Consider the following 57,117-nt stretch of genomic DNA (forward strand, 5'->3'; position numbering starts at 1 on the left):
GCTGAGAATCGCTCGTAAATGCTGAGAATCGCTCGTTCAGCTCGGATAAATCCTGCTGAACGAGCTAAACAAGATATAAAAAGGATGCAGAAGCTGCTCACACGAACTTCTGCATCCTTTTCTAACTTATAACTTCTCCAAATACTTTAAAGCATCATCTAATGTTTTTACAGGAACAATCTTCATCTTAGATCCGATATCTTTTTGTGCTTTCACAGCATCTTTGTAGTTATTCCCTTCCACGGGTGCGAAGAATATTTCTGCGCCCGCTTCATCTGCCGCTACAATCTTTTGCTGAATGCCGCCGATCGGTCCAACGTTTTTATGCAGATCCATCGTACCGGTACCTGCAATTTTCTTGCCGTGTGTCAGATCATCTTCTGTTAGCTGATCCAATATTTCTAATGTGAACATTAAACCAGCAGATGGTCCTCCAATCTGTGATGTGTCAATTTTAACTTTTGGATCTGTCTCAATGGATACATCAGCTACAGGTGAAGTAATGCCAAGGCCAGCTTTAGGTCCCTCGTCTTGAATATATTTTTTCGGAAACTGTTCGATGTTTAGACTTACGTTCATTTTCTTTTCACCACGAAGGATTGTTAAATCTACAGGATCTCCTGCTTTCTTCGGAGCTAGTACATCCAGCAGTTTTTTAGTTTCCATAACCGGATTACGGTCAACTGCTATTATCTTATCTCCGACTTTCAGTTTTTTTTCTGCAGGCATGCCTGACATGATTCCTGTAACGTATACACCATGATATTGAATGTCTACCTTTTTCCCTGCCTGTTGAAAAGCGACAACTGTTGCAGCATGCTGTGAATCTTCCATCATCTGCAATTGTCTTTGATTGTATTCTTCATCTGTTTCATCTTCTGCTCTGATCTCTTCAGCCGGAATGACTTCACGATAGTCACTAAGTTTTGCCCATATGTATTGCGGTATGTTCGCCGTTCCAACTGAAACAGTTGTAAGCATGAATACTCCCTCGTCTTTATCTCCGCCTTCAACACGAATAATGGGATCTAAAACCCTTGCATCCCCTGGAGAGGTTATATAGTAAGGAAGTGGATAAAATGCAATAAATGCAAAGATTAGTAAGGACAGAAAGATAAATTTGTTTTGAGAGAAAAAGTTTTTCTTTTTCCCTTCCTTCTCAATGGTCATGCGATGACTCCTTCCAGTTGTTGATCTTTTCTAAGATTTTAGGGACCTGTTTTCTTCCAGCCTCTTCTCCAATTGCTATTATATCATTTACATCTTTAAAAGCTGTAGAACTGAACTGCTCAACCATCGGCCGAATCATTATATCTGCCGAAATTTCGTGCCAGCGAACCATCTCACGCTGCATGATATCAATACTTTGAATAATAACATCAAAAATAGAAGCTACTTGCAGTTCTGCTTTGAAATGTGAAATATCCACGGCGATCACGAGATCTGCTCCCATCTCTCTTGCTACTGATACTGGTACACGATCGATTACACCGCCATCCACTAAGAGTTTTCCGTTCATTTTTTCGGGAACTAATATCCCAGGAATCGAAATGCTGGCACGAACCGCATCTGCGATCGGGCCAGTTCGGAAAACAACCTTTTCACCAAGCAGCAGATCCGTTGCCACTATTGCCAATGGTATATCTGTTTGTTCAATATGTTTTTGTTTAGTTAGAAGCCTAACTAATTCTTTAATCTTTTTTCCCGTAATAAACCCCATCTTAGGGACGGTATAATCCATATAGTATTTCCTTTTAAAAAGTGTTGCCATGCGGTATAAATTTTCGTCGCTATGGCCCATACAAACCATTGCCCCCACTAGTGCACCCATACTGCTACCTGCAATCATATCGATCGGAATTTGAGCTTCTCTTAAAGCCTTTACTACTCCAAGGTGCGCGAACCCCCTAGCACCGCCAGATCCAAGAGCAAGTCCGATTTTCGGTTCTTTCATCCTTTGCTCCTCCTTTAGAAGCACCGTCTTTTTTTAACATATGGTCTAAAGAGTGTGGCTATACGTATAAATAAGGATGAGGACAAGGAAGCAATGTGGAATATGGTGAGAGGAGTACTCCCCTTATGAATAAAGCTTTTTTAAAAACATTGGTAATGTCATCTTCTGCAATCATCATAGCCTTTTCTATCATAATATACCCAAAAGAAACCTACATGGCATCTGTAAACGGACTAAAAATGTGGTGGGACGTCGTATTTCCTTCCCTTATGCCTTTTTTTATCTTATCAGAGGTATTGATGGGGCTTGGGGTCGTTCATCTGATAGGTGTATTGTTTGAACCACTTATGCGTCCCCTCTTTCGTGTACCAGGTTCAGGAGGATTTGTTTGGGCAATGGGAATTTCGTCAGGATTTCCTGCAGGAGCAAAGCTAACAGCCCGATTATGGCACCAAAAACAAATCACAACGATTGAAGCAGAGCGCCTCGTATCATTTACAAATTGTTCAAATCCATTGTTTATGTTCAGCGCCATCGCAGTTGGCTTTTTTCATAATGCAGCATTAGGTATTGTACTTGCTGTAAGCCACTATTTAGGCAACTTTTTCGTCGGTCTTATCATGAGGTTTCACGGCTTCAAAAAAGATTCACAGACAAACGAAGAAAGATATAGAGGCAAAGGGCTAAAAAATGCTTTAAAACATATGCACGAAGCCCGACTAGCTGATAATCGGCCCATTGGACAACTTCTTGGAGATGCCGTTCAGCAATCCACTAAAACACTGCTTATGATCGGTGGATTTATCATTCTATTTTCTGTATTAAGTAAGATGATGGACCTTTTACATGTTGCCGAGCTGCTTTCAAGCATGGTAAATTACTTCTTCCTTTTGTTCTCACTATCCGAAACTTTGAGTTTACCTTTGATTAAAGGAATATTTGAAATTACCTTAGGAAGCAACCTAACTAGCCTTGCACAATCTTCTTTACTGCAGCAAGCCGTTATTGTAAGCTTTATCCTGGCGTTTAGCGGGCTTTCTGTTCAAGCACAAGTCGCTAGTATTCTTGCGGATACAGATATTAAATTTAAGCCTTTCTTTGTTGCCAGAATTATGCACGGATTTTTATCTGCTTTCATTTGTCTTTTAGTATTCCCTTATTTGTATCACGTTAAAAGCAGTGCCGCTCCGGCTTTTGCCTTCCTGACAGAAAAAAGTGAGAACTTTGGAGAATTTGGCATGCTCGCGCTAGCGAACAGCCACTATGTAACGTTAGGGTTCTTACTGCTGTCGATTCTCTTGTGGAATCGAACTTTATTGAAAAAAAACAGCCTCCGTACTTAACGGGGGCTGTTATATTTTTCTTTTAAAGCTTCCTCAACGATTTCCGGTACAAGATCAGACACGTTCGCATGATACTTCGCTGCTTCTTTTACGATACTCGAACTTAAGAACGAGTATTGATTATTTGTCATCATAAAGAACGTTTCTACTTTGTCATCCAGCTTTTTGTTGATAGAAGCAATCTTCATTTCATATTCAAAATCAGATACAGCACGAAGTCCTCTAAGAATGACGTTGGCTCCTATGTTTTTTACGTAATCAATTAAAAGTCCATTAAAAGAATCTACTTTCACGTTAGGAAACTGCTTAGTCACTTCTTTTAGAAGTACAATTCTCTCATCTACCGAAAATAATGGATCTTTGCTTTGATTATTGGCGACCACTACAATTACTTCGTCAAATACGGTTGCGCCTCGTTTAATAATGTCCAAATGACCTCGCGTCACAGGGTCAAAACTACCAGGACATACGGCAGTCGTTGGCATATTCTTCACCTCATAAAATGTCTTAATTACGTTTAAAAATCGATATGGTTGTTGTTTTTCCGTACGTTTCCTGTCTGATTAAATGAAAACTTTCGATCTGATCTGGAAGTGTAACATCACTACCGTGTTCAGCTACGATACTCCCTTCATCAGAAAGCAGCTGCAGCTTATCAATTTCCTCCATATCTTTCATTAACATTTGTTTAGCGTATGGAGGATCAAGGAAGATCATATCAAACTGAACTTCCCTTTTATGAAGCGCTTTCAACGCTCTTTTTGCATCATTGCGAAAGACTTCTGTTTTCTCACCATAGTTGCATTGTTTGATATTCTCTTTAATCGTATGTATGGCTTTTTGATCTTTATCAATAAAAATAAAGTGATCCATTCCTCGACTTAACGCTTCCAGCCCGAGTCCGCCACTGCCACCATATAAATCCAGACCAATTCCCCCGTCAAAATAAGGGCCGATCATATTAAATATGGATTCTTTGATTTTATCAGTTGTTGGACGAGTATTTGTACCTGGCACAGCTTTAAGGGGTCTTCCTTTGCATTCACCTGCTATTACTCTCACGTTCTTCACTCAATTCTTTATCCGTTTTCCATTTCTAATCCTATCACAAGTATTCCTGTATTCAAACAATCAAATCTTTTCTTTATAAGTATAAGGCAAATTAAATGAGGTCATACTACTTATAACAACATCAACGAACGATGTTGTTGCCAACCGCGGAGAAGACTTACTCCCCATAAGTTCTTCATCCGGTTTCTCCTCTCCCATCGCCTTTAAACAGAAGTGATTTTGTTTTAAAGGCAACCTGCAGTTTATGCTGCAGGTTTTTTTAATGCTTAAAAGCCTTTCAGCCCGTTTCGGATTGTGCTACATTGTTGTATAGAAAGGGGAATGAACGATGATTCAACGATTTATTGAGTTAGGGGAAGGGTATTCAGATCTCTATGAACTTCTTGAGATTATGGAATCGAACAAAGACCGAATTACTCAGCTATTGTGTCTAAAAGTAAAGAAAGAAGATAAGATATATGCTTCACTCGTTGCGGTAATGCAGCCTGCTTCTGAAGGCAAATTCCAGCCACTGTACATATGCAGAGAAGGAGTACCATTTCCTTCAAAGCGATATGAATTATTTGAAACAAAAGCCGCTCAGCTAAATAAGGAAATGATCACTTTTGATGTAAAATCATCAAAAGAATTTGCAGAAACGGAACTTTTCTATCACTATCTAATCGGTATATTACGCTTAAACTACCTAATCCCGCCTTTGTCATAGATTCATTTGTTTGCCACAATGGGCGTAGACTTATAAAAATAGTTGAGGACTAATAAAATTTTTTAAAGATCTATAAATGCTTATGAAGCCTTTAAAAAGAAATACTTTCAGAAAAAACACATAAAAAAACAGGCAGCTACTTAATTAGCCTGCCTGTCTTTTAAATCCCCATCTTATAATCGTACTCTTTTGCTTTATCAACAATCTTGCTTTCATACTCTGTTTTAATCTCTTGTTTATGTGACCTTTTTACTTCTTTTACAAAGTGCAAAGATTCAAGCTTTGCTGCAATTTCATCTATTTTGTTGCCATCACAATAGAGAACTGCGTATTTAAGCCTTCTTGACACATAGTGAACATTACCGTAGCGTCTGAGCTGTTTAGAAAACTTTAAAGAATGAAGAAAAACAGAGAGTCCACGACGATTACCTATCATAATTAAAGCCCCTTTTATTATACTGTATTCAAACATCAACAAATCACTCATTAGGATGTGATGTATCTTGGACTTAAACACCATTTGGGAAAATTTTATTGATAGAATGATACTTGATCCTTCAATCACTTTTGCTGAAAAGAAATTAATGGCCGGAATCCCTTTCTTGTATGTAACGGTCTCTCAACATGTATCAATCAATCAGTCGACAGACGCAGTTAAAAAACATGCTGTAAAAGCAATGAAAGGGAAACGGCTCACCCTGAACCTCAATTTTGTCAGGTCAGAAGGAAATCTTTATGTGTATCGCATGCGTTTTTTAGTTCCTCAAGAGAAAATGTTCTGCTGCGGAAACTTGTGTTTTGATTGTATACGATTTAAAGATCATTAAAAAGTTTACGCACATCCACAAGATCCGCCAGAACCACATCCACCACTGCATGAGCTTTCATCAAAAAATGGATTTCCTGTGGGAACTTTAATCTGCTGTGACACGCTGTCTGCAATAATTCTGCTGCACTCCATTAATAAATTCTCAAGTTCTTTTTCTGACTTTTTGAACTGAGCAATTTTATCATGAAAATCCAGTTCTCTTTTTAGTGTTCGAACTTCTGCAGAAACTGTCTGAAAGTCAGGATGATATCTCCCGAATCGCTGTACTTCATCATACTGCTCTTTCATTTTGGCAAAACGGGCAATCAATTTTTGTGCTTCTTCATCTTGTTCCAAGATAAATTTTGATTCTCTATATGCTATTGCAACACTGGAATTAGAGACCATTTCAGCTAAAGTTAATGATTCTTCCAGCAAAACAATTTGGTCTAAACTCATACGTCACACCTCCCTTTAGGTATGAGGTTTCTTATCTATTATAGCGGATAATGAATAGACTTAAAAGCATAGCAGTTTATTACAAAAAAAATTAACTCTTCTACATAGAAGAGTTATTGAATGTGTACAACTATATCTTTCTTTAAACCGTAATCAGATCCATCCTTTTTCTTTAACTGTAACGTAATTTTATGTTTGCCAGGAGTCATTCTATTTAGAATAAACATGGACTGATTGGCATTCATTCTCCATTTGTTGTTAATGAATACCGCAATGTATCCATCTTGATTCCCTGGTGTTTTCGTATGGCTTCCTTGAAATGAGAAGCGTGGAATAATGTTCTCGATGTATATGCGCTTCTTCTTCACATGATAATTTACAGCCCAATCCTTATCCATGAGGGGATAAAGTGATGACGCCATTACTGCCTCAGGTTTTATGATTTCAGCTTCATTCGTACCCGTTTGTATATTTATTAAAGGCAATGCTGACACCATGAGAAGTGCTGATAACCCTATTACATAAAAAACTTTTTTCTTTTTGCTCATGAAAAAACCACTCCTTCTAGAGATAGTTTTTTCCAATTTATATCACTTTATCCGTCATTCTCCATTGATTAATGGATCAGGCATGGGTTGAAAATCATTTTGCATGGGAACATCCTCTTGTTTCACTTCTCCCATTACTGAGATCAGTTCCATAAGTAATCCAAAGTTTTGCAGCTGCTGATGAAAACGATCTACTCTCTGACCAAATGTTCGGCCATAAAATACCTTTGCACCCTCTTCTAGTTCAGAAACTGAAAAAGGGTTTCGACTTAGCTTTCTATACCATTCAGGTTTTTCCCTAATATAATATTTAAGGTCGGGTCTTGTGTTTAAGTAATCTAAAATTTCTCTTCGCACACCGCACACATCCTTTAATCTTTGTAAGAAGGATAATCGCTCATTCTATTTTCCGGCAGCTGGTTCGATCTGTCAGACTGATTGTTAAATTGCTGTAATAATTCTTGAACGGCGTCCATAAGACTTCCAAATTGCGATAAATATTTTTGTACATCCGTAATCTGAAGCTTACTCAACCCTGCAACGATGTCTCCTACTGTTAGATCGGTTCTTCCTTTTTGTGCAGTTGAACGTTCTTCTTGCTTTCTTTCTTTTCCTTTTTCTTCTGTTTGTTTTGCATATTGATTCCAGCTCTCGTGTTCTTCACCTAAAACAATCCAGTCCTGGTAGACTTCCTTCCAGGGCCTATTATTCTTTTTAACTTCTCTAATTAGTTCAGGATGTTTATGCACAAACTCCTTGAAACTTTCAATATCAGTCTTTACCACAGAATCCACCCCCAGCCATCCACTGACGAATCATGTTTTACTACATGATACATAAGTGCCCATAAATTGGTGCGCCCATTTTTAAAAATAATTGCAAAGCTAATTCTGTTTACTTTATTCTCATCTGCCTAAAAAGGTACAATAAATAAAAAAGATTGAGGGATATTCATTGGATCTAAAAAAAGAGTGGAATGAGTTTATAGAGAACAGTACAGACCAAGAAAAAACAGCCATGAAACTATTTTTAAACAGTTTGAAGGCTAAAAGAGAAAAAACGAGTCTTACACACATTGCTTCTTTATTACAGCTGAAATCGAAAAAGATTGAGGAACATATTCTTGAGATGGAAATGCCTAATTCACCGTTATTGGATAATTCCATTGGAATCGTGCATGGTGGGCTTACGGCTACTCTTTTAGATACCGCGATGGGCACAATGGCAAGTCTAGTACCAGGCAACAAAAAAGGAGCAGTTACCGTTGAGCTAAAAGTAGACTATCTAACTCCTGGAGTTGGCGAAGTATTTATTTGCCGGGCTGAAGTGGTTCATAACGGCAGACAATTAGTTCGGATGAATGGAAAAGTCCGAAACGAAAAAGGCGTTTTGATTGCGTCTGCTACAGGAACGTTCTTTAAATTAGCTGAATAGAACACATCCATGATTATGATCAGCAAAATGTTAGGATGGAACTAAAAAAGAGCTACATTCATTTTTAATGAATTAGCTCTTCTTTTAATATGGCTACAAAAATTTTTAAAAAACTCTACATCTAACGATAAATCCCCGCACACCTGTAAAAAAACCTTACAAAAATCAGCTTTCTTATTTCATAGGAACTAAAAAATTTTGAGTATAATATTTATTGTCTACTCCTACGCCTAGATGAGTATATTCATCATTTAACATCGTGTTGCGATGACCTTCACTGTTCATCCAGCCTTCTACTGCCGCTGCCGCATCCGTGTAGTTTGCAGCAATGTTTTCACCCGCTTGTGTAAACTTTACTCCTTTTTCAAGGAGCCTATCAGATAACGTTCTGCCATCTTTACTTTCATGTGAGAAATATTGCTGAGTCAGCATATCCTCAGAATGCAAAAAAGCAACTTCTGAGGTAAGTTCATCCCACTCAAGCGGGTTTTTATCGTAGTTCAGTCTAATGATGTTAGTAAGCTCAAATACTTGCTGTTCCTCTGATTGATCCACTTTCTTTTGCTCTTCTTCCGTTAATGGCTGAACAGGCGGAAGATCACCACGATAAACGATTGAATAAGGTCTTTGCCTTAACAGAACATCAGAAGTGGTGTACCTGACGCTTGATAACTTGTTAGTAAATTTATCAAAATATAATTGCACCCAAACTTTTTCACCTAATTTGATTAACGGCCTTAGCATAATTTCTTGTTCTGACAGTTCGAATCTAAAAAAATCCTCTCCATCATTAATTGTAATATCACTTTCGATCGGGTATTTCTGAATGATTTTGTTTGAATCTTCACCTATAGTAAATGGATTTGTATTGACTTCAGATCCAATGACAAACAAAGTAACGACTTTTCCGTCTTCAACACCTGCTTGCAGGTAGCCTTTTGGACTTTTATCCCCATAAATATACCATTCGTATCCATAACTTGATGGATCAATTCTTACAGGTTTACCCCACTGTTTCTCAAATGCAGCTAAATCTTTGCCTATCCAATTAGACACTGCATCATCTGGAATTTGAACCGACTCTTCTATGTATTCCATTTTTGTTTTAGGTTTTTGTTCCTGAATAGAAAACTCCGGCAATAGATCATAAAAAAAGATTCCGATTAATATAAGTACGGATAGGAAAAAAGTAACCAATCCTCGCATAATGGTTCCCCCTATGTGTTTCTTCTATTCATAGTTTAGCATAGAGACATTCCCTTTGGATTATTGGATTAAAAAAAGCAGCTCCAAATAAGATTCAGGCTGCTGTAAAAGTAGATATTTAATTAACTTTAGCTTTTCTTATCTTATTGTAGATGATCTCTTTGATCAGAAACTTCGGATAACGTATGACCGGCAGCATTATTACTTTCTTTTGCTAAAGATAAGTCTCCTAGTGAAATAATCCCAATAAGTTTATTGTTTTCAACGATAGGTAATCTTCTAATTTGCTTATTGGCCATGAGTTCAGCTGCTTCTTGAACACTCATATCTGCTGACCCTGTATATAGATGTTCACTCATCACATCGGTAACTTTTGTAGATCCAGGACGCTTCTCGGCTACCCCTCTAATTACGATATCACGGTCTGTGATTACACCAATTAATTGATCATTTTCACACACAGGGATTACGCCTACGTTGTCGTTCTTCATCTTTACAGCTACTTCATACACGTTGTCCAACGGCGTAACATAGTCAACATGTTTTGTCATAATTTCGCTTACTTTTTTCATATTGATTACCTCCAACTAAGATCAAATTATTTCTTTCTTATGCTTTACGAAAGAAAAACAAATATGCATCGTTTTGACAATGATTGCATCTTTAGCGCTTTCATAATATCATTAAGAAGTGATTATTATTTTTTTATTGAATTCCTAGGAGGTTTCACGATGAAATTTGAAGAAAGCGGCTTAAACGGGAAGGTTATTGAATTCTCACTATTAGAACATGTGATGGATAGCCATGGAATGATCCGCGCAGGCCAATGGGACTATGAGCGAATTACATACGATTACAAATTTGAAGATATGACTAATGGTGATGTTTATTATTTCCGTTTCCCTTGTCTTGTTACAGAAGCAGAAACAGAAACACCTCACGCAAAGGTTGAACTTGGAACACCTTATTTAGGAAAACACTATTATCCGCATGGTGTGGAGTATGACGAAGAATTTCCTAAACACGTTGTAAAACAGTGTAACAAGTTAATCGAAGCGCTGCATAACGAATTGCACGTATAAAAAAGATCCCTCATCACTGAGGGATTTTTTCTATTCTGCTGCTCGATTTGATTGAGAAGAATATCCTTCAAAAAGACGGCCCCCATATGGAGCAATCACTTCATCTACAAATTGGATAACTCCAATTTTCGAACGACTTGAATAGTATGCATCGAATACAAAAGCAAATTGTTCAGCAAAACTTTCATTAAATTCCCTTAATGCCCTAAGAATCCATTTTCCTTCGCCAATCCAGTGTCCGTTAACACGTAATACAAATTCATGTGTGCGGTCTGCAAGTTTTGAAACGATAAATAGATCTTCTAGAACATTTGTTGAACCTTCAAGATCGTTCAGGAGATCTGTCAAATGATAGCGCGCTTGTTCGATCTCAACTGTTTTCCATGGAGTCGGCCCAGCTTTTAATAATTGAAGTGCTTCATTTTTAATACGTGATGCATGTCCTTTATCACATAAAATAATACCTTCTGCACACATTTGCGGCAGTGACGGTCTTGCACGATCTATGTTTTGTTTAAAGTAGTTTTTGTATGTAAACATGTTATGAACGAAAACCTCTATCGGCCAATCATACTCTGTAAGTGATTCACGGTATGACTCACCTACCGAACTATCAATGATAATAATATCTAGATCTGAGCTTTCCGTTTCTTCTCCTCTGACCACACTTCCAGCCAAATAGGCAACTTCACAGTTCGGATAGTGAGACTCTATAAATTTTTTGGCTGCTTGTCTGGCGTTGATTCTCATATTTTCTCTTTCCCTTCTTTACCTGGCTTTCTATATTTATTCTACATGAACCGGGTGTTTTCATTTTTTTATGCAAAAAAAATAACCGGCAAAGTGCCGGTTATTTCAATTCAGGGTTCAATTGGTTGTTTTGTCTTTTTATCATATCTAAGTCAGCTTTATCTCGAAGACGTTCCTTTTTAACCCATCTAAAAAAGATAAGACCAAGCACAAAAGCATATACGACTTCTTGGAAGATCTTCATCGTAACTCCGCCTACATGCTGATCTTCTTTAGGCGTCATGGTTGCATATAATTGCGGAACATTTCTGTATGTTTCATAAAGCTGAAAGTCAGCAAACATAATCAAAGCACAAGCTGGTGTCATCAATACACCATTTGCAAAAACATAACCGATTTTTTTTATATCTGACAACGAATCAAGCTCTTTAACCGGGCAAAGAACTGGCCACCACATCGTGAATGCCGTTATAAGCAATAAAGCATGATACCCGTAATGAATAACAGGATTTCCTACAGCTGTATCGAACACGAGTGGAATATGATACAAAGAGAATACACTATTAAAGACAAGTAAAGCGATTAGCGGTTTCGTCAGAAAATGAAAAATACGCGTTAAAATAGATTTCTTATTTAACCAGCTGCTCCACTTCACTTCAGGGACCGAAAGAATAACTAAAGGTGTAATCATCAGATATAAAACAGCCATCTGTACCATATGTACACTAAATAAATAATTGTGGCCTAAAATCTGTACAGGTGTACCTTTAATAATAATCATTAGCACTAATGCAAACGTCATTGCTGCTTTTTGCCACCAAGTTGCTAAGCTCTTCCCGTGTTTGCCTCGAATAATCCAGCGAAAGTAAACAAAAGCAAGAACAATTGCCAAAACATATATAAAAGGCGGATATAGTTCGTACCAGCTATAATCACTCAAACTAGTATGATGAACATGGTGATTATGGTGCATGTCTGTCATCTCCTTTAAGAAAGTACCCGATACTACTATACCAATCTTTTAGGTACTTGTAATGGAATTATAGTGACAATTCGTAATTTTGTAACATGTAAAAAGGGCTGCATACGAGATGCAGCCCTCAGAATTCTTACGATGTCCAAATTAGTCCCATTAAGGAAGCTACTGTAATAGCTGCAACGAGTATACCACTCGCCATCCCCCAGATTGGGAAGTCATGTCCTTTATGGCTTAAGTGCATCCATACATAAAGCTGGAAGAATACTTGAACAACTGCCAATGTAAGAATAAACAATACAGCAAATGAATCACTGATTTTGTCACTCCAGATCGCAAAAAACGCAACGATCGTTAAAAGGATCATCATAACAAAGGATACGTTATGATGCTTACGTTCCTCTTTCAAAGCAAGTTTACGCTGAATCTCTTCGTGACGATGAACGGTAGTTTCAGGGTTCTGTTGGTGATTAGCCATGAGTTTAACCTACCTTTCCCATTAGATAAACAACTGTAAAGATGAATACCCATACAACATCGACAAAGTGCCAATATAGTGCAAACAAATAATACTTTGGTGCGTTAGATAAGGTAATACCTCTGTTCCAGTTTCTAGCCAACAAAGTTGTAATCCAAAGTACCCCGAACAATACGTGGGCTCCGTGGAAACCAACCAGCGAGTAGAAAGCTGAACCAAATGCAGAGCTAGTAAATGTATGTCCTTCGTGAACATAGTGTACGAACTCATAAATTTCTAATCCTAAGAATCCAAGACCTAATAATAAGGTTACGAGGAACCAGCCTTGCAAAGAACGTACTTTGTTTTGTTTTAAAGAGAGTACTGCATATACACTCGTTAATGAGCTTGTTAGTAGCAGCATTGTAGCTAAAAATACTAATGGCAGTGAGAATAATTCTTCCCCAGATGGACCATCTAAATGCATGTTTCTAAGACCAAGATATGTCCCAAAAAGTGTTGCGAATAGGACAGTCTCACCACCTAGGAATAGCCAGAATCCTAAAAACTTATTTTTACCTTCAAGGGTAGCTTTTTCAGGATGAGCAGGGAAATTAGCATCTGTTAAACGTTCTCCAGCATTCATTAAGCTCTACCCCCTTTAATGTCTGCTTCAACTTCTTCTTTATGAATATGATAACCGTGATCATCAATAACAGAACGAAGGAACATCGTAATCAATACAAGTCCTAAACCAGCACCTGCTACGATCCAGTTCGCATAGATGAAGCCAAATCCAGCAATGAACATGCCAAGAGATAAAATAAACGGCAAGATTGATCCGTTCGGCATGTGAATTTCTCCTACAGGTTCTGCAGGTGTCATTTCTCCATTACCAGCCGTTTTCTCAACATACAGTGCATCAAGACCACGAACAAGCGGTGTTTGTGCAAAGTTGTATTCTGGAGTTGGTACTGGCATAGCCCACTCTAATGTACGGCCATCCCACGGATCTTTTGTTGTTGCATATTTAGATGAAGCTGATATTACGATGTTGATCAAAAGTACAATTGTTCCAGCACCCATTAGAATGGCACCGATCGTACTTACAAAGTTTGCTCCGTCAAGTTCTTGTCCAGACATATATGTATAAACACGTCTAGGCATACCCATTAGTCCTAACCAATGCTGCGGGAAGAACGTTAAGTGGAATCCAATAAAGAACAGCCAAAAATTCCATTTTCCAAGAGTTTCGTTTAAAACACGGTTAAACATTCTAGGGTACCAATAGTATAACCCTGAGAATAAACCTAAAATCAGACCACCAACGATTACATAGTGGAAGTGAGCTACTACAAAGTAACTATCATGGTACTGATAGTCAGCTGCAGGAACAGAAAGCATAACCCCTGTTACCCCACCCATTACGAACGTTGGGATGAAACCTACTGCAAAAAGCATTGCTGTTGAGAAGCGAATTTGTCCGCCCCACATTGTGAAGATCCAGTTAAAAATCTTTACGCCTGTCGGAATTGCGATTGCCATCGTTGCTACAGCAAAAATAGAGTTTGCTACAGGTCCTAGACCAACTGTAAACATGTGGTGAACCCAAACCATGAATCCTAAAAATCCAATTAGAACTGTTGCAAAAACCATCGCACTGTAACCAAACAAGCGCTTATTTGAGAATGTAGAAACAACCTCAGAGATAATACCAAAAGCAGGTAGAATCAAGATATATACTTCAGGGTGACCAAAGATCCAGAAAATGTGTTCCCAGATTAAAATGTTACCACCCATATCTGGATTAAAGAAATTAGCATCAAATACACGTTCGAACATAAGAAGGAAGAATCCAACTGTAAGTGCAGGGAATGCGAATAAGATAAGTCCAGATGTAACAAATGAAGCCCAAGTGAACAACGGCATACGCATAAACGTCATACCCGGTGCACGCATGTTAATGATTGTTACAAGGAAGTTAATCCCCCCTGCAAGTGTACCTGCCCCAGCGATCTGAAGACCAAGTACATAGAAATCTACTCCAGTATCTTCAGCAACGGTTGATAGTGGTGCATAAGCTGTCCAACCAGCTTCAGGTGCTCCGCCTAAGAACCAGCTAAGGTTTAATAATAATCCACCGAAGAAGAATAACCAAAAACCGACTGCGTTAACGTATGGAAACGCTACGTCACGTGCTCCTAGCTGTAAAGGAACAATGGCGTTCATGAAACCGAAGATGATCGGCATGGCTGCCAAGAAGATCATTGTTGTTCCATGCATCGTTAACAATTGGTTATAAAGTTCACCAGTGAAAATCTTGCTGTCTGGTTCCATTAATTGAATACGCATCAATATAGCTTCAAGTCCTCCGATTAAGAAGAAGAACCCACCTGCCAAAAGATACAAAATACCGATCTTTTTATGGTCAACGGTAGTGAGCCAATCCATTAACCCACTTCTCTTTTTGTGACTTTCGTGAGTTGCCACGGTGTAACCTCCTTTTTTGCAATGCTTAAGACTATTTCAATTTAAGACCTAACAAGTAATCTGAAACAGCATCAATTTCCTCATCAGAAAGGTTAACCTTAGGCATGTTGTTGCCTGGTTTAACTTCTTGAGGATCCTTGATCCACTTTTTCAGATTTTCTTTATCATGCTCTAAGATACCTGCTACACGGTCTTTATCCCCAAAACCAGTTAAGCTAGGTCCTGTGTTCCCGCCGTTTTGTCCAACTGCGTGACAAGATAAACAGTTCTTTTCAAAGACTTGTTGTCCGTTAGCATTAGCAGAAGATTTGTCGTCAGCCGCTTTAAAGCCTGCAACCCAATTCTTATAGTCTTCTTTAGAAACTACTCTTACTTTGAAATCCATTAAAGCATGAGATGCACCACAAAGCTCAGCACATTTTCCTTTGTAAACAACATCTGTCTGGCTGCCAGTTTCAAACCACATATAGTTTTTGTTCTTATCACCAGGATTTGTATCTGTCTTTCCTGCTAATGAAGGAATCCAGAATGAGTGAATAACATCAGCAGATGATAATTCAACATGTACCTTTGTATCCGCAGGTAACACTAACTCCTGAGATGTAATGAGTTCTTCTTTCGGATACTCAAATTCCCACCAATATTGGTGTCCCGTAACTTTAATGCTTAACTCATTTTTTGATGCTGGTTTAGCATCTGCAGAGAATTCAAATGTTCTCATTACAGTTGGAACAGCTAAGATGATCAATAAAAGAATCGGAATAACTGTCCATAATAATTCAAGCATGTGGTTACCTTCCACTTGCTTAGGTGTAGAGTTATCACCTTTTTTCTTTCTAAACTTCAATAATACGAATGCATAAAGAACGAAAACTACCACTAGTACCAGAATCATAATACTAATCGATATCAGCATCAGCTGGAACTGTTTGTCAGCAACTTCACCTTGCGGAATTAAAGCCGATAGAGTCGGATCTCCGCACCCCATCAAAAGAAGAGCCAACATGGCAAATAAGGAAAGAAAACGCCCTTTTTGTAGCCATTTTTTCATCACTACATATACCCCACTTTCTCGTTGTAGTCTGTTTTGACTGAATGTTCTTTCTATTCACTTCAAATAAAGGTTTATTTGAATGGAAATAGCTAATTAGCTTTTATGAAAGCCCTTTTATGTAAAGGCAATTACAGGAACAGCACAATTAGCGCTGTTCCGGTAAGAATTTCTATATGTTTACTAGAATCATGGCTACAAACATAATTGTCATGTAGTTTAATGAATACACAAACATCATGCGAGCCCATTTTATATCATCCTTAGTCTTTAACCCTGATAGAGCCAGTATTAACCAGCCCGTCCCTAAAACGGCAGCTAAGATTAAGTAGATGACACCAAATTCGAACAGGTAAAGTGACACTGGCAGCAAAGCCGCTACATACCAAATCATCTGGCGTTTTGTAAGTGCAAATCCGGATACTACCGGCAGCATAGGAATACCTGCGTTTCGATAATCCTCACATCGCTTCATAGCAAGAGCTAAAAAGTGAGGCGGCTGCCATAAGAACATGATTAAGAATAAGATCCATGCAACCCAGTGAAGATTAGCGTCAAGGGCTGCCCATCCGATTAACGGCGGAACGGCTCCCGATATACCTCCCACAACCGTATTAATAGAATGGGTACGTTTTAGCCACATCGTATATACAACAACGTAGACAAAAAGCCCAATTAGTCCTATTACAGCTGCAGTAAGAGTAGTCATGGCAAGCATAACTGTCCCGATTGCGGATAGAATAATACCGACCCATAATACTTGACTCGGATTGATTCTTCCAGTAACTGTCGGACGTTCAATCGTTCGTTCCATAAGCTGATCAATATCTCTATCAATATAGTTATTTAAACAGCAGCCGCCTGCTATAACTAATGCCGCACCTAGTACGCAAAGAATTAAGGTTAAGATGTTCTCTGAAAATAATAATTCATTATATTTTAAGGCCAAGAAAAATCCTGCAAATGTCGTGATAAGGTTACTCATAACAATTCCAAGCTTTGCAATGGTCAAAAAATCTTTCCAGGTGCCTGTCGGGTTCGCTTCTGACAGAGGTCCAGGTTCCATTACTTTGTTAGCGGCTTCATATGCAGTTGAAGTCTTGCTCAACAGATACACCTCCTTTTTATAGAGTAAAATGTTCCAAATCTTTCTTTTGTTGTTATTAAAGCCCTCATTCATTCTATATGGGCTTGACTCTAAAATCAACGTAAAAAAATGTCTTTATCTGTTCACAATATGTAAAGTAGAACGTTTTACCTATATGATAGGATAGTGATATATAAAGAAAATGTCCTCTAACATTATAAAACAAAACAAGTGCTTTGTATACTTCGACTAATATAGACAACTTCTTATATTATTTGTACTATCGAGGTGTCTCTATTACTAGTTGAAAATATTACAAATTTGTGAACTGTTTTCAGGACTAAAAAGCAGGTGAATGAATTGAAAAGAGCTTATCAAATCTATTCTATTATTACTACCCTCGGTATGCTGCTCGTTTTACTCATGGGAGCTGTTGTAACAAAAACAGATTCTGGTAATGGCTGCGGAAATTCTTGGCCACTGTGTTATGGAGAATTATTGCCAACAGCACCTAAACTTGAAACGATCATTGAAGTAAGTCACCGGTTTGTTTCGGCTTGGCTCGGAATCTTAGTTATCATTCTGGCCATATGGGCTTGGAGACGAGAACCACATAAAAAAGAAATTAAAATTTTGGCAGGTTCTGCCGTGTTCTTTATCGTCCTTCAAGGGCTTTTAGGAGCAGCAGCTGTTATTTGGAGCCAGTCTTCTGCTGTACTCGCTTCCCACTTTGGATTTTCACTTGTTTCATTCGCAAGTGTGTTGCTGCTAGCGATTCTTTCATTTGAAGATCGTGACCGGCCTTTTATTGCCAAGGTAACACCAGGTTTTAAAAAGAACATCTACTGGCTGTTTGTTTATTTGTACGCTGTTGTATACACCGGAGCACTTGTAAGACATACCGGCTCGAGCATGGGTTGCGGCCCTGAGTTCCCACTTTGTAACGGTTCTGTACTCACAACATTAGGTTCACAAGCTAGCATACATTTGCTGCATAGAATCGCAGCTGTCGTACTTTTCTTATGGATTGCATTTTCTTGGTATCATGCAAAAAAGCATTACAGTGACCAAAAAGTTGTGAATAAAGGTTTTCAGTTCGCGTTGCTATTTGTCATCTTGCAAGCTGTATCAGGAATTATGATCGTACTTTCAAACTTAAACCTGTTCGTAGCTTTATCACATGGATTGATCATCTCTTTCCTATTTGGAACGTTGAGCTATTTAGTACTGATCGTTTATCGGAAATAACAAAAGACCAAGGTGCTTCAATTGCACCTTGGTCTTTTTAAGTTTTAATTTTAGACTTTCATCGTTGCTCTTGAAGGCAGTTGATTTCCATTTCAGATGCTCGCTTTCCGGGGGCGGGCGGTGAGCCTCCTAGCGCTTTGCGCTTTTAGGAGTCTCACCTGTCCCACTCGTCCCCCAGGAGTCTCGTATCTTACATTCCAAACAACTTTTCAGTGAAGTCTTTTATGCAGCAATTAAAGAATAGTCCCTAACTAAAAGCTAAAAGCTCGCTTCCAGTGATTACCCCACAATTATGTGTCAAAAGAGCTTATTTGATTAATTCGATAAGCAGATCTCCTGCTGCAATACCTTCACCGTTTTGAACAGAAATTTCTTTTACAGTTCCATCAAATGGAGCTTGTACCGTCGTTTCCATCTTCATGGCTTCTGTGATCATAAGATGATCGCCTTTTTTCACTTTTTCGCCTTTCTCAACAAGCACTTTAATGACAGTACCAGGCATACTTGCACCTATTTGAGAAGGGTTTGAGTGATCCACTTTTTGCTTTGCAGATACTGTTACTTTAGCACTTTCATCAATAACCACGATCTCACGCGATTGACCGTTCAATTCAAAGTAAAGAACTCGAGATCCATCATTCTGAGCCTCACCGATAGAAACAAGTTTAACAATCAACGTCTTACCTTGTTCGATCTCAACTTCAATTTCCTCACCAAGCTTCATTCCATAGAAGAAAGTTGGTGTATCAAGGACAGAGATATCTCCAAATTGCGTATACATCTTCTCACGATCTAAGAACACTTTTGGATATAATGCATATGCCAAAACATCAAAACTTGTAATTTGACGGTTGATCTTATGAAACAATGTTTCTTTTATGTCATTAAAATCAGCGGCTTCTAAAAGCTCTCCTGGCCTCACTGTAAGAGGTTCTCTACCTTTTAAGACAATACGCTGCAATTCTCTCGGGAAGCCTTCATATGGCTGTCCCAGGTATCCTTGAAAGAATTCTACAACAGAGTCAGGGAAATCAAGTGATTCTCCTCGATCGTATACATCATCTTCAGATAAGTTGTTTTGAACCATGTATAAAGCCATATCTCCTACCACTTTTGAAGAAGGAGTAACTTTTACTACATCACCGAACATATCATTCACTCTTCGATACATTTGTTTCACATCATCCCAGCGGTCACCTAAGCCAACTGCTTTCGCTTGCTGCTGTAGGTTACTAAACTGTCCGCCAGGCATCTCATGTTCATACACTTCAGGATCCGGAGCAGGCATACCGCTTTCAAATCCTGAATAATACTTTCTAATATCTTCCCAGTAAGAAGAAAGTTGTTTTGCATGATCAATATTTAAGTCTGGCTGTCTCTCATTACCTGATAATGCGTAATAAAGGGAGTTAGCGCTTGGCTGTGATGTTTGTCCAGCCATAGAACTTACAGCAACGTCTACAATGTCCACTCCAGCTTCTGCAGCTTTGGCATAAGTATAGATTCCATTCCCACTCGTGTCATGTGTATGCAGATGAATTGGAATATCGATCGATTGCTTGAGTGCTGATACAAGATCATAAGCTGCCTGAGGCTTTAATAGACCCGCCATGTCTTTAATAGCTAAGATATGCGCACCTTCTGCTTCAAGCTCTTTCGCTAGATTTACATAATACTTAAGATCATACTTCGTTCTGCTCGGATCTAAAATATCTCCTGTATAACAAATCGCGGCTTCAGCAATTTTTCCTGTTTCACGAACGGCTCTTATAGCTACCTTCATACCTTCAACCCAGTTTAGACTATCAAAGATACGGAATACATCTATTCCAGCCATCGCTGACTTTTTAACAAACTCTTCAACGACATTATCTGGATAGTTCTTATAGCCAACTGCATTCGATGCTCGTAAAAGCATTTGGAATAATACATTTGGCGCTTTTTCTCTAAGTTTAATGAGACGGTCCCACGGATCTTCGTTCAGGAAGCGATAGGATACATCAAAAGTCGCTCCTCCCCACATTTCTAGAGAAAACATATCCGGCCATAATCTTGCTGTCGGCTCAGCAATGTGCAGCAGGTCATTCGTTCTAACACGTGTCGCCAGCAACGATTGGTGACCATCACGGAAAGTTGTATCAGTTAGCAACAATTTCTTTTGATCTTTTACCCATTGAGCTACAGCTTCTGGTCCTTCAGCATCCAACAGCTGCTTAGTCCCATTAGGAATCGGTTCTGAAAGCTTAAGCTTTGGAATACGCGGCTTATCGAAGGATGGTTTTTCTTGCTTTTGAAGCCCTGGGAAACCATTGATTGTCGTCGCCCCAATATAAGAAAGCATTTTTGTTCCTCTATCTTTACGCTTCGGAAAAACGAAGAGTTCACTGCTTGTATCAATAAAGGAAGTATCATAGTTACCAGATAAGAACTTTTGGTGTGTAACAACGTTCTCAAGAAAAGCAATATTTGTTTTGATTCCACGAATACGAAACTCTTTTAAGTTTCTCAACATTTTGGAAGCTGCTTGTTCATATGACAAAGCCCATGTAGAGACTTTTACGAGCAATGAATCATAGAACGGCGTAATTACCGCACCTTGAAAACCGTTACCTGCATCCAATCGTACCCCAAAACCACCGCCGGAACGGTAAGCCATGATTTTCCCAGTATCCGGCATGAACTGATTGGATGGATCTTCTGTCGTTACACGAGATTGGATCGCATATCCATGACAATAGATGTCTTCCTGCTTTGGAATTCCAATTTCTTTTCCATGTAAAGAGAATCCTTGTGCAATCAAAATTTGCGATTGAACGATATCGATCCCTGTAACCATCTCTGTAATGGTATGCTCAACCTGAACGCGTGGATTTACTTCTATGAAATAAAATTTGCCGTCAGGTGTAACAAGATATTCTACTGTTCCCGCATTGATATAACCAACGTGTTCCATTAAAGAAACCGCTGATTCACAAATTTCATGACGAAGTTCATCCGTAAGAGAAACACTTGGTGCGACTTCTACTACCTTTTGATGCCTTCTTTGTACAGAGCAATCTCGCTCATACAGATGGACAAGATTGCCTTCATGATCTCCAAGGATTTGGACCTCAATATGTTTTGGATTCTCAACGAATTTTTCAACATAAACTTCATCCTTGCCAAACGCTGCTTTCGCTTCTGATTTAGCACGGTCATAACTTTCTGCTAATGAGTTCTCACTTCTGACGATACGCATTCCGCGTCCCCCGCCACCCATAGCAGCTTTAATAATGATTGGAAAACCGTTTTGTTCTGCAAAATCTTTAACTTCAGACAAGCTGTTTACAGGACCGTCACTTCCAGGGATAACTGGAATGTTTGCATCAATGGCTGTTTGTCTAGCTTTTACTTTATCTCCGAACACATCTAGATGCTTTTCATTAGGTCCTATAAAAACAATGCCTTCTTCACGGCAGCGTTCTGCAAATTCTTTGTTCTCAGATAGAAAACCATAGCCTGGATGAATACCGTCAACGCCGTTGGTTTTAGCAATTTCAATGATCCCCTCAATATCAAGATAGGCATCAATCGGCTTTTTACCTTCACCAACCAGGTAAGCTTCATCCGCTTTATAACGATGATAAGAACCTGTATCTTCCTTTGAGTATATAGCTACTGTACGAATATCCAGTTCTGTACAGGCTCTGAAAATTCGGATTGCGATTTCTCCTCTGTTTGCTACTAAGACTTTGCTGATTTTTCTGCTCATACAAGTTCCTCTCCTTTTTACCTTACATAATAGCTCTTATCTTTTTAGTTACTTCAGGCTGTCTGTCAGGTATTTTTTTGTTCAGATTTACTTTTGCAGATATGTTTATAAGAATCCCCATCGATGTTAGAAACAAAAGAAGGGATGAACCCCCGTAGGAAATAAACGGCAGCGGTACTCCAGTAATGGGAAGCAGTCCAACCGCTGCTCCAAGATTAACGACCGTTTGTATGCCGATCATACCGGAAATACCGAACGCTAATAGGCTTGTGTATGTATCTGTACTTTGCATTCCAATCCAGAATCCTTTTAACACGATATACCCTAATAACAGGATGATTAAAAGCACTCCGATAAACCCTAGTTCTTCAGCAATGATCGCAATGATAAAGTCAGTATGCGGTTCAGGCAGGAAACCGTATTTTTGAATGCTCTCTCCTAAACCAGAACCTGTCATTCCGCCTGCAGCTATAGATATATAGCCATTTACAAGCTGATAACCATCACCCGCAGGATCTTTAAACGGAGCATATGCAGCATCAAAACGGGATAGCTGTTCTGGAGTCAATCTAAAAAAGAGGCCTAAACCGGCAATTCCGGCTAACGCTACCATTGAAAAAATATGCTTAAATTTAATGCCAGAACAGAAAAGAATTATGCCTGCAACCCCTGATACTATAATGCCTGTACCTAAGTCAGGCTGCCTGAGAATCAATAGAAACATGATAGCGAATATGCTCAAAGGCGGAATGACCCCTTTTTTAATATCATGCATCTTACCTTGTTTCTTTGAATAAATCGCAGCTAAATAGATGGCAAGCGTCAATTTAATAAATTCTGCGGGCTGAATCCCGATTGGACCTATGTATAGCCAGCTTTTCGCGTTATTTACTTCTCGGCCAAACAATAATACAGCAACCAATACTATGATTGATACTAAGACGATAGGCATCATCAGCTTTTTATAAATTTGGACGTTAAATCTCATCGTAAAATACATAAGCCCTAATCCAGCAAGCAAAAAGATTAGCTGTCTCGTGAAGAAAAAACTGCTGCTGTAATCATACTTATTGATTGTTACCCCTATACTCGCGCTGTAGATCATGACTAATCCAGCACTGCACAATAATAGTACGGCTACTATCAAAGAATAGTCATAGGGTCTTACTGCTTTTTTCACGTTGTCACCTTTCTCCTCTCTGTCGAAGTCTGTATCTTTATAATTATTAGATATTGTATCACAGAAACCTTTTTATTTCTGATTCAACTATAAGATCAGCTTCTTATAATGTTTCGAAGGTTGTGTCTTTTTTTTGATTGGCTAATCATTAATGTTTTCTGACAGCATTCTTTCTTCGTTTCAGAAAGTGCATCTTATTAAAATACAAGCCATGTTATATATATAAAAAAATCCAGTCCAAGTTTTTTATCGGACTGGGTGTGTATCATTTTTTCATTGATGCATCGTGCAAAGCAGTTAGCTGCTTTTCGAGCGACTCTAATAATTTCTTTCCTGCATCTTCTTCGATCAAGTTTAAACGGACTGCAAAATCTATCTCACGGGATAAACCAAACATTTGCGTATCCAATACTTCCTCATAGAGGGGACATTGTGGCATTGTTAAGTTTTCCATTTGAACTTCAATTAGTTTCAGGATTTTATCTGCATCTGCTTTTAAGAGTTCAAATGCCCTTTCCCGATGTCCAGTTGCCATCTCAGCTGACAATGATCATCCCTCCGTTCGCCACGATTTCTACCTTTAAATATAAAGGTTTGCATAAAAAAAATCAACATATTACAGTATTCTTATAATCGTGCTATTCTTTTAATAGTGTTTTCAATTTTTAAGGAGGTTTTTATGGAATTTATCGTTGCCCTTAAAGGGAAAGTTGACTATCCCCTCACATTAGATCCAAGCGTTTGGATTTTTGATGATAGAAAAGAGGATATAAACACATTATTCGATTCAGTTAAGACCGCGGAAAGTGCGCAGGAAAAATATCTAAAAGATGTTTCTGCTCATTGGGATAGAGAATTACAAGAAGGTGCCATCCCTCCTTCTGAACAAGAAAAAAAGAAGCCGAAAACCACGTTAAAAGAAACACTTTTAACAGGATCTTTTGCTATCTCTCTTTCTTATTTTATCTATAATGCACAACCGCACCCTGACGCAGAAAAAGTTATCATTGAGTCAGGGGACGGTAACGTAGAAATCACACTTAAGGAAGCACAAAACGGATACTTTGCATTTTCTAATCACGGTAAACCCTTAAAAGAAGATGGACCCGTACATTTTTATTTTGCTGATGGACGGAACAAAGAAAATCCCATCAAGCATATTTCTTCCTTAACGATATTATAATATCGATACTTTTGGCAGCTCACTCACTGGGCTGTTTTTTTATAGCAAATCAGCTGCAATCTGAGCAAGAGATGAGCGCTCTCCCTTTTCTAATCGAACATGTCCGCTTAGCGCTTGGTCTTTAAATTTTTCCACGACGTATGTTAATCCATTTGTAAACTCATCAAGATAAGGATGATCGATCTGCTGCGGGTCACCCAGCAAAACAATCTTACTTCCTTCTCCGACCCTCGTTAAAATTGTTTTCACTTCATGTTTCGTTAGGTTTTGAGCTTCATCAATTATAATAAATTGATCTGGCAAACTTCTGCCTCGAATATAAGTGAGTGCTTCAACATGAATGGAGCCTATACCTGCGAGGATCTTTTCTAATTCACCAGACTTTTTTGTGTTAAATAAATATTCCAAGTTATCATACACGGGCTGCATCCAAGGTTTTAATTTTTCTTCTTTTTCGCCTGGAAGGTAACCGATATCTTTCCCAACAGGTACGATGGGACGGGCAATAAATAACTTGATATAATCTTTTAAGTCCTCAGTCTGAAGAAGTGCCGCTGCAAGTGTAATCAGCGTTTTTCCTGTGCCCGCTTTTCCGATGAGCGTAACGAGAGGCAGATCTTTTCGAAGAAGCAATTCGAACGCCATTTTTTGCTGAACATTTCTTGCTCGTATTCCCCAGATCTGCTCAGAGTCATATCTCAATGGTTTTAATGTTTTGCCATGCTCATCTACTTTTCCTAGTGCAGAAACAGAAGACCTAAAAACGTCTTTTAATATGACGAATTGGTGGGGGTGAAATGAATGTCCAGATAGCTCAATTAGCTGAAGCTCGTTTTTTTCGTAAAACTTATTCAAAAGATCTCCCTGAACATAAATTTCTTTATAACCCGTATACGTTTGGTCGTTTTTGTCGATTACTCTGTCACTTAAGAAATCTTCTGCTTCTATACCAAGTGCATCCGCTTTTACTCGGACGAGAACATCTTTTGAGACCAAGATGACTTTTATGCCGCTCTTTTTCGCGTCTTCTTCTTGTTTTAAATTCAGCGTCACAGCAAGAATTCGATTATCATTCGTCGGTTCAACAAATGTTTCCTGAAGCCTTTTAAATGATTTATGGTTGAGCTCTACTCGAAGTGTACCTCCATTTTCAAGCGGAACTCCCTTATGCAGCTGACCTTTTTGTCTGACACGATCAATTAATCGTGATACTTCACGAGCATTTCTTCCAATTTCGTCCATATAACGTTTTTTGGAATCCACTTCTTCTAAAACAACTGCAGGAATAATCACTTCACTATCTCCGAACGATTGTATCGAATAAGGATCCTGCAACAGCACGTTCGTATCTAGGACGTATCGTTTATTCAACATTTAGCCTCCTGACTTAATGTAGTTCTATTCATTTAGCGTTTTTTTATGGACTGCCTATTAAAATGTATGTACGAAGGAATAAAGTTAGAAGAATGTACAAAAAATAACGGAAATGACTTGGAGGGATTGATACCGATGAAAATATTCCGTATTGTTGCCGTCCTTAGTGCGATTTTTGTACTTTTTGGATGCATGAACAATAATAAAGATAACGCACAAACTGACCAAAACACACCTCGGCTTACAAAAGTAAATCAAACAGCAAACAGCAAAAAACCTGAACAGCCAAAGGGTTCTCAAGAAATATCTAGACACCTCGTTGGATTAGCGACGGGGATCCCTGGTGTTGAGGACGCAACTGCAGTCGTATTAGGTCCATATGCAGTTGTTGGGATCGATGTTGATCGAAAGCTAGATAATTCTAGGGTAGGATCTATAAAGTACTCAGTAGCAGAATCATTAAAGAATGATCCAAATGGTAAAAACGCAGTCGTTACAGCGGATCCTGACACTGTTGAGAGACTGCGTCAGATGGGTAGACAGATTCGTCAAGGCCATCCAATCGGCGGGATTATGAAGGAGTTAGCAGGCATTGTTGGACGAATTATGCCGCAAGTTCCACATAGCATTCAAACAAAAAAACCATCACCTACGGAAACAAACAACAGTCAGTTAAATAATAGAGAACAAAGACAGCTTAAGGATCAACAGCAGAAACAGGAAAAATCTCAAAAAAACCAGCCTCAGCGATTAAATGAAAGCTGATTAAAAGATTCTTTAAAGACTCATGAATGCGAATAGCCATCATGAGTCTTTTGAATTTCCATTATATTGCCGCTAAATATATTGCATTTCATTCATTTAATTTTCCAATTTCTTTATGTTATACTGTTTGAAAGAGGTGAATACGATGCGTGTAAAATGCGTATTATGCGATAATATAGAAGTTATTGAAAATGAATGCTCACTTGCAAAAAAATTAAGAAATCGACCTATACACACGTTCATGTGCGATCCATGCAAAGAACGGATAACAAGAAAAACAGCCCAGCGTGAATCTACTGGTAATTTCAATCTATACCGAAGCCCGGACACGAATAATGATTGGTAATGGCAAACGTTTAATCTCATGGATTTTATATGGTACAGCTGCCGGCATCTTGCTGGCTTGTTTTTTTTACATACCTGAAGTATTCCTTAAAATAAAGCTTTATACTTTTTTGTTAAACATTGATTTCTTGCCACTTCCGGCTTCCATCATTTTTAATGAACCCTTGCAATTTGTTTTACACCTTTTCATTGCTATTGCTTTAATTGCATGCGTTGATTTGCTTTGCAAGATGTTCTATCATCCCTTTTTAATTTCTCTATTCATAAATATAATCATGTCATTTACCTTTTTCCCTCTTTACTCTCTAGCAGTATCCAAGCCCTTTTTACCACCATTAACGATACCCTTCTTTATATGGCTTTTCGGACACCTACTCTTCTCTCTCCTCATAGGTTTCTTTGTATCTCTAATGCATAATAAAAGCTAAGTTGACGAGAAAGGCTAGGCGTCAGCTTTCTATCAAATGTAAAAAGGAGTACTGAATAGATCAGCACTCCTCATTAAATCTTGGTTCATTTTGAATTCCTTCATATAATGCATCAATTACGTCTATAAAAAACTTTTCTGACTTTTCCAAACCATCCACTTCAAACAAAACGATATAATAAGGGCCAGAAGTTGCAACAGACGAAATGTTTACATGGTGGTCCTCTTTTAAAATTTCACCAAAAAAATCAAAAGTCTCTTTAGCTGCTAAGTCATGGGGTCTTTCTTCATGTACTTTCTTTATGCTCAACCAATTGGAAAGAGCGTCAACAAGCTGCATTAATTAACCCCCTGTCAGCTATTTTCCCTTTTGCTTCGATACAACCTTACTTTGTAAATAATCAATATTAGTGCAGCCACGATAAGTCCCTCTGCTACCGGCAAGCCGATCCCAAAAAAGGCTAGAGGCATACATCCGATAATTAAGAAAAGATAGATCACTGCAGATTTTAAAGGCGGCAGTTTTTTTGCGAATCCTAGCTTAAAAACGATTATACTAAGCACTGTAATGATCAAATACAACAGCAGAAAAGCTCTGACAGGGTCGTGTTCAATCCCTAACAGCAATGCCATAGATGATGAATCTTCCCCTGTCGCTTTCATGATCTCTTGTTGTTTCTCCACGATTCCCACTCCCGATCGTTAAGAAATACGTTTACCCTTGAGCAAGCTTCTTTTTCTTCTCTACTCTTTCACGCTCGTTCTTATCAAGAATCTTCTTACGAAGTCGGATGCTCTCAGGTGTTACTTCACAATACTCATCGTCGTTCAAGTACTCTAATGCTTCTTCTAATGACATGATACGTGGCTTCTTCATGCTAACTGTCTGATCTTTATTTGCAGAACGCATGTTGGTCATCTGCTTAACTTTTACGATATTAACCGTAATATCATTCTCACGAGTGTGTTCCCCAACGATCATACCCATGTACACTTCTGCACCCGGCTCAACAAAGATTGTACCACGGTCTTCAACACCCATAATTCCGTATTGAGAAGCTTTACCGTTTTCCATTGAAACTAGTACACCTTGGCGTCGTCCACCAACGTTTCCTGCAACCATTGGCTGATAGCTGTCGAACGTGTGGTTTAAGATTCCATATCCGCGTGTTTGTGTTAAGAACTCAGTTGTGTATCCGATCAAACCGCGAGCAGGTACCATGAATTCAAGACGTACTTGTCCAGATCCATTGTTGATCATGTTTTTCATTTCGCCTTTACGATCTCCTAAAGATTCCATGATTGAACCAGTAAATTCTTCAGGAATGTCAATTTGAACATGTTCAACAGGTTCGCATTTCACACCATCAATTTCACGAACGATTACTTCAGGTTTTGATACTTGAAGCTCAAATCCTTCACGGCGAAGGTTTTCGATCAAAATGGAAAGGTGAAGCTCACCACGGCCAGAAACCGTCCAAACATCTGGTGAATCTGTATTTTCAACACGTAAACTTACGTCTGTTTCAAGCTCAGCCATTAAACGTTCTTCAATTTTACGGCTTGTTACCCATTTCCCTTCTCGGCCAGCAAAAGGAGAGTTGTTTACTAGGAACGTCATCTTTAGCGTTGGTTCATCAATACGAAGAACAGGAAGTGCTTCTTCTTGACCTTCTGGGCAAACTGTCTCTCCAACGTTGATTTCTTCCATTCCAGAAACAGCGATCAGATCTCCCGCTTTAGCTTCGTTGATTTCAATACGCTTAAGGCCTAGGAAACCGAAAAGCTTCGTTACACGGAACTTTTTAACAGATCCGTCTAGTTTCATTAGTGATACGGCTTGTCCTACTTTAATCGTTCCGCGGAATACACGTCCGATTCCGATACGTCCAAGGTAGTCATTATAATCAAGCATCGTAACTTGGAATTGCAGCGGTTCCTCACTGTTATCAGCAGGAGCTGGAATCGTGTCAATGATTGTATCAAGAAGAGCAGTCATATCTTCGTCTTGTTTGCTTGGATCCATTGAAGCTGTTCCTTTTAATGCAGACGCATAGACAACGGGGAACTCAAGCTGATCTTCTTCAGCTCCAAGATCGATAAATAAGTCGATTACTTCATCAACTACTTCTTCTGGACGAGCAAAATCACGGTCAATTTTGTTAACGACAACAATTGGCGTTAATTTTTGTTCAAGAGCCTTTTTCAATACAAAACGAGTTTGTGGCATACATCCTTCATATGCATCAACAACCAATAGAACTCCATCAACCATTTTCATGATACGTTCTACTTCTCCACCAAAATCGGCGTGTCCAGGAGTATCCATGATATTGATGCGTTTATTGTTGTAGTTAATTGCAGTGTTTTTAGCAAGGATTGTGATTCCACGTTCTCTTTCTAAATCATTTGAGTCCATTGCACGTTCATGTACTTGCTCGTTGTCACGAAACGTTCCTGATTGGTGTAAAAGCTTATCAACCAATGTCGTTTTACCGTGGTCAACGTGGGCAATGATCGCTATATTACGTAAATCATCTCTTAAATTCAAATGTATTCTCTCCTTATATCCTATCTCTTTTTCTAATTATTTTTGATCTCTTTTTGTTCAACTTGACTATTATATCACAAATTTATTGAAAGGCTTTCTCTTTTTATGTAAATTCGGTACACTTACTACATAGTATAGACAAGTTTTTGGCTTGGAGGTCATCATGAATATTATTTTCTTCATCATCGCACTTTTAACCGCACTGGCAATATGCGGTATTGGGATTGCTATTGGCGAGAAAAGCTGGTTCATCTTTTTAGTGTCTATCGTTTCAGTTTTTCTATTAATGGGATATGGATTTTCTCTAAAAAAAAAGCAAAGAGAACGTTCTTAATTGAACGTTCTTTTTGCTCCCCGCACTTTTTTACCAATATTAAGTTAAGTGCTCGATGATTTCATTATGCAAGCCAGGTTTAGAGGCTAGTATGCTGTTTTGCTCGAGAAGCTGAACGGGCCCTCCGTCAGTTCTACTAACAATCCCACCCACTTCTTGTAAAAGAATCAGCCCAGCTGCGAAATCCCACGGTGAGAGTCTTAATGTCATATATGCATCTAATTTTCCCGAAGCAACATAAGCGAGTTCAATTGCAGCAGAGCCATAAGACCGAGTACCTCTGGATTTTCTGATAATCTGCTGAACATTCTCATGATTGATTCGTCTGTTAGGTCCCGCCCAAGTCGCGTTGACACCTACAACTGCTTCAGATAATGTAACTTTCTCTAATTGAGGTAATTTTTTTTCGTTTAAGTACGCACCTTCACCTTCTTTAGCAAAGTAAAGGTTATTGCCCTCCACATCGTAAATTAACCCCAATTTCCCTACTCCATTTTCATAAATCCCTATTGAGATCGCAAAATTAGCTTGTTGGTGAATAAAGTTCGTTGTACCATCGATCGGATCAATTATCCATATGACCCCTGATTTTCCTTCTATTTGATCTCCATAACCTTCTTCTCCAAGAACTTTATGAGCTGGGAAGGTATGCTGTATCTTATCAATAAAAAACTTTTCAATGTTCTTATCCATATCCGTAACGAGATCCGCGATATGTGATTTATATGTAATCGTTAACGTGTTCTCGAAAGAATCCTTAAGTAACTGTGCAGCTTCAAGTGTCCAGGTCTTCAGATGTTCCTCTATTGATTTCATTTCCTCATTAGTCACGTTATCACCCCTCACTTTCTTATTAGTATAAGTCAATTTTATCTTCTTCACAAAAAAACGAACCATCCGTTCATGATGGATTCGTTTTTTGTTATCCGCTATCAGCTTGGATCATGCTTCTAATCTCACGAGCTCCAGCCTTAATCGTTCGAGCTTACGTTTAGATTCATTGATCTGCTTCTGATCTTTTAACTTCAAAGCATCAAACAAAGTAGCTAATTCATAATCAATCTCAAGTTTTAAAACTGGAATTCTTCTTTCCGCATCCGTTCTTTTTAATGTATTCATTACTTGTTTCATTTTACCGGCACATCCTTTCTTTTCTCGTATTCTTCGTTTCCTTTATTTTATGAAGTAGTCATGTATATGGAAACGGCACTTTGCAGAATCTATTGCAAACATTTTTTTAAAAACAGTTCGTGTGATAAACTTCTTTGTAGCACTTGATAATCAGGAGGAAAATCTTCATGACATTTAATGGATTTAAAGCCCAGGATTTTAAAGTTTTCCAAACACCTGGCCTTGACGATCGTATGGAACAAATTATTAGCCAAATCAGGCCTAAGTTGGAGACACTCGGAAATAGATATGCTGAAGAGTTGACTGGTTTTACTGGAGAAGAAATGTTTTTCCATGTCGCTAAACATGCTAGAAGAACTGTAAATCCTCCAAAGGATACATGGGTTGCTTTTGCTCCTAATAAAAGAGGTTACAAAATGCTGCCACATTTTCAGATTGGACTTTGGGAAACTCATGTTTTCATTTGGTTTGCTATCATTTACGAAGCACCAATAAAAGATTCCTACGGCAAAGTTTTCCTTAAGAACTTAAATAAAATTAAAAAGGATATTCCTAATGATTTTGTTTGGTCAGATGATCACATGAAACCAGAAAGTAATACGCATCGGGAGGTCAAAAAAGAACGATTAGTAGAAATGGCAACCCGGCTAAGTACAGTAAAAAAAGCAGAATTGCTTTGCGGTGTCCGTATCGAAAAAGAAGAAGCTGTGAACATGAGTGAAGATGACTGGTATGATCGTATCTCCGAGACCTTTAAAACGCTCTTACCCCTTTATAACTTAAAGAAAAAATTGTAATAAAAATAGTGGCAGGAAGCAGTAGTTTAGCTGCTTCTTACCACTATTATATTGCCGTACAACATAATTGTATGGGTATGTATCCTTATTGTTAGAAAAGTGTTAGAAAAGGTTGTTTAATTTTTGTTTAACGGTTTCAGATTCTTTTATTATTCGTTGGAACAGTTCTTCTACACTGGGAATATCCTTTATCCGACCCACAATTTGTCCAGCCCAGCCAAATCCTTCATCATCTTTTCCTTCATATATAAATTTCTGATTAGCTTCCCCACTAATATAGTTCTTCAAATGTTCATATGTTCCATCTTTCAATTCCTCTTCTAAGATTTTTAATGAAAACTCTGTGCGCAGCGTTCTTCCCGGCATCCCTAAAGCCCTTTTGATGACAACCGTATCGATTTCAGAGCTTTCGACTACGAGCTCTTTGTATGCCGAATGTGCATGTACACATTCCTTCGTTGCAATGAATCTTGTCCCCATCTCAATCCCTTCTGCTCCAAGAGCCAACGCTGCCATAAGTCCTTTACCATCACCTATTCCTCCAGAAGCTACAACAGGAATAGAAACACTCTCAGCAACTTGTGGAACTAGTACAAACGTACCTGTATCATCCTTACCGATATGGCCGCCGCCTTCTTGTCCTACAGCCATAACGGCATCTGCCCCTGAATTTTCTGCTTTTATTGCTTGGCGAACACTTGAAACGAGTACAAGTGTTTTGATATTTGTATTTTGTAGCCGATTTAGAACCGGTGCTGGATTACCCCCAGTAATACTAATTACTTTAACACCCTCTTTAATGGCTACTTCCAGCATTTCTTCATAAGATCTGCCATGCTGGCCAATTGCGAAATTTACTCCAAAAGGACGTGAAGTTAATCTTTTTGTCTTTTGAATCTCTCCTCTTAAAGCATGGTGATCTGACAAAGACATTGCAGTAATCTGTCCTAATCCCCCTGCATTTGATACAGCTGAAGCAAGTTCCGCATAAGCTAAATATGCAAGTCCGCCCTGTATAATAGGAAGTTCGATATTTAATAAAGCTGTTAGTCTAGTGTTCAATTTTATTCCTCCCTGAAAATTAAATCATTTACTTACATCTTCATGCATTTTCTGTTATACTTCTTTTGTTTTATAAATATAAACAAAATCATTTTAGTTCACGATAGATGAGGTGTATTATAAATTGTCTCAACACGAAACTCCTTTATTTACAGGTTTGCGTGAACATGCAAACAAAAATCCTTTGCAGTTCCACATTCCTGGCCACAAAAAAGGGCAAGGAATGGATGAAGAATTTAAAAATTTCATTGGACCAAATGCATTATCAATCGATTTAATTAACATTACTCCCCTAGATGACCTTCATCACCCAAAAGGGATGATCAAAAAAGCTCAAGCTCTAGCAGCACAAGCTTTTGGTGCAGACCATACATTTTTCTCTGTACAAGGAACTAGCGGAGCAATCATGACGATGATTATGTCAGTCGTTTCACCTGGAGACAAGATTCTAGTCCCAAGAAATGTCCATAAGTCTATTATGACAGCAATCGTTTTTTCTGGAGCAACACCTATATTTATTCATCCTGAAATTGATCCAGAGTTGGGAATATCTCATGGGATTACTCCTGACAGCGTAGAAAAAGCTCTAAATCAGCATCCGGACACAAAAGGAGTACTCGTGATTAACCCCACTTATTTTGGGTTTGCTGCAGATTTAAAAGGAATCGTTGATATTGCACATCGATTCAATGTACCAGTTCTAGTTGATGAAGCTCACGGTGTTTTGATTCATTTTCATGATCACATGCCATTATCTGCAATGCAAGCAGGTGCAGACATGGCTGCGACAAGCGTTCATAAATTAGGAGGATCTTTAACAGGAAGCTCTATCTTAAATGTTAGAGAAGGACTTGTCTCTCCTGAACGCGTTCAAACGATTTTAAGTATGATGACAACAACATCAACTTCTTATATTCTGCTTGCTTCACTTGATGCGGCAAGAAGACGTCTAGCGACAGAAGGATATACCCTAATTGAAAAAACGATTTCGTTAGCCAATGATACAAGAGCAAAAATTAACGAAATTCCTAACCTTTATTGTGTTGGTGAAGAAAAGCTTGGTACATCTGCTACATTTGATTACGATCCATCTAAGCTTTTAATTTCTGTTAAAGATCTTGGTATTACAGGATATGAAGCAGAGACATGGCTTCGAAAAAATTACAACATTGAAGTTGAACTTTCAGATCTGTATAACATTTTGTGTTTGATCACAACAGCGGATCACGAAAAAGATACGATGGTTCTTATTGAAGCATTATCAAAACTATCGCAAGAAAAAAGTTCATCTAAAAATGACGAAATTAAATCGATTCCCGTTCATGTACCAGATATTCCGGTTCTTGCACTATCTCCACGGGATGCTTTTTACGCCAATACTGAAAGTGTACCGTTTGAGGAATCAGCAGGCAGAATTATCGCTGAGTTTGTTATGGTCTACCCACCTGGAATCCCAATTTTTATACCAGGTGAAATTATCACTCAAGAAAACCTAGATTATATTAAAGAAAACCTTGAAGCAGGTCTCCCTGTTCAAGGACCTGAAAACGCAGATCTCAAATATTTAAAAGTTATTCAAGAGCAAGTTGCCATCCGTTAGTAAAGGATAGCATCACAAAAAAGAAGACCCTGCGGGGTCTTCTTTTTTACTTCTCTAATTTAGCCTGCTCTTGGCAATGAGGGCATTTGTTTGAATACAATGTAGTTACTTTTTCCTCTTCAAAATGCTCTATTGTTGTTTCACACGTCTGGCAAATGATTACACCCATTCGTTTCATCTCCCTCCACATTTTGAAAACGCTTACGTTTATATTTATATATTATTATGTCACATTTAGTTTGTCAACATATTTAGTATAACACATTGCTAAAATGTGCTCATTAATCATATTGTTCAATTACAGGAATATGTGGAACCGCTTCTTCAAAGAAAAGAGCAAGATCTTCTGCTTCTTTAAGGGTCTTAATATGAAACACTTGTCGGATATATTCCAAGTTTCTCATATCATTTGAATCTAATAATGCTGATCTCCCCGTTTGCATACAAACAACTAAAGGCTTGCCAAAAAACATATTAGTATAAACAATTCCAAAATCGTACCTTACTGTATCTGTCGTAAAACCTACAAACCGGACATTTACGAATTCACTCTCGTCATACAATTTTTCAAACCATTCCATGTTATCCCTCCTCGTATGATTTCACTATTCATCGATCGGGCTCTGTATAACCTGTTTTAACTAAATGAGGTATACTAATAGGACTGTAATTGAATGTAAGAGTAATTCCCTAAAATCATGATATCCAAACTCCAATTTGTCAAAATCTTCTTAAAATATGATATACTATTCTATGAATGAATGCCTTTAAAAATGACTAACTGGAGTGAGTTGCATGTCTCAAAATGCCTATATAAAGCTTGGTCCCGCTTCTGAAAAACAAGTTATCACAATAGAAGAAGTGAAAGACTTACTCATGTACTACCGTTCTATCACATCGAAAACAGGAGATCAATTATCATGGGGGTATTCCGAAGCTGCCTTTCCCTATACAATTGAGGAAAAAAAAGAGGCGGATCATAAATGGTTTTACTTAAAAGGGATAGATCCGCAGAAAAATAAGTATATCTTAATTGGTGTTGGAGAAGAGAAACAGCCTGAATCAGAAGAATTAATGAATTATATTCAAATTTCACTAACTGATATTTCTACGCATGGAGACAAGGGAAAAGCGAATGAGTTCTGTAAGTTTTTAGCTTCGAAACTGAAAGGCGAACTCCACCTTTTTAACGGCAGGGTGATGTATTATTATCCGAAGAAATAAAAAACAATTCTGTGTTAGCTTTGTTGTTTTTGGAAGTGGTTGATTTCCGTTCCAGGTGCTCGCTTTCCGCGGGGCAGGCGGTGAGCCACATTCGTACGTTAGACTCTTAAGTGTCTCACCTGCCCACCTGTCCCGCAGGAGTCTCCCACCTTGCACTCCTATCAATTTGCAAAGGGAGAAAAAAATAAAGACAAACAAGCTAAATTCTTCTCTTTTGTATATTTATAAGTATTAAAAGAAGTTCAAAATTTTTAAGTATCAACTCTAATTACTAGGCAAAAGTCTTGATGCTAGTCTGCAAATAGCAGAAGCGCTTCAGCTTAAATTTTACTTTTCACGCAACAAATGTTGCTTTATAATGCCATTATCGAATAAGAAGTCCGATCAAATGATTGGACTTCTTATTTTATTTTTACTACAATGTAAACTTTGGGTCCCTTAGGGGAAAATAAAAAGAATACGCATTGAGAAAGGATGTGACGAAATGAAAAAACAACCTAATACTGTTTTTATCGTTTCACTATTAATTTCTATCGTTTTTATTATCATAGGAAGTTTATTTCCTACCGAATTTCAAACAAAAGCTACAGCGATACAAAATTTTCTGCAAGAGAAATTTGGCTGGTTCTACCTTCTTTCAGCTACTAGTTTTTTAATCTTTGTTCTTTATTTAGCTTTTAGCAGGTACGGAAGAATTAAACTCGGAGAACCGGATGAAAAGCCTGAATACCATACTGTCACATGGTTTGCCATGTTATTTAGCGCCGGAATGGGTATTGGTCTTGTATTTTGGGGTGTAGCAGAACCGATAAGCCATTTTTACACACCACCTTCAGGAGAAGGCGGAAATGCCGCCTCTGCACAAGCCGCTCTTAGGTACAGCTTCTTTCACTGGGGATTACATCCTTGGGCTATTTATACGCTTATCGGATTATCACTTGCTTATTTTAAATTCAGAAAAGGAGCACCAGGGTTAATCAGCTCCATATTCACTCCATTATTAGGAGAAGATAAAGTAAATGGACCTATTGGTAAAACCATTGACATTATCGCTGTACTCGCAACGATTTTTGGAGTTGCTACATCACTAGGTCTTGGCGCGGTTCAAATAAGCGGAGGAATCTCTTACTTATCGAACATATCAAATAACTTTACGACACAGCTGATCATTATAGCTGCTGTTACTGTATTATTTATTCTTTCTTCTCAAACAGGGTTAAACAAGGGGATTAAGTACCTAAGTAACCTGAATATATTCCTTGCCGTATTATTAATGGTATTCTTGCTCTTTGCATCATCTACAAACTTTATTATGAATGTGTTTGTGCAATCTTTAGGGAATTATCTTCAATTTTTGCCTAGTATGAGTTTGAAATTAAGTCCGTTTCGGCCGAGTGAAGCTGGATGGATACAAGGTTGGACCGTCTTTTATTGGGCTTGGTGGATTGCTTGGGCACCTTTCGTCGGTACCTTTATCGCACGTGTATCTAAAGGAAGAACCATTCGAGAGTTTATATTAGGAGTATTGCTTGTACCAACTGTTTTCGGAGCTCTTTGGTTTTCCATTTTTGGCGGCGCAGCATTACATCTAGAGATCTTTAACAATGTTGGTTTGAATAAAATCATTACAGATAAAGGGACTGAGGTTGCCTTATTTGCATTATTTGAAAACTTGCCTTTTGGAACGATCATGTCAATGATAGCAATCTTCTTAATCAGTACGTTCTTTATTACATCTGCTGACTCAGCTACATTTGTGCTTGGTATGCAAACGAGCCACGGCCGTTTAAATCCTTCCTCTATAACAAAGTTTATATGGGGAATAGTAATTGCAGCTGCTGCAGCAATCCTTTTATATTCCGGCGGTTTAGAGGCTCTGCAAACAGCTTCCATCATTGCCGCTTTCCCTTTTGCGTTCGTATTGATCTTTATGATGTTTGCTCTTCAGAAAGCGTTATCTGAAGAAAAGAAATGATACTTGGACTAAATGAACAAAAGTTTACCTGTCACATAAACAACAGTTAATGATAGCGTAACATGTAAGGCTACTGACCTATTCTGAATGAAACGATATGCCACTAAAAAGTTAAAATAACCAAACATCAGTAATAGGATCGTTTCATAAAAACTATGATCATGATGCGAAAGAAAAAGAACGATTGAATACCCGCACCACATAACGATTTGAATAAGTATACTAAAAAATACGTTCATCTTGTCCTCCGAGTATTTCATTATAATTAAAGGGTATGACACGTTGTGCAATATATGATTGAATGAAATGCTGTTTCCTTAACTTTGTCTCATTAGAAATGTGGCTTATTATCGGCTAACGTCAGATGTGTGGGATCGTGCATCTTACACATCAATCAACATTTTTTTAAGAAAAACAAAAAACCCCTTGCAAGCCTGAAATGTCAGCCTGCAAGGGGGTTTTTATTAATGGCTTTATTTTACGATATGAACTGGAAGTCCGATTGCAACTTCAGCTGCTTCCATAGAAATTTCTCCGAATGTTGGATGCGCGTGAATTGTCATAGCGATATCTTCTGCAGTCATTCCTGCTTCAATTGCTAATCCTAATTCGGCGATCATATCAGATGCATTTCCACCGGCAATTTGAGCACCTAAAACAAGTCCATCTTCTTTACGAGTGATAAGTTTCATGAACCCATCTGTTTCGTTCATAGATAGAGCACGTCCGTTTGCTGCAAATGGGAATTTAGATGCTTTTACATCAAATCCTGCTTCTTTAGCAGACTTCTCATCGTAACCTACAGTAGCAAGTTCTGGATCTGTGAATACAACAGCTGGAATAGCCATGTAATCAATTTCAGCTGCATGTCCTGAAATTACTTCTGCTGCAACTTTACCTTCATAAGAAGCTTTGTGAGCAAGAGCTGGACCTTCAACTACATCACCGATTGCATAGATTCCATTTACACTTGTTTGAGCTTTTTTGTTGATTTTGATAAGACCACGCTCGGTCATTTCAACACCAACTTGCTCAAGACCAAGTTCTTCTGTATTTGGACGACGGCCGACAGTAACAAGAACATAGTCAGCTTCAAACGTCTTAGACTCGCCTTTAATTTCAGCAGTTACAGTTACTCCGTCTTTTGTTTCTTCAACGCCTTTAGCCATTGCTTCTGTAAATACTTCCACATTGCCTTTTTTCTTTAAGCGTTTTGAAACAACTTGGCTCATTTGCTTTTCAAAACCAGGCAGGATTTGTTTGCTTCCTTCAAGGATTGTTACTTCAGTACCGAAGTTAGCATAAGCTGTTCCAAGCTCCATACCGATATAACCACCACCGATAACTACCATCTTCTTAGGAATTTCTTTAAGAGCAAGAGCTCCAGTAGAAGAAATGATACGGTCACTCCATTTGAAACCTGGGATTTCAATCGGACGAGACCCAGTAGCGATAATCGCATTTTTGAACGTATATGTTTGAGAGTTCTTCTCGTCCATGATGCGTACAGTATTTTCATTTACGAAATAAGCTTCACCACGAATGATTTCAACTTTATTTCCTTTTAGCAATCCTTCAACACCGCCAGTTAGCTTCTTAACGATGCCTGCTTTCCAGTCTTGAACTTTGCTGAAATCCACTTTCACGTTTTCAACAGTAATACCCATGTCTTCTGAGTGATTCGCATGTTCTACACGGTGACCTGCATTAATTAAAGCTTTTGATGGAATACAGCCTACGTTCAAACAAACGCCGCCCATTTCTGCCTTTTCCGCAATAGCTACTTTTTGTCCTAACTGTGCAGCGCGAATTGCCGCAACATATCCCCCAGGACCTGAGCCTATAACAAGTGTGTCTAACTCAATTGGAAAATCTCCTACTACCATCGAATTACGCCTCCATTACTAATAGTTGTGGATCGTTCAATAAACGCTTAATGTGATTCAATGCATTTTGAGCTGTTGCACCATCGATCAGACGGTGGTCAAAGCTAAGAGATAGAGCTAAAACAGGAGCTACTATTACTTCTCCATCTTTAACAACTGCTTTTTCAGCAATACGGCCGATACCTAAGATCGCTACTTCTGGGTGGTTGATTACTGGTGTGAACCATTGACCGCCTGCAGAACCAATATTCGTAATCGTACAAGATCCTCCCTTCATCTCTTCACCAGAAAGCTTGCCATCACGTGCTTTAGTAGCTAGCTCATTGATTTCAGAAGAGATTTTGAAGATGGATTTACGATCAGCTTCTTTAACAACTGGTACCATTAGGCCGTTATCTGTATCTGCCGCAATACCGATATTATAGTAGTGCTTGTACACGATTTCTTCGTTTGCATCGTCAATTGATGCATTAAGCACAGGGTATTCACGTAGTGCAGAAGTTAATGCTTTTACCACGTACGGAAGATAAGTAAGCTTGATGCCTTTATCTGCAGCAACTTGCTTAAACTTCTTGCGGTGTGCAACAAGATCAGTAACGTCCACTTCATCCATTAGTGTAACATGTGGAGCTGTATGTTTGGAGTTAACCATCGCTTTTGAGATCGCTTTTCTAATTCCTTTGATCTTTTCGCGAGTTTCCATCTCTCCAGCCGGGATCGCTTTTGGTGCTTCTTTCTTCGCTTCAGCTTTTGGTGCTTCTTCGCCAGCTTTAGTTGCTTCAGCTGCCGCTTCCCCACCGCCGCTTACAAATTTGTCGATATCTTCTTTTAATACACGTCCGTTGTCACCAGAACCTTGTACTTTACGGATATCAACTTCTTTTTCACGAGCATATTTACGAACAGAAGGCATTGCGATAACACGCTGTGATTCATCAGCAGGCTCTTCTTTAGCTGTGTCTTCACTCTTATCTGTTTTTGCTTCTTCTTTAGCTTGATCAGCAGCAACATTTTTCTCTTCTTCCGCTTTTGGCTGTTCAGGAGCTTCTTCGCCTCCACCATGAGCGTCAGCAGGGATTTCACCTTCTGCCTCAATCGTTACTAGAACATCACCAACAACAGAAACTGTTCCTTCATCTACTTTTACTTCAAGAATTTTACCGTCTACAGGAGATGGAATTTCTACTACAGCTTTATCGTTTTGGACTTCAAGCAGAATGTCGTCTTCTTTAACAGTATCACCTGCTTTTACAAACCACTTTACGATTTCACCTTCGTGAATTCCTTCACCAATATCGGGAAGCTTAAATTCATATGCCACAACTAACGCCTCCTATTTTGTTTCAATCTTTTTATCTAACGATGTGAAAGAGCTGAAAGGAACCGTCAACGGTGACGATCCTTTCAGCTTGCAGTTTTGTTTTTTAGAAATTGTAGACTTTCTTTGCTTTATCTACAATATCACGATGATCTGGAATCCAAACATCTTCTGCAGATGCATAAGGGAATACAGTATCTGGTGCTGTTACACGCAGAACAGGAGCTTCCAGATTTAAAATAGCACGATCGTTAATTTCAGCTACAACAAACGCACCGATACCTGCTTGTTTTTGAGCTTCTTGTACAACGATAGCTCGTCCTGTTTTTTCAACAGAAGCAATAATTGTGTCAATATCAAGCGGGCTGATCGTACGAAGGTCGATTACCTCTGCAGAAATGCCATCTTTCTCAAGCTCTTCAGCAGCTTTTAATGAAGCATGAACCATTGCACCGTAAGTAATGATAGAAACATCCTTACCTTCACGCTTCACATCAGCTTTTCCTAATTCAATCGTGTATTCTTCTTCAGGTACTTCGCCACGGAAAGAACGGTATAATTTCATGTGCTCTAAATAAACAACAGGATCGTTGTCTCGAATTGCAGAAATTAAAAGCCCTTTTGCATCATAAGGAGTTGATGGAATAACAACTTTAATCCCTGGTGTTTGATACATTAATCCTTCTAGGCTGTCCGCATGTAGTTCTGGTGTTTTAACCCCACCACCGAATGGTGAACGGATTGTTACGGGAGAACTGTATACTCCTCCTGAACGATAGCGCATACGAGCCATTTGAGCTGCTATTGAGTCAAATACTTCAAATACGAAGCCAAAGAATTGAATCTCCATTACTGGACGGAAACCTGTAAGCCCAAGACCTATCGCAAGTCCCCCAATTCCAGACTCGGCAAGTGGTGTATCAAAAACTCGATCTTCTCCAAACTCTTTTTGAAGTCCTTCAGTTGCACGGAATACACCGCCGTTTTGACCAACGTCTTCACCAAAAACAAGTACGTTTTCGTTGTTTTTCAATTCATTGCGCATTGCGTCTGTAATTGCTTGAATCATAGTCATTTGAGCCATATTATTTCGACTCCTTTGCTGTATATTGTTCTAATTGCTCGCGAAGGTTAAACGGAAGCTCTTCGAACATAAAGTTGATTAGGTCAGTAACCTTTTGTCTAGGCGCACCATCAGCTTTTTTAATAGAAGCTTTAATATCTTCCTTCGCTTCTTCTACTACTTTATTTTCTTGCTCTTCAGACCAAAGATTTTTCTTTTCTAAGAACTTTCTGAAACGAACTAATGGATCTTTCTTTTCCCACTCGCTATCAAGATCTTTTGTACGGTAGCGTGTAGGATCGTCTCCTGCCATTGTATGAGGTCCATAACGATAAGTAAGAGTCTCGATCAAAGTAGGTCCTTCACCAGAAATCGCACGTTCACGAGCTTGTTGTGTAGCAGCGTAAACAGCAAGAACATCCATACCATCTACTTGGATACCTTCAATACCAGCCGCTACTGCTTTTTGAGCAATTGTTTTAGCTGCGGATTGCTTTTCTACTGGAACTGAAATAGCAAAGCGGTTGTTTTGAACTACAAAGATTGCGTTAGCTGCATATGCACCAGCAAAGTTCAAACCTTCATAGAAATCACCTTGAGATGCTCCGCCATCACCAGTGTAAGTGATACAAACGTTTTTCTTGCCTTGTTTCTTAAGACCGAATCCAACACCGGCAGCTTGAATAATTTGAGCACCAATGATGATTTGCGGCATTAATACGTTTACACCTTCTGGAATTTGTCCACCTTGGAAGTGTCCACGAGACCATAAGAATGCTTGGTAAAGCGGGAAACCGTGGAAAACCATTTGAGGAATATCACGGTATCCTGGTAAGATCCAATCTTCTTTATCTAATGCAAACTGACTTCCTAGCATAGAAGCCTCTTGTCCTGCAACTGGCGCGTAAAATCCAAGACGTCCTTGTCTGTTTAATGAGATAGCACGTTGATCCCAGATGCGCGTATAAACCATGCGGCGCATTAATTCTTGTAGTTGCTCATCAGACAATTTAGGCATTGCTGACTCGTTTACTACTTCTCCGTCTTCGGAAAGAATCTGAAACGTTTCAAATTGATCTTGAACAGCATCAATTGTTTTCGTCATGAAAAATCACCTCTTCCTTTCTTTTACCCTGTCAATTTTCCCTTATCTTAAAAACATGCACATATTTAACAGGTTGCCCAAAGTGAAACATTTTTAAGACAGGTTTATATTTATAAAAGGCTTTTAGGTATGCCTTTGTGTACCCACCTGAAGTTTTCCCTTGAATACAAGAGCTAAACCATCTTGCGGCACCCTAACTGTATTACTATTTTATGTAACTAGAGTAACACAACAATCCTTTTCACGTAAATTAGTTTACACCACCGTTTAAACACAGTCAATCTATAGGTTATATATAGTTTAAACTACATAAAGCGATTTCTTGCAATTAAGGTGTTAACTGTAAAACATAAAACTGTTTCATATCAAAAATCTTTCTGTATCAGTGACAAAAACAGCCGTTTACTAAGTCTCCTGATGACGTTCTTCAAGTCAGAGTGAATATACCAAAAAATACTGCATCCGTAACCTTTGTTAGGGAATATATATTGAATATCAGATGGTTGAACGTATGATTGAGACTTATACAAATAAACCAAAAACAACTGACTAGGATGAAAAGATTTTTCAAATTGAGGATTAACGTTCTTTTTTATTAAAAATGCTCTATGATATGATAAGAGAAAATTAAAATAGTTTAAAGTTCAAAGGCACGGAGGTTATGCTTGTGTTAACCATGAAGGATATCGTTAGAGAAGGTCATCCTGCTCTAAGACAAAAATCAGTTGAGGTATCTGTACCTTTTTCTGAAGAAGATAAAAAAACGGCTAAGGAACTGCTTGAGTTTGTAAAAAACAGTCAGGACCCTGAGATTGCAAACAAATACAATCTACGGCCAGGGATTGGATTAGCAGCCCCTCAAATCGGCATATCTAAACGTATTTTTGCTTTCCATGTAACAGATGAAAGTGGGAAATTATATAGCTATGCATTACTAAACCCTAAAATTATCAGTCACTCCGTACAAATGACTTATTTAGACGGTGGTGAAGGTTGCCTATCTGTTGATAGAGAAGTTCCTGGATTCGTTCCTCGCTATGCAAAACTTACCGTAAAAGGGTATACCCCAGATGGTTCGGAAGTAGAACTCAAGCTAAAAGGTTTGCCAGGAATTTGTTTTCAGCATGAACTTGATCATTTAGATGGCATCATGTTCTACGATCGCATAAATGAAAAACAGCCATTCGAACCACCAGCAAACTCAGTAGTGTTCAGATAGCTGAATGATTATCTAATTGAAGAATGAAATGAACAAGAATATGACTCACAAGGGCTTTAAAGGCCTTTGTGGGTTATTTTTACGTTCACAATCGGGTCTGCATATATACTCATTGGGATATAAAATCACTGATTTGAGAAACTCCCCGCATTAATTCCAGAAGTTCAAGTGTTATATCCAAAAGTTTTGCCTGTTTATCCGCGAGTCCACATAACTTGACAAAAATAAAGATGTCAATACCCTCCACCCATTTAGAAGACAGTCAAAAAATAGAGAGGAATGACTCCAATTTGAGTCATCCCTCTTTTATAAACGCATTTTTCTATAAGAATTGTAGCTTTCCAATATAATCTTCTATGATTAATGACTGGCGTGCAAGGTGTGAGACTCTCGGCTAAGACAGGCGGGCAGTCCGAAAAGTGGGAGTGGCTCACCGCCTGCCCAAAGCGAGCAACTGGAATGGAAATCATCCACTTACAAAAGCAACAAAGTTTGCGCAAACAGCTTTTATAATTTAAGCTACATCACGGTCATCATCAACGAGCAATGCGTCTTGTTCATTTGTTTTACTTCGGATAAACAGCATTGTTACTAAAACGGTCGTAACTCCTGCGATGGTATAGGAAATCATTTCAGATAATCCTAAACCGATAGGCGCATTACAAATATAAGTTACCGTAACCATTGTCATAAAGATAGCTGGCAATGTGGCAATCCAATGGTTTTTATTCGATCTTTTTAAATACATTGCCCCTACCCATAATGCAAGCATCGCCGTGGACTGATTTGCCCACGAAAAATAACGCCATAAAAGTGTAAAGTCAATTTTAGTTAGCAAGAAAGAGATGATAAACAAAGGTATCGCAATCCAAAGTCTTGGAGCTAATTTCTTTTGGCTAATGTTAAAATAATCAGCTAAGATCATTCTTGCGCTTCTAAATGAAGTATCACCAGAAGTGATGGGTAAAATGATAACCCCAATCACAGCAAGTGTTCCACCGACTGCTCCTAGCATTGTAACGGACACTTCACTTACAACAGCTGCAGGTCCCCCTTGTGCAATGATTGCAGCAAGTGATTTCCCATCGAAAAGGCTCATAGCGGCAGTCGCCCAGATCATAGCGATTACAGCTTCTGCAATCATCATGCCGTAAAAGATTTTTCTGCCTTCTTTTTCATTTTTGGTAGTGCGCGAGATTATCGGTGATTGTGTTGCATGAAACCCAGAAAGTGCACCACATGAAATAGTTAAGAACAATAGTGGGAAAATCGGCACATTATCTGGATGCATGTTTTCTAATGAGATTTCTGGGACAGGTGCGCCCGTCAACACTAGTCCTCCACCTATGCCGATCGCACTGATAACAAGCAATGCTCCAAATATGGGATATACACGGCCGATGATCTTATCTACAGGCAGTAGTGTAGCTAAAATATAATAAACAAAAATTAGACCAATGATCACACTTAAACTCATCCAGTTACCTGTTAAATCATGAATAAGGGCAGCCGGAGCAGTTACGAAAACAGTACCTACTAATAGCAGAAGTAAAAGCGTAAACCCGTTTACTACGTGCTTCATCGCCTTTCCTAAGAACTTACCAGCAAGCTGAGGCAAATGTGCTCCTCGATTACGAATCGATATCATTCCCGTTAGGTAATCGTGTACTGCACCTGCAAATATGGCACCTAGCACAATCCATAGAAAAGCAACAGGGCCATATAGCGCTCCCATGATCGGGCCAAAAATTGGGCCTACCCCTGCAATATTCAAGAGCTGCACGAGAGAATTGGTTTTAGTCCCCATTGGAACATAATCAATACCATCTTCTTGTGCATATGCTGGGGTTTTCCTGTTTTGTTTAATCCCAAATACTTTCTCAACATACTTTCCATACGTAAAATAACCAACAATCAATAAGACGATGGATACTAAAAATGTAATCATGCTGATCCCTCCCTTGTTGTATACGCTTACATTCTACACCAAAAAGAAAAAACACTCAATTTTAAACTGAGTGTTTTATGCGGATTGATCTTGTTTGATTAGAGTATCATTAATTCGTTTTTTCTTTCCGGTTAAATAAACTCCTGCAAAAATCAATATCAATCCTAAAAAAGCAATAGGATGTATCTTCTCACTCAATAACACACTTCCCCAAATTACGGCAGATACAGGCACAAGATATGTTACAAGAGTGGCAAACTCAGCTGAACCGGCAGATATCATGTAATAATACAAAAGATAAGCTAGCCCAAATCCAAATACTCCTAGACCAATAATAGAGAGTACAACCTTTTGATCGAACGCATGATCAGGCATATGCCACCCGCCAGTAAATCCCATCATAATTGCGCTTAATAAGAAACCAGCAAGAAGAGTTGTGGAAGCTGTTATCCAAACTGTCGTATCTTGCAAGTGCTTCTTAGCATATTGTGAGCTGTATCCATAACAGCTTGTAGCTATTAACATTAAAACGATCCCTAGTATGAGCTGGTTCTTCGCTAATCCTGGTGCATCAATATCCATTAACAATATGATTCCCACGAAACCAATCATAACCCCTATCCACTGTCTCCATTGCATTCTTACTGAAAAGAAAAACACTCCCATCATAGTTGTCCAAATTGGAGTTGTGGCATTCAAGATAGCTGTGTATCCACTATCCAGAAATGTTTCACTCCAAGCAATTAAACCCCAAGGAAGCCCTGCATTTAATACGCCAACTAAGGCAAGTTTTTTTATAGGCATCGTTCTCCAGTTTACGGTTTGTTTACTTAAAAGAAACAAAGGAACAATCGTTAGAATGCCTAGCAAACACCGAATAAAAACAATTTGCCATGGGTCAAACACACTAAGTAATACTTTAATGAACAAAAAAGACATTCCCCAGATCAAGCTCAAAACAAAAAGTGCTGAATAAAGTTTCATCCTTCGACACTTCCCCCTTTTATATAGTAACCATTACTTAACTGTAACAATTTCCCTCTCAAAATCTTGTTTCAATTACGCATACTATGTAATAAAAAAATGAACGGAGGGTAATAAATGAAAATGAGAATGCGTTTTTTAAAGAAATTAAGAAAATGGGTCAAACAGCAAAACAATAATGGAAAGTTGATAATTAACTAAGTTAAATTTTTTAAGGCTACAGTCATTATAATGGATAACCATGCACAGGTAATAGTAATTATTTTTTAATTATTACGTGTTTTAATATGAAGCTTTATGAAAAAACATGAAATACATGTCACTTTCCTTTATAATAGGACAAAGAAACTCAAAAACTACAGACCGGTAAGGAGACATGAAAGATGATTTATAAAGTATTTTTTCAAACTAGCTTAACAGAGGTTCCAGTGCGTGAACATACACAAACAGTTTATGTAGAAGCTGAAACGATTAATGATGTACGTAAAAAACTAGCGGACCGCAAATACAACATTGAGTTCATACAAGAAATTAACGGTAAATTTCTAGAGTATGAAAAAGAAACGAAATCATTGGAATTGGAGAATGTGTAATTTATGAAATTTGTAAAAAATCATCAAGCCGCAGTTTTTGCTCTTGGCGGTTTAGGAGAAATCGGTAAAAATACGTATGCCGTTCAATTTCAAGATGAGATTATTTTAATCGATGCAGGTATCAAATTTCCAGAAGATGAACTTTTGGGGATCGATTACGTCATACCAGACTATACGTATCTTGTAAAAAACGAAGAAAAAATAAAAGGTTTATTCATCACACATGGTCATGAAGATCATATTGGTGGTATTCCTTATCTGTTAAGACAAGTAAACATTCCGATTTATGGCGGTAAACTTGCACTAGCGTTAATCAAGAATAAACTTGAAGAACACGGTTTGCTGCGTCGTGCGCAATTACATGAAATCACAGAAGATGATGTGATCAAGTTTAGAAAAACTTCAGTAAGCTTTTTCAGAACCACTCACAGCATTCCAGACTCATATGGTCTTGTTGTGAAAACACCTCCTGGCAACATTGTACATACAGGTGACTTTAAGTTTGATTTCACACCTGTTGGTGAACCAGCAAACTTAACCAAAATGGCTGAGATCGGAAAAGAAGGCGTGCTTTGTTTGCTTTCTGACTCAACAAACAGTGAAGTTCCCGGATTCACTCTATCAGAAAGACGTGTTGGAGAAAGTATCCAAGATATCTTTAGAAAGATGGAAGGCAGAGTGATCTTTGCTACTTTCGCATCAAACATCCATAGATTGCAGCAAGTTGTTGAAGCGTCAGTTGCTAACAACCGTAAAATAGCAGTTTTTGGCCGTAGCATGGACTCTGCTATCACAGTAGGTCAAGAACTTGGATTTATTAAGGCACCTAAGAATACGTTTGTAGATGCAAATCAAATTAACCGTATTCCTGATAATCAAGTTACGATTTTATGTACAGGAAGCCAAGGTGAGCCTATGGCAGCTCTATCTAGAATTGCTAATGGCACACACCGTCAAATTCAAATTATTCCTGGTGATACGGTTGTCTTTTCATCTTCACCAATCCCAGGAAACGCTCTAAGTGTCAGTAAAACGATTAACCAGTTATATCGTGCGGGAGCTGAAGTTATTCATGGTTCATTAAACGACATTCATACTTCAGGACATGGTGGTCAGCAGGAACAAAAGCTTATGCTTCGTCTCATGAAGCCAAAGTTCTTCATGCCGATCCACGGTGAGTATCGAATGCTTAAGATGCACACAAAACTTGCATCTGATTGTGATGTCCCTATCCAAAATTCATTTGTTATGGATAATGGTGAAGTACTTGCATTATCCCAAAATGAAGCGATGGTTGCAGGCAAAATCCCTTCTGGATCAGTTTATGTTGATGGCAGCGGAATTGGGGATATTGGAAACATTGTTCTTAGAGACCGTAAAATCCTCTCGGAGGAGGGGCTTGTTGTTGTCGTGGTCAGTATGGACATGAGAGAATTTAAAATTGAGGCAGGTCCTGATATTATTTCTCGAGGATTTGTATATATGAGAGAATCAGGCGATCTTATTCATGACGCACAAAGTTTGCTAAGTAAGCACCTTGAAACGATCATGAATGAAAAACGAACAACTCAATGGTCGGAAATTAAAAATGAAATCACAGACACTTTGGCACCGTTTCTATATGAAAAGACAAAAAGGCGTCCGATGATTCTTCCAATTATTATGGAAATTTAATCAACATACAAAAACCGTTCCCCTTTAGAGGGTAACGGTTTTTTTATTCTTCGTTTGCCATTTGTTTCTCTAAACGATTAATATCTTTGTCCTTGCCAATTACTATGAGTACATCTCCTAGCCGGATTGACTGATCAGCTTGAGGTGAAACAAAAATTTCTTTACCTCTTTTAACAGCTACAACGTTACATCCAAATCGTGCACGAACGTCCAATTCGATTAAAGTTTTCCCATCCAGCTTTTCTGTTGCAACAAGTTCTACAATACTGTGGTCATCTGATAACTCTAGGTAGTCCAGAACATTATTAGATACAATTTGATGTGCAATTCGAACACCCATGTCGCGTTCAGGATGAATAATCTTATCTGCACCAATTTTTCTTAACACTTTTTCATGATAATCATTCTGTGCTTTCACTGTAATTTTCCCAACACCTATTTCTTTTAAAATAAGCGTAGTGAGTATACTGGATTGGAGATTATCTCCTATAGCCACAACAACGTGCTGAAAGTTGCGGATTCCTAAACTTTTTAACACACCTTCATCAGTTGAGTCAGCAATTACAGCATGTGTCACAATATTTGAAAACTCATTGACTCGATCTTCATCAATATCAATAGCTAATACTTCCATACCCTGATTAGATAAAGCTTTACACATACTGCCTCCAAAACGCCCTAGACCGATAACAGCAAACTGCTTCTTCAAAACATATTCACTCCAATCCCCTATATCATAGCCTTATTTTACCACATTTTAATGATTCTTTATCTTATCTTATTGCATCATATGTATAAAATCGAAAAAAACACGTTATTTACTCATCTTCTTTTATATATTCAAAAATAACCCAAGAGCGTTGTCTTGGGTTACTTCAAATCAATATTCGTTATTAAACCTCGAGCGTTTTTTGGCCAGGCTTCCAGTTAGCTGGGCAAAGTCCGCCAGTTTGAAGCGCTTGAAGAACACGTAACGTTTCCTCAACGTCACGGCCGATGTTGTTGTGGTTTACAACAGAGTACATTAATTCCCCTTCAGGAGAGATAATGAATAGACCACGAAGTGCAATACCTTCTTCTTCAATTAAAACACCATAATCACGTGCTACAGAGTGGTTAGTATCAGCAGCTAGTGCGTAATTTAACTCTCCAAGTCCGTTCATGTCACGTGGCGTGTTGATCCATGCTTTATGAGTGTGAATAGTATCTGTAGAAACACCGATAACTTCAGCATCTAGGTCTTCAAACTCATCGAAACGGTCGCTAAGAGAAGTAATCTCTGTTGGACATACGAAAGTGAAGTCCATTGGGTAGAAATAAAGAACTGTCCATTTATCGTTCTTCATGTTTTCTTCAAGGCTTACTTTTCCAAATTCTTTATTTGGTAATACTGCGTCCATTTCAAATCGAGGTGCTTGTTTTGCTACCATACGTTCTGCCATAGGTGAAAATCCCTCCAAAAAATCTGTTTTATTTACATGGGTAATTATAGTACAACCCTTATTTTTAGTCAATATTAAATAATAATTAATTTAAATAAGGATCTCTCTTCCCACTTTTTAATTTCTCCTTAATGATAGCAAGTTAAACTGAAAAAGTGAAATTTCCCGCTCACTTATATAGATTTCATTCTCAATCAAGGAGTTTGAATTGAGGATTGCTCGGGAAATCATAAAGTAAAAGGAGGGATACAGGTGCCTTATGATTCAATAAAAGAACTCCCTGACGGGGTAAAAGATCATCTCCCCCATCACGGCCAAGAAATATACAAAGAAGCTTTTAATTCTGCGATCAAAGAATACAAAGAAGAAGAAACAGCTCATAAAGTAGCGTGGAGTGCCGTGAAACACAAATATAAAAAAACAGAAGATGGCTCGTGGAAAAGTAAAGACTCCTGATTTATTGCTCAGGAGTCTTTACTTCATTTTTTTCAGAAAGCTTTTCAATGCCGATTTTTTTTATCTGCCTGCCATCCAAATCTAGAATGGTGAATCGATAGTTTTCATAAGTAAATGAATGGTTGGTTTCCAGGTCGATCGACTTTGTTAAAACCCAGCCACCGATCGTATCAATTTCAGAGTTGTCGATATCAAGAGCAAACAATTCATTTATTTGTGAGATTAACACTTTTCCATATACAACGGTTTGATCATTATTAATTTGCTGAATTTCTGGCTCTTCATCAATGTCAAACTCATCTCTGATTTCACCGACGATTTCTTCTAATATGTCTTCAACGGTAACAATTCCTGCCGTTCCCCCATATTCATCTACGAGAACTGCCATATGGGTTTGGTCTTTTTGCATTTTGACCAGGAGCTTTTGAATAGGAATGGTTTCATGGACTGTTATGATGGGCCTGATATACTCTTTAAGTTCAAAATTTTCCCGGCTAAAATGTTCATTAAATAATTCTTTAATATTTACCAATCCAACAATATGATCTTTATCCTCGTTTCCTACAGGATACCTTGTAAATTTCTCTTCACGCATGATGGCCATATTCTCTTCACATGTGTTTTCTAAGAAAAGGCAAACCATCTCTGTTCTAGGTATCATTATTTCTTTTGCTATACGATCATCAAACTCAAAGATTCTGTTTACATACCGGTACTCAGATTGATTGATCTCGCCACCCTGCAGACTTTCTGATAGGATTAGACGCAGTTCTTCTTCTGTATGTACCACTTCATGTTCACTTGCAGGACTAATACCAAAGATACGAGTTAACATATTTGCTGATCCATTCAATAAAAAGATGAATGGATACATAATTTTATAAAATCCGATTATTGGTTTTGCTGTTGCTAAAGAAATCATCTCTGCTTTTTGAATCGCAACCGTTTTCGGAGCTAATTCACCTAATACGACATGTAAAAAGGTGATTAGGAAAAAAGCGATTGAAAAAGAAAGAGTATGTGTAAGGCCTTCATTTAACCCAGCATCCTCAAAAAGAGGTCTTAAAAAGATTTCTACTGTTGGTTCTCCAAGCCATCCGAGACCAAGCGCTGTAATCGTAATCCCCAACTGACAAGCCGATAAATACCCATCAAGATTACCAATAACTTTTTGAGCGGCGATGGCTTTACTATTTCCTTCTGATGCTAAATGATCAATCCTTGTTTTCCGCACTTTTACAATAGCAAATTCCGTAACCACGAAAAAAGCGGTTAATATAATTAATAAAATAATCATAAGGACATTTAAGATCGGCATATAAATCTCCCCCATCTGCAGCTAACATTATATTTTTATGATTGGTCAACTAATTCCCTGTTAAAACGTACATTAAACAGAAATAAGGGGCAGCATGGCTGTCCCCAGGAGTGCTATGATTGTAATCTGCTCTCAACAGCCTGACAAATCTCATCTGCTGACATGCCATGTGCGTTCAATACAGATCCTTGAGTAACTGCATTTTGAATGCCCATAACGTTCTGATCCTGACCGGAAATTATACAACAATCACAACCGTTCGCGTCTTGTTCTTGACGAAGTTCTACTACTTCATGACCTTGTGCTCTTAGCGCCTCAGAAACGTTTGTTAATGATTGTTCCACACCAATTCTAGCCATATTCCCACCTCCTTACCCTTGTTAATGTTTCCAACTCATGAAGGTAATATGTAATGAACCTATGAGGTGACTCCTCTGTGTTATAAATGTCCACTTTTTTACTTCAACGTAAAAAAAAACGGCCGCAATGGCCGTTTTTTCTACTTATTTCTTTTTCCTTTATAAGTGAGGTATTGAATTAATAGGTCTACTGCATGCTGAATAGCTTCTTCTTGAGGCTTTAGTTTTGAATGATGAAGGCCATACGGTGTGTCAACACCCAGCCAGAACATGAAACCAGGAATTTTTTCTAAAAAATATCCATAGTCTTCCCCTGTCATAGCTTCTTTGCATTCAATAACTTCTACACCATTACTCTTTTCAGCAAATTCCATAAACTCCCGAGTTAACGCTGGTTCATTGTCTACTTGTCTGTAATTCGATCCATAATCAATAACCGCTTCACACTCAAATCCACTTTTGATTCCTTGGATAAGTGCCTCTATTCGATTTTTCACCTTAAGCATCGCCTCAGGAGACAACGTTCTGATTGTTCCCTCTAGACGTGCTCGTTCGGCGATGATGTTTTGTTTTGTTCCACCGGTAATTTTGCCAATCGTGACAACTGCTGAATCTAATGGATCTAAGTTACGGGCAACAATGGTTTGCAATTGTGTTACAAGATGGCTGGCAGCGACAACCATATCATTGCTATGGTGTGGGTATGCTGCATGTCCGCCCTTGCCGATAAGGTCTATAAAAAGTTCTGAAGTATTAGCGAATAATAAACCTTCTTTAACACCTATCGTACCTACCGGATATTCAGGTGCAATGTGCAGGGCTGTAATCAAGTCAGGTTTAAATTGTTGGAACAGTTCACTCTCGCGCATCGGAAGAGCTCCACCGGGTCCTTCTTCAGCAGGCTGAAAAATAAATAACAGATTGTCATCTATAGGGTCAGCCGCAAAATGAGACAATAAGCCGATTGCGATTGTCATATGAATATCATGGCCGCACGCATGCATCATGCCTTCATGAACAGAAGAAAATTCATAATCCGTTTCTTCAATGATTGGGAGTCCATCTATATCCGTTCGATAGGCTATTGTTTTAGCAGGACGCTTTCCTTTCACTTTTACGAAAATTCCTGTTTCCCAAGGATGAACTTCAAGATGATCCTGTGGAAGTGTGGAGATGAGATTTAGAAGATAACTTTGAGTTTTAAATTCTTGAAAGCCCAACTCCGGAATTCGGTGAAGGTCTTTTCTAATCTCAATTAATGGTTTCATCTTCTTTCATCCCCTTATGTTTGTCAAAAGACTCAATAATCTCAAATCAGACTCAATAATTTTAAATTAGACCCAATAATCTCAGATCAGCTCAATACATTAATCTCTGCTTGAAATTAACTGATTAGTCGTTTAACTGACGAAGCTCTTGTCTGATTTCTGTTTTTGATTTTGTTTTTTCGTCGATCTTTTTTAGAACACGTGCTGGTGTTCCGCCGACAACGGTGTAAGGCTCTACATCTTCAATGACAATTGCTCCTGCAGCAACTACAGCACCTTTACCTACTGTAACACCTTCTAAAACAACAGCGTTTGCACCGATTACGACATCATCTTCAACGACTACTGGCTTAGCAGATGGCGGCTCAATTACTCCAGCAAGTACTGTCCCTGCGCCGATGTGGCAGTTCTTACCTACTGTAGCTCGTCCACCAAGTACAACGTTCATATCGATCATCGTACCTTCACCAATTACTGAACCGATATTAATAGAAGCACCCATCATGATAACAGCATTATCACCAATTTCAACTTGATCACGAATAATCGCACCTGGTTCAATACGCGCTTTGATGTTTTTCATATCTAATAGAGGAATCGCAGAGTTGCGGCGATCGTTTTCGATCACATAGTCTTCAATGTTGCTTTCGTTTTCGCGTATCGCAGCTTCGATCTCTTTCCACTCACCAAACAATACAGCTGTATTGCCTGAAGGGAACACTTTTGTTTCTTTACCAAAGTCAATGTTTTCAAGATTTCCTTTAACATATACTTTTACAGGGGTTGATTTTGTTGAGTTTTGAATAAAAGAGATAATTTCGTTTGCATCCATCATTTTCATGTTTGTTAGTTCCTCCTTAAAAGTCTTTCTGTATTGTATTAAACCACTAAATTTAGAAAGATTCAAACCTTATTCATTCGTTAATTTTCGGATTAAATCCATAAATGCATTCACTTGTTTTAGTTCAGAACCCGTTCCATGATGAATCAGCCATGTATCTCGCTTAATCGCGTTACCCCTTTTATCAGTTAATGGGATCTTAAAAACATCATCCTCTGGTCTGAGGCTGATAGACGGCAGTATCGCATAACCGATTCCATTCAGCGCCATTTGTTTGCACGTTTCAATTTGGTCTACGACAATTGTTTTTTGAGGTGTTGTTTTAAAATGAGAGTGCCACCAGTCCTGGATTTCTTGGTAATAGGTAGAATGGCTTTTAAATTGAATGAAAGGCTTAGAAGTCTCTGCTAATTCGTCTAATGAAGAAATCGTTGTGTCAACCAAATACAAATGATCAGAAAGAATATGATCCTTGCTGCCTCGCCATTCGGGATTGCCTCTTACTATTCCAAGATGTATTTTATCTTCGTACAAGTGCTTTATAATTTCTGAACTCCAACCCGTTATTAGAGATATGTTTACATGCGGATAGAGATTAACATATTCTTTTAAAACATGCGGAAGCCAGTATTGTCCAATAATGGACGCAACAGCAAGTTTCAGCGTTCCATGAACATGTTCAGAAAGCGATTGAAGCTCCTCTTTTACCGTTTCTTCTTTTTGAAGAACTTCTGAAACAAACGAGATTATCTTTTCACCCGCAGGAGTTAAATTTAACCCCTTTTGTGATCGAACAAAAATAATTGTCCCCCAGTTATTTTCAATAGATTGTAACCGCTGACTTAGAGCAGGCTGTGAAACATACAGCCTTTCGGATGCTTTCCTCATATTTAATTCTTCGGCAAGCACTTTTAAAATTCGAAACTCTGATAACTGCATATGCACTCCTTTTTAGAACGATAAGTATTACTTATTAAACATTGTTCATTTTATGTAATTTAATTTAAGTATACCGTAACATAGGATATATATGTAAGCAGAAATGAAAGGACGTGAGGTCATGATGTATATACTTATATTGGTCGGATTTGCAGCTACTTTTGTAGGTACGCTTTCAGGTAGCGGAGGTATGATTAATTTTCCTATTATGCTGTTGTTAGGGGTTCCTGTTCACTCAGCAATTGCTGCTAATAAGTTTGCAAATATGTTTAGTTCTTTTTCTAGCTTTTTCGTTCTGCTCAGAAGAAATGATACGAAGCTTGCTCCTTACTTTA

63 protein-coding genes (1 of these 63 only partly in view) are annotated in these 57,117 nt (G+C 38.4%); 19 read left to right on the forward strand and 44 right to left on the reverse strand.

Features of this window, described 5'->3' with window-relative positions:
* Nucleotides 1-126: 126 nt before the first annotated feature.
* Nucleotides 127-1,170: a SepM family pheromone-processing serine protease gene (locus tag AWM68_RS19935; RefSeq protein ID WP_066245785.1), complete on the reverse strand. Its 1,044-nt coding sequence runs from the start codon at nt 1,168-1,170 to the stop codon at nt 127-129.
* Nucleotides 1,160-1,954 (reverse strand): patatin-like phospholipase family protein, encoded by a 795-nt coding sequence (locus AWM68_RS19940; protein WP_066245788.1) that lies wholly within the window; start codon nt 1,952-1,954, stop codon nt 1,160-1,162. The genes AWM68_RS19935 and AWM68_RS19940 overlap by 11 nt, the downstream gene beginning before the upstream one ends.
* A 125-nt stretch (nt 1,955-2,079) precedes the next feature.
* Between AWM68_RS19940 and ylbJ the strand changes: the two genes are divergently transcribed.
* Complete coding sequence (gene ylbJ / locus AWM68_RS19945) at nt 2,080-3,297, forward strand: sporulation integral membrane protein YlbJ (RefSeq protein ID WP_066245790.1); 1,218 nt, start codon at nt 2,080-2,082, stop codon at nt 3,295-3,297.
* Here the strand turns inward: ylbJ and coaD are convergent.
* Together coaD and rsmD are read right to left on the reverse strand one after the other, a co-directional pair.
* Nucleotides 3,294-3,782 carry a pantetheine-phosphate adenylyltransferase gene (gene coaD / locus AWM68_RS19950; protein WP_066245792.1) on the reverse strand — a complete coding sequence of 163 codons (489 nt, stop codon included), beginning with the start codon at nt 3,780-3,782 and terminating at the stop codon, nt 3,294-3,296. The genes ylbJ and coaD overlap by 4 nt on opposite strands.
* A gap of 22 nt (nt 3,783-3,804) precedes the next feature.
* Nucleotides 3,805-4,359 (reverse strand): 16S rRNA (guanine(966)-N(2))-methyltransferase RsmD, encoded by a 555-nt coding sequence (gene rsmD / locus AWM68_RS19955; protein WP_066245794.1) that lies wholly within the window; start codon nt 4,357-4,359, stop codon nt 3,805-3,807.
* 337 nt (nt 4,360-4,696) lie between these two features.
* Here rsmD and AWM68_RS19960 point away from each other — a divergent pair, with 337 nt between their 5' ends.
* The gene (locus tag AWM68_RS19960) at nt 4,697-5,074 is read left to right on the forward strand and encodes a DUF7147 family protein (RefSeq protein WP_066245797.1); all 378 of its coding nucleotides are present in this window, start codon (nt 4,697-4,699) and stop codon (nt 5,072-5,074) included.
* 160 nt (nt 5,075-5,234) lie between these two features.
* On the opposite strand, the gene AWM68_RS19965 is transcribed toward AWM68_RS19960, so the two are convergent.
* Entirely contained in the window at nt 5,235-5,510 is a 276-nt protein-coding gene (locus AWM68_RS19965; RefSeq protein ID WP_066245799.1) for a YlbG family protein, read from the reverse strand.
* A 67-nt stretch (nt 5,511-5,577) separates the two neighbouring features.
* Between AWM68_RS19965 and AWM68_RS19970 the strand changes: the two genes are divergently transcribed.
* A complete protein-coding gene (locus AWM68_RS19970; RefSeq protein ID WP_066245801.1) occupies nt 5,578-5,901 on the forward strand; it encodes a hypothetical protein in 324 nt (107 codons plus the stop codon).
* 5 nt (nt 5,902-5,906) lie between these two features.
* On the opposite strand, the gene AWM68_RS19975 is transcribed toward AWM68_RS19970, so the two are convergent.
* The 4 genes from AWM68_RS19975 to ylbD form a co-directional block, all read right to left on the reverse strand.
* Complete coding sequence (locus tag AWM68_RS19975; RefSeq protein ID WP_066245802.1) at nt 5,907-6,341, reverse strand: YlbF family regulator; 435 nt, start codon at nt 6,339-6,341, stop codon at nt 5,907-5,909.
* Nucleotides 6,342-6,454: 113 nt separating this feature from the next.
* On the reverse strand, nt 6,455-6,889 hold the full coding sequence (locus AWM68_RS19980) for a hypothetical protein (protein WP_066245803.1): 435 nt from the start codon (nt 6,887-6,889) through the stop codon (nt 6,455-6,457).
* A gap of 54 nt (nt 6,890-6,943) precedes the next feature.
* Nucleotides 6,944-7,246, reverse strand: a complete 303-nt coding sequence (locus AWM68_RS19985; protein ID WP_066245805.1) for a YlbE-like family protein — start codon at nt 7,244-7,246, stop codon at nt 6,944-6,946.
* 14 nt (nt 7,247-7,260) lie between these two features.
* Nucleotides 7,261-7,674, reverse strand: coding sequence for a spore coat protein YlbD (gene ylbD, locus AWM68_RS19990; protein ID WP_066245807.1), 414 nt, complete (start codon nt 7,672-7,674; stop codon nt 7,261-7,263).
* Nucleotides 7,675-7,843: 169 nt separating this feature from the next.
* On the opposite strand from ylbD, the gene AWM68_RS19995 reads away from it, so the two are divergent.
* Nucleotides 7,844-8,323, forward strand: a complete 480-nt coding sequence (locus tag AWM68_RS19995; protein ID WP_066245809.1) for a PaaI family thioesterase — start codon at nt 7,844-7,846, stop codon at nt 8,321-8,323.
* 174 nt (nt 8,324-8,497) lie between these two features.
* Here AWM68_RS19995 and AWM68_RS20000 read toward each other — a convergent pair whose 3' ends face one another.
* Nucleotides 8,498-9,529 (reverse strand): CAP domain-containing protein, encoded by a 1,032-nt coding sequence (locus AWM68_RS20000; RefSeq protein ID WP_156488484.1) that lies wholly within the window; start codon nt 9,527-9,529, stop codon nt 8,498-8,500.
* A 143-nt stretch (nt 9,530-9,672) separates the two neighbouring features.
* Complete coding sequence (locus AWM68_RS20005) at nt 9,673-10,101, reverse strand: CBS domain-containing protein (protein WP_066245811.1); 429 nt, start codon at nt 10,099-10,101, stop codon at nt 9,673-9,675.
* A gap of 159 nt (nt 10,102-10,260) precedes the next feature.
* Between AWM68_RS20005 and AWM68_RS20010 the strand changes: the two genes are divergently transcribed.
* Nucleotides 10,261-10,611, forward strand: coding sequence for a YugN family protein (locus AWM68_RS20010; RefSeq protein ID WP_066245813.1), 351 nt, complete (start codon nt 10,261-10,263; stop codon nt 10,609-10,611).
* 30 nt (nt 10,612-10,641) lie between these two features.
* Here the strand turns inward: AWM68_RS20010 and AWM68_RS20015 are convergent, their stop codons facing one another.
* From AWM68_RS20015 to cyoE, 7 genes are all read right to left on the reverse strand, one after another.
* Entirely contained in the window at nt 10,642-11,361 is a 720-nt protein-coding gene (locus tag AWM68_RS20015; protein WP_419865600.1) for a nucleotidyltransferase domain-containing protein, read from the reverse strand.
* Between the two features lie 100 nt (nt 11,362-11,461).
* Nucleotides 11,462-12,334 carry a cytochrome c oxidase assembly protein gene (locus AWM68_RS20020; protein ID WP_066245815.1) on the reverse strand — a complete coding sequence of 291 codons (873 nt, stop codon included), beginning with the start codon at nt 12,332-12,334 and terminating at the stop codon, nt 11,462-11,464.
* A 136-nt stretch (nt 12,335-12,470) separates the two neighbouring features.
* Nucleotides 12,471-12,815, reverse strand: coding sequence for a cytochrome C oxidase subunit IV family protein (locus AWM68_RS20025; RefSeq protein ID WP_066245816.1), 345 nt, complete (start codon nt 12,813-12,815; stop codon nt 12,471-12,473).
* 4 nt (nt 12,816-12,819) lie between these two features.
* Nucleotides 12,820-13,440, reverse strand: a complete 621-nt coding sequence (locus AWM68_RS20030) for a cytochrome c oxidase subunit 3 (protein WP_066245818.1) — start codon at nt 13,438-13,440, stop codon at nt 12,820-12,822.
* Nucleotides 13,440-15,284: a cytochrome c oxidase subunit I gene (gene ctaD / locus AWM68_RS20035; protein WP_066245820.1), complete on the reverse strand. Its 1,845-nt coding sequence runs from the start codon at nt 15,282-15,284 to the stop codon at nt 13,440-13,442. Before ctaD ends, AWM68_RS20030 begins: the two co-directional genes overlap by 1 nt.
* A 31-nt stretch (nt 15,285-15,315) precedes the next feature.
* Nucleotides 15,316-16,335: a cytochrome c oxidase subunit II gene (gene coxB / locus AWM68_RS20040; RefSeq protein WP_066245822.1), complete on the reverse strand. Its 1,020-nt coding sequence runs from the start codon at nt 16,333-16,335 to the stop codon at nt 15,316-15,318.
* Nucleotides 16,336-16,507: 172 nt separating this feature from the next.
* Nucleotides 16,508-17,401, reverse strand: a complete 894-nt coding sequence (gene cyoE, locus AWM68_RS20045; RefSeq protein ID WP_082820837.1) for a heme o synthase — start codon at nt 17,399-17,401, stop codon at nt 16,508-16,510.
* 381 nt (nt 17,402-17,782) lie between these two features.
* Here cyoE and AWM68_RS20050 point away from each other — a divergent pair, with 381 nt between their 5' ends.
* Nucleotides 17,783-18,670, forward strand: coding sequence for a COX15/CtaA family protein (locus tag AWM68_RS20050; protein WP_082820822.1), 888 nt, complete (start codon nt 17,783-17,785; stop codon nt 18,668-18,670).
* A gap of 307 nt (nt 18,671-18,977) precedes the next feature.
* Here AWM68_RS20050 and pyc read toward each other — a convergent pair whose 3' ends face one another.
* The 3 genes from pyc to AWM68_RS20065 form a co-directional block, all read right to left on the reverse strand.
* Entirely contained in the window at nt 18,978-22,421 is a 3,444-nt protein-coding gene (gene pyc, locus AWM68_RS20055) for a pyruvate carboxylase (RefSeq protein ID WP_066245826.1), read from the reverse strand.
* A 22-nt stretch (nt 22,422-22,443) separates the two neighbouring features.
* Nucleotides 22,444-23,601 (reverse strand): putative lipid II flippase FtsW, encoded by a 1,158-nt coding sequence (gene ftsW, locus AWM68_RS20060; RefSeq protein ID WP_066245828.1) that lies wholly within the window; start codon nt 23,599-23,601, stop codon nt 22,444-22,446.
* A gap of 265 nt (nt 23,602-23,866) precedes the next feature.
* A complete protein-coding gene (locus AWM68_RS20065) occupies nt 23,867-24,136 on the reverse strand; it encodes a DUF1507 family protein (RefSeq protein ID WP_419865602.1) in 270 nt (89 codons plus the stop codon).
* A gap of 144 nt (nt 24,137-24,280) precedes the next feature.
* On the opposite strand from AWM68_RS20065, the gene AWM68_RS20070 reads away from it, so the two are divergent.
* Nucleotides 24,281-24,784 carry a hypothetical protein gene (locus tag AWM68_RS20070; protein ID WP_066245830.1) on the forward strand — a complete coding sequence of 168 codons (504 nt, stop codon included), beginning with the start codon at nt 24,281-24,283 and terminating at the stop codon, nt 24,782-24,784.
* Between the two features lie 39 nt (nt 24,785-24,823).
* On the opposite strand, the gene AWM68_RS20075 is transcribed toward AWM68_RS20070, so the two are convergent.
* Complete coding sequence (locus AWM68_RS20075) at nt 24,824-26,158, reverse strand: PhoH family protein (RefSeq protein ID WP_066245832.1); 1,335 nt, start codon at nt 26,156-26,158, stop codon at nt 24,824-24,826.
* A gap of 135 nt (nt 26,159-26,293) precedes the next feature.
* Here AWM68_RS20075 and AWM68_RS20080 point away from each other — a divergent pair, with 135 nt between their 5' ends.
* Both AWM68_RS20080 and AWM68_RS21170 read left to right on the forward strand, forming a co-directional pair.
* On the forward strand, nt 26,294-26,923 hold the full coding sequence (locus AWM68_RS20080; RefSeq protein ID WP_066245834.1) for a YhcN/YlaJ family sporulation lipoprotein: 630 nt from the start codon (nt 26,294-26,296) through the stop codon (nt 26,921-26,923).
* A gap of 145 nt (nt 26,924-27,068) precedes the next feature.
* Complete coding sequence (locus AWM68_RS21170; RefSeq protein ID WP_082820823.1) at nt 27,069-27,269, forward strand: YlaI family protein; 201 nt, start codon at nt 27,069-27,071, stop codon at nt 27,267-27,269.
* Between the two features lie 487 nt (nt 27,270-27,756).
* On the opposite strand, the gene AWM68_RS20085 is transcribed toward AWM68_RS21170, so the two are convergent.
* The 3 genes from AWM68_RS20085 to typA all read right to left on the reverse strand — a co-directional run bounded on the left by AWM68_RS20085 (nt 27,757) and on the right by typA (nt 30,246).
* Entirely contained in the window at nt 27,757-28,035 is a 279-nt protein-coding gene (locus AWM68_RS20085; RefSeq protein ID WP_066245836.1) for a hypothetical protein, read from the reverse strand.
* Nucleotides 28,036-28,049: 14 nt separating this feature from the next.
* On the reverse strand, nt 28,050-28,328 hold the full coding sequence (locus tag AWM68_RS20090; protein WP_231868473.1) for a YlaH-like family protein: 279 nt from the start codon (nt 28,326-28,328) through the stop codon (nt 28,050-28,052).
* A gap of 82 nt (nt 28,329-28,410) precedes the next feature.
* Nucleotides 28,411-30,246, reverse strand: coding sequence for a translational GTPase TypA (gene typA, locus AWM68_RS20095; protein ID WP_066245838.1), 1,836 nt, complete (start codon nt 30,244-30,246; stop codon nt 28,411-28,413).
* A 163-nt stretch (nt 30,247-30,409) separates the two neighbouring features.
* Here typA and AWM68_RS21175 point away from each other — a divergent pair, with 163 nt between their 5' ends.
* The gene (locus AWM68_RS21175) at nt 30,410-30,580 is read left to right on the forward strand and encodes a DUF5325 family protein (RefSeq protein WP_231868471.1); all 171 of its coding nucleotides are present in this window, start codon (nt 30,410-30,412) and stop codon (nt 30,578-30,580) included.
* A 39-nt stretch (nt 30,581-30,619) separates the two neighbouring features.
* Here the strand turns inward: AWM68_RS21175 and AWM68_RS20100 are convergent, their stop codons facing one another.
* Together AWM68_RS20100 and AWM68_RS20105 are read right to left on the reverse strand one after the other, a co-directional pair.
* Nucleotides 30,620-31,396, reverse strand: coding sequence for an inositol monophosphatase family protein (locus AWM68_RS20100; protein ID WP_066246041.1), 777 nt, complete (start codon nt 31,394-31,396; stop codon nt 30,620-30,622).
* A 126-nt stretch (nt 31,397-31,522) separates the two neighbouring features.
* Nucleotides 31,523-31,711, reverse strand: coding sequence for a hypothetical protein (locus tag AWM68_RS20105; protein WP_066245840.1), 189 nt, complete (start codon nt 31,709-31,711; stop codon nt 31,523-31,525).
* A gap of 167 nt (nt 31,712-31,878) precedes the next feature.
* Between AWM68_RS20105 and AWM68_RS20110 the strand changes: the two genes are divergently transcribed.
* On the forward strand, nt 31,879-32,508 hold the full coding sequence (locus AWM68_RS20110) for a YktB family protein (RefSeq protein WP_066245842.1): 630 nt from the start codon (nt 31,879-31,881) through the stop codon (nt 32,506-32,508).
* Between the two features lie 102 nt (nt 32,509-32,610).
* Here the strand turns inward: AWM68_RS20110 and AWM68_RS20115 are convergent, their stop codons facing one another.
* The gene (locus AWM68_RS20115; RefSeq protein WP_066245844.1) at nt 32,611-33,576 is read right to left on the reverse strand and encodes an NAD(P)H-dependent flavin oxidoreductase; all 966 of its coding nucleotides are present in this window, start codon (nt 33,574-33,576) and stop codon (nt 32,611-32,613) included.
* A gap of 118 nt (nt 33,577-33,694) precedes the next feature.
* Between AWM68_RS20115 and AWM68_RS20120 the strand changes: the two genes are divergently transcribed.
* Nucleotides 33,695-35,170 (forward strand): aminotransferase class I/II-fold pyridoxal phosphate-dependent enzyme, encoded by a 1,476-nt coding sequence (locus AWM68_RS20120; protein WP_066245847.1) that lies wholly within the window; start codon nt 33,695-33,697, stop codon nt 35,168-35,170.
* A 46-nt stretch (nt 35,171-35,216) separates the two neighbouring features.
* On the opposite strand, the gene AWM68_RS21180 is transcribed toward AWM68_RS20120, so the two are convergent.
* Together AWM68_RS21180 and AWM68_RS20125 are read right to left on the reverse strand one after the other, a co-directional pair.
* Entirely contained in the window at nt 35,217-35,360 is a 144-nt protein-coding gene (locus AWM68_RS21180; RefSeq protein WP_419865601.1) for a GapA-binding peptide SR1P, read from the reverse strand.
* 91 nt (nt 35,361-35,451) lie between these two features.
* The gene (locus tag AWM68_RS20125; protein ID WP_066245849.1) at nt 35,452-35,751 is read right to left on the reverse strand and encodes a DUF3055 domain-containing protein; all 300 of its coding nucleotides are present in this window, start codon (nt 35,749-35,751) and stop codon (nt 35,452-35,454) included.
* A gap of 214 nt (nt 35,752-35,965) precedes the next feature.
* Between AWM68_RS20125 and AWM68_RS20130 the strand changes: the two genes are divergently transcribed.
* Nucleotides 35,966-36,394, forward strand: coding sequence for a DUF1885 family protein (locus AWM68_RS20130; protein ID WP_066245851.1), 429 nt, complete (start codon nt 35,966-35,968; stop codon nt 36,392-36,394).
* 484 nt (nt 36,395-36,878) lie between these two features.
* Nucleotides 36,879-38,369, forward strand: coding sequence for a glycine betaine uptake BCCT transporter (locus AWM68_RS20135; RefSeq protein WP_066245855.1), 1,491 nt, complete (start codon nt 36,879-36,881; stop codon nt 38,367-38,369).
* An 8-nt stretch (nt 38,370-38,377) separates the two neighbouring features.
* Here AWM68_RS20135 and AWM68_RS20140 read toward each other — a convergent pair whose 3' ends face one another.
* The 5 genes from AWM68_RS20140 to pdhA form a co-directional block, all read right to left on the reverse strand.
* Complete coding sequence (locus tag AWM68_RS20140) at nt 38,378-38,608, reverse strand: hypothetical protein (protein ID WP_066245857.1); 231 nt, start codon at nt 38,606-38,608, stop codon at nt 38,378-38,380.
* A 234-nt stretch (nt 38,609-38,842) separates the two neighbouring features.
* The gene (gene lpdA / locus AWM68_RS20145) at nt 38,843-40,255 is read right to left on the reverse strand and encodes a dihydrolipoyl dehydrogenase (protein WP_066245861.1); all 1,413 of its coding nucleotides are present in this window, start codon (nt 40,253-40,255) and stop codon (nt 38,843-38,845) included.
* 4 nt (nt 40,256-40,259) lie between these two features.
* On the reverse strand, nt 40,260-41,576 hold the full coding sequence (locus AWM68_RS20150; protein WP_066245862.1) for a dihydrolipoamide acetyltransferase family protein: 1,317 nt from the start codon (nt 41,574-41,576) through the stop codon (nt 40,260-40,262).
* 103 nt (nt 41,577-41,679) lie between these two features.
* Nucleotides 41,680-42,657, reverse strand: a complete 978-nt coding sequence (locus AWM68_RS20155; RefSeq protein ID WP_066245864.1) for an alpha-ketoacid dehydrogenase subunit beta — start codon at nt 42,655-42,657, stop codon at nt 41,680-41,682.
* 1 nt (nt 42,658) lies between these two features.
* Nucleotides 42,659-43,741: a pyruvate dehydrogenase (acetyl-transferring) E1 component subunit alpha gene (pdhA, locus tag AWM68_RS20160; RefSeq protein WP_066245866.1), complete on the reverse strand. Its 1,083-nt coding sequence runs from the start codon at nt 43,739-43,741 to the stop codon at nt 42,659-42,661.
* Nucleotides 43,742-44,408: 667 nt separating this feature from the next.
* Between pdhA and def the strand changes: the two genes are divergently transcribed.
* A complete protein-coding gene (gene def / locus AWM68_RS20165; protein WP_066245868.1) occupies nt 44,409-44,960 on the forward strand; it encodes a peptide deformylase in 552 nt (183 codons plus the stop codon).
* A gap of 514 nt (nt 44,961-45,474) precedes the next feature.
* On the opposite strand, the gene AWM68_RS20170 is transcribed toward def, so the two are convergent.
* Both AWM68_RS20170 and AWM68_RS20175 read right to left on the reverse strand, forming a co-directional pair.
* Nucleotides 45,475-46,908 carry a carbon starvation CstA family protein gene (locus AWM68_RS20170; RefSeq protein WP_066245870.1) on the reverse strand — a complete coding sequence of 478 codons (1,434 nt, stop codon included), beginning with the start codon at nt 46,906-46,908 and terminating at the stop codon, nt 45,475-45,477.
* Between the two features lie 75 nt (nt 46,909-46,983).
* On the reverse strand, nt 46,984-47,892 hold the full coding sequence (locus tag AWM68_RS20175) for a DMT family transporter (protein WP_066245873.1): 909 nt from the start codon (nt 47,890-47,892) through the stop codon (nt 46,984-46,986).
* Nucleotides 47,893-48,275: 383 nt separating this feature from the next.
* Here AWM68_RS20175 and AWM68_RS20180 point away from each other — a divergent pair, with 383 nt between their 5' ends.
* Together AWM68_RS20180 and rnjA are read left to right on the forward strand one after the other, a co-directional pair.
* Nucleotides 48,276-48,485: a DNA-dependent RNA polymerase subunit epsilon gene (locus AWM68_RS20180; protein ID WP_066245875.1), complete on the forward strand. Its 210-nt coding sequence runs from the start codon at nt 48,276-48,278 to the stop codon at nt 48,483-48,485.
* Nucleotides 48,486-48,488: 3 nt separating this feature from the next.
* Nucleotides 48,489-50,159 (forward strand): ribonuclease J1, encoded by a 1,671-nt coding sequence (rnjA, locus tag AWM68_RS20185; protein WP_066245876.1) that lies wholly within the window; start codon nt 48,489-48,491, stop codon nt 50,157-50,159.
* A gap of 43 nt (nt 50,160-50,202) precedes the next feature.
* Here rnjA and AWM68_RS20190 read toward each other — a convergent pair whose 3' ends face one another.
* Complete coding sequence (locus AWM68_RS20190; protein WP_066245878.1) at nt 50,203-50,868, reverse strand: potassium channel family protein; 666 nt, start codon at nt 50,866-50,868, stop codon at nt 50,203-50,205.
* A 184-nt stretch (nt 50,869-51,052) separates the two neighbouring features.
* Entirely contained in the window at nt 51,053-51,601 is a 549-nt protein-coding gene (locus AWM68_RS20195; protein WP_066245880.1) for a peroxiredoxin, read from the reverse strand.
* 252 nt (nt 51,602-51,853) lie between these two features.
* On the opposite strand from AWM68_RS20195, the gene AWM68_RS20200 reads away from it, so the two are divergent.
* Nucleotides 51,854-52,057, forward strand: a complete 204-nt coding sequence (locus AWM68_RS20200) for a ChaB family protein (protein ID WP_066245881.1) — start codon at nt 51,854-51,856, stop codon at nt 52,055-52,057.
* A 1-nt stretch (nt 52,058) separates the two neighbouring features.
* Here AWM68_RS20200 and AWM68_RS20205 read toward each other — a convergent pair whose 3' ends face one another.
* The 5 genes from AWM68_RS20205 to AWM68_RS20225 all read right to left on the reverse strand — a co-directional run bounded on the left by AWM68_RS20205 (nt 52,059) and on the right by AWM68_RS20225 (nt 56,782).
* The gene (locus AWM68_RS20205) at nt 52,059-53,375 is read right to left on the reverse strand and encodes a hemolysin family protein (RefSeq protein ID WP_066245882.1); all 1,317 of its coding nucleotides are present in this window, start codon (nt 53,373-53,375) and stop codon (nt 52,059-52,061) included.
* A 113-nt stretch (nt 53,376-53,488) separates the two neighbouring features.
* The gene (locus tag AWM68_RS20210; RefSeq protein ID WP_066245884.1) at nt 53,489-53,734 is read right to left on the reverse strand and encodes a YkuS family protein; all 246 of its coding nucleotides are present in this window, start codon (nt 53,732-53,734) and stop codon (nt 53,489-53,491) included.
* Between the two features lie 140 nt (nt 53,735-53,874).
* Nucleotides 53,875-55,002, reverse strand: coding sequence for an N-acetyldiaminopimelate deacetylase (locus AWM68_RS20215; RefSeq protein WP_066245886.1), 1,128 nt, complete (start codon nt 55,000-55,002; stop codon nt 53,875-53,877).
* Nucleotides 55,003-55,126: 124 nt separating this feature from the next.
* The gene (dapD, locus tag AWM68_RS20220; protein WP_066245888.1) at nt 55,127-55,843 is read right to left on the reverse strand and encodes a 2,3,4,5-tetrahydropyridine-2,6-dicarboxylate N-acetyltransferase; all 717 of its coding nucleotides are present in this window, start codon (nt 55,841-55,843) and stop codon (nt 55,127-55,129) included.
* Nucleotides 55,844-55,912: 69 nt separating this feature from the next.
* The gene (locus tag AWM68_RS20225; RefSeq protein WP_066245890.1) at nt 55,913-56,782 is read right to left on the reverse strand and encodes a LysR family transcriptional regulator; all 870 of its coding nucleotides are present in this window, start codon (nt 56,780-56,782) and stop codon (nt 55,913-55,915) included.
* 121 nt (nt 56,783-56,903) lie between these two features.
* Here AWM68_RS20225 and AWM68_RS20230 point away from each other — a divergent pair, with 121 nt between their 5' ends.
* A protein-coding gene (locus AWM68_RS20230; protein ID WP_066245892.1) for a sulfite exporter TauE/SafE family protein crosses the window boundary here: on the forward strand, nt 56,904-57,117 show its start. 521 nt of this gene lie beyond the right edge of the window; only the first 214 of its 735 coding nucleotides appear in the window; it begins with the start codon at nt 56,904-56,906; the stop codon falls past the right edge of the window.

This window comes from Fictibacillus phosphorivorans (assembly GCF_001619875.1).
GTDB lineage: Bacteria > Bacillota > Bacilli > Bacillales > Fictibacillaceae > Fictibacillus > Fictibacillus phosphorivorans_B.

Excerpts from the sequence above, each read along its gene's own strand:
- AWM68_RS20075 (WP_066245832.1), bottom strand. The coding sequence starts at position 26,158 with ATGTTGAATAAACGATACGTCCTAGATACGAACGTGCTGTTGCAGGAT.
- AWM68_RS20010 (WP_066245813.1), top strand. The coding sequence starts at position 10,261 with ATGAAATTTGAAGAAAGCGGCTTAAACGGGAAGGTTATTGAATTCTCA.
- AWM68_RS20070 (WP_066245830.1), top strand. The coding sequence starts at position 24,281 with ATGGAATTTATCGTTGCCCTTAAAGGGAAAGTTGACTATCCCCTCACA.
- AWM68_RS20125 (WP_066245849.1), bottom strand. The coding sequence starts at position 35,751 with ATGGAATGGTTTGAAAAATTGTATGACGAGAGTGAATTCGTAAATGTC.
- AWM68_RS20180 (WP_066245875.1), top strand. The coding sequence starts at position 48,276 with ATGATTTATAAAGTATTTTTTCAAACTAGCTTAACAGAGGTTCCAGTG.
- AWM68_RS21170 (WP_082820823.1), top strand. The coding sequence starts at position 27,069 with ATGCGTGTAAAATGCGTATTATGCGATAATATAGAAGTTATTGAAAAT.
- AWM68_RS19935 (WP_066245785.1), bottom strand. The coding sequence starts at position 1,170 with ATGACCATTGAGAAGGAAGGGAAAAAGAAAAACTTTTTCTCTCAAAAC.
- AWM68_RS21175 (WP_231868471.1), top strand. The coding sequence starts at position 30,410 with ATGAATATTATTTTCTTCATCATCGCACTTTTAACCGCACTGGCAATA.
- AWM68_RS20000 (WP_156488484.1), bottom strand. The coding sequence starts at position 9,529 with ATGCGAGGATTGGTTACTTTTTTCCTATCCGTACTTATATTAATCGGA.
- AWM68_RS20080 (WP_066245834.1), top strand. The coding sequence starts at position 26,294 with ATGAAAATATTCCGTATTGTTGCCGTCCTTAGTGCGATTTTTGTACTT.
- AWM68_RS20210 (WP_066245884.1), bottom strand. The coding sequence starts at position 53,734 with ATGGCTAGAATTGGTGTGGAACAATCATTAACAAACGTTTCTGAGGCG.
- AWM68_RS20110 (WP_066245842.1), top strand. The coding sequence starts at position 31,879 with ATGACATTTAATGGATTTAAAGCCCAGGATTTTAAAGTTTTCCAAACA.
- rnjA (WP_066245876.1), top strand. The coding sequence starts at position 48,489 with ATGAAATTTGTAAAAAATCATCAAGCCGCAGTTTTTGCTCTTGGCGGT.
- AWM68_RS20130 (WP_066245851.1), top strand. The coding sequence starts at position 35,966 with ATGTCTCAAAATGCCTATATAAAGCTTGGTCCCGCTTCTGAAAAACAA.
- AWM68_RS20140 (WP_066245857.1), bottom strand. The coding sequence starts at position 38,608 with ATGAACGTATTTTTTAGTATACTTATTCAAATCGTTATGTGGTGCGGG.
- AWM68_RS20015 (WP_419865600.1), bottom strand. The coding sequence starts at position 11,361 with ATGAGAATCAACGCCAGACAAGCAGCCAAAAAATTTATAGAGTCTCAC.
- AWM68_RS20100 (WP_066246041.1), bottom strand. The coding sequence starts at position 31,396 with ATGAAATCAATAGAGGAACATCTGAAGACCTGGACACTTGAAGCTGCA.
- coxB (WP_066245822.1), bottom strand. The coding sequence starts at position 16,335 with ATGAAAAAATGGCTACAAAAAGGGCGTTTTCTTTCCTTATTTGCCATG.
- coaD (WP_066245792.1), bottom strand. The coding sequence starts at position 3,782 with ATGCCAACGACTGCCGTATGTCCTGGTAGTTTTGACCCTGTGACGCGA.
- AWM68_RS19975 (WP_066245802.1), bottom strand. The coding sequence starts at position 6,341 with ATGAGTTTAGACCAAATTGTTTTGCTGGAAGAATCATTAACTTTAGCT.
- AWM68_RS19980 (WP_066245803.1), bottom strand. The coding sequence starts at position 6,889 with ATGAGCAAAAAGAAAAAAGTTTTTTATGTAATAGGGTTATCAGCACTT.
- cyoE (WP_082820837.1), bottom strand. The coding sequence starts at position 17,401 with ATGGAACCTGGACCTCTGTCAGAAGCGAACCCGACAGGCACCTGGAAA.
- AWM68_RS20225 (WP_066245890.1), bottom strand. The coding sequence starts at position 56,782 with ATGCAGTTATCAGAGTTTCGAATTTTAAAAGTGCTTGCCGAAGAATTA.
- AWM68_RS19960 (WP_066245797.1), top strand. The coding sequence starts at position 4,697 with ATGATTCAACGATTTATTGAGTTAGGGGAAGGGTATTCAGATCTCTAT.
- AWM68_RS19940 (WP_066245788.1), bottom strand. The coding sequence starts at position 1,954 with ATGAAAGAACCGAAAATCGGACTTGCTCTTGGATCTGGCGGTGCTAGG.
- dapD (WP_066245888.1), bottom strand. The coding sequence starts at position 55,843 with ATGAAAATGATGGATGCAAACGAAATTATCTCTTTTATTCAAAACTCA.
- AWM68_RS20175 (WP_066245873.1), bottom strand. The coding sequence starts at position 47,892 with ATGAAACTTTATTCAGCACTTTTTGTTTTGAGCTTGATCTGGGGAATG.
- AWM68_RS20025 (WP_066245816.1), bottom strand. The coding sequence starts at position 12,815 with ATGGCTAATCACCAACAGAACCCTGAAACTACCGTTCATCGTCACGAA.
- AWM68_RS20170 (WP_066245870.1), bottom strand. The coding sequence starts at position 46,908 with ATGATTACATTTTTAGTATCCATCGTCTTATTGATTGTTGGTTATTTT.
- AWM68_RS19965 (WP_066245799.1), bottom strand. The coding sequence starts at position 5,510 with ATGATAGGTAATCGTCGTGGACTCTCTGTTTTTCTTCATTCTTTAAAG.
- pyc (WP_066245826.1), bottom strand. The coding sequence starts at position 22,421 with ATGAGCAGAAAAATCAGCAAAGTCTTAGTAGCAAACAGAGGAGAAATC.
- AWM68_RS20085 (WP_066245836.1), bottom strand. The coding sequence starts at position 28,035 with ATGCAGCTTGTTGACGCTCTTTCCAATTGGTTGAGCATAAAGAAAGTA.
- AWM68_RS20135 (WP_066245855.1), top strand. The coding sequence starts at position 36,879 with ATGAAAAAACAACCTAATACTGTTTTTATCGTTTCACTATTAATTTCT.
- AWM68_RS20105 (WP_066245840.1), bottom strand. The coding sequence starts at position 31,711 with ATGAAACAAGTAATGAATACATTAAAAAGAACGGATGCGGAAAGAAGA.
- AWM68_RS20195 (WP_066245880.1), bottom strand. The coding sequence starts at position 51,601 with ATGGCAGAACGTATGGTAGCAAAACAAGCACCTCGATTTGAAATGGAC.
- AWM68_RS20090 (WP_231868473.1), bottom strand. The coding sequence starts at position 28,328 with ATGGCATTGCTGTTAGGGATTGAACACGACCCTGTCAGAGCTTTTCTG.
- AWM68_RS20005 (WP_066245811.1), bottom strand. The coding sequence starts at position 10,101 with ATGAAAAAAGTAAGCGAAATTATGACAAAACATGTTGACTATGTTACG.
- pdhA (WP_066245866.1), bottom strand. The coding sequence starts at position 43,741 with ATGACGAAAACAATTGATGCTGTTCAAGATCAATTTGAAACGTTTCAG.
- AWM68_RS20215 (WP_066245886.1), bottom strand. The coding sequence starts at position 55,002 with ATGAAACCATTAATTGAGATTAGAAAAGACCTTCACCGAATTCCGGAG.
- AWM68_RS20205 (WP_066245882.1), bottom strand. The coding sequence starts at position 53,375 with ATGCCGATCTTAAATGTCCTTATGATTATTTTATTAATTATATTAACC.
- lpdA (WP_066245861.1), bottom strand. The coding sequence starts at position 40,255 with ATGGTAGTAGGAGATTTTCCAATTGAGTTAGACACACTTGTTATAGGC.
- AWM68_RS20155 (WP_066245864.1), bottom strand. The coding sequence starts at position 42,657 with ATGGCTCAAATGACTATGATTCAAGCAATTACAGACGCAATGCGCAAT.
- AWM68_RS20020 (WP_066245815.1), bottom strand. The coding sequence starts at position 12,334 with ATGCACCATAATCACCATGTTCATCATACTAGTTTGAGTGATTATAGC.
- AWM68_RS21180 (WP_419865601.1), bottom strand. The coding sequence starts at position 35,360 with ATGTGGAGGGAGATGAAACGAATGGGTGTAATCATTTGCCAGACGTGT.
- AWM68_RS20065 (WP_419865602.1), bottom strand. The coding sequence starts at position 24,136 with ATGGCAACTGGACATCGGGAAAGGGCATTTGAACTCTTAAAAGCAGAT.
- ylbJ (WP_066245790.1), top strand. The coding sequence starts at position 2,080 with ATGAATAAAGCTTTTTTAAAAACATTGGTAATGTCATCTTCTGCAATC.
- AWM68_RS20030 (WP_066245818.1), bottom strand. The coding sequence starts at position 13,440 with ATGAATGCTGGAGAACGTTTAACAGATGCTAATTTCCCTGCTCATCCT.